This window comes from Mycobacterium sp. DL440 (assembly GCF_011745145.1).
Classification (GTDB): domain Bacteria; phylum Actinomycetota; class Actinomycetes; order Mycobacteriales; family Mycobacteriaceae; genus Mycobacterium.
In genome coordinates, this window is record NZ_CP050191.1 from 5,138,003 (window position 1) to 5,186,046 (window position 48,044).

The following is a 48,044-nucleotide window of genomic DNA, read 5'->3' on the forward strand; positions in this document are numbered from 1 at the left end:
GTGTAGCGGGTCTGTGTCCCAGAGGTGGTCGAGGTGGGGTGGGGCAGTTCGGTCGAAGGTGCTGTCCCAGTATGCGTTCCAGTCGAAGTCCCACTCTGAATCCGGCTCGAACTCCAGGCCTGTCTCGACCACCGGCACGTCCCAGTCCGGGTCTGGGTCAAGCACCGGCACGGGCCAGAGCTCTGGGTCTGTCTCAAGCTCCCACTCCCGTTCGGGGTCGGTGTTCAGCTCCCGCACCGGCTGATCCTCGGGTGGGGCCAGGAGCAGTTCGGGGCGGTGGTGGTAGTTGATGCGGTTCTGGCCGTGGTCCAGCCCCGGCGGCGGCTGCCATTCGACCTCCCCGCGGTCGTTGATGGTGGTGGTGTAACCGCCATCGGCGTCGACCAGCCGATTGTCGGGCCCACACGCCAGGGCCATCTCATCGACGTTGGTATGCCCGCCGGCAGCCCAGTCGGCCTCTCCGTGGTGGGCTTGACAGCCGTAGGCGCCCACCGTGCAGCCGGGTTTGGTGCACCCCCCGTCACGGGCGATGAGCATGATGCGTTGGGCCGGGCTGGCGACACGGCGGGCCCGGAAATAGTTCAGGGCCGCACCGGTGGCCTGATCGAAGACCGCCAAGTAGTGACTGGCGTGGGCGCCCATGCGGATGACGTCGCGGATCGGGATCTTGGTGCCCCCGCCGCTCACCCCGATCCCGGCGCGCGATTCGAGGTCTTGCAAGGTCGTGCGGACGATCACCGCCACCGGTAATCCGTTGAGCTGACCCAGATCACCGCTCATCAACGCGATCCGCCCGATCACGAGCAGCGCGTCGTGCTGGCGTTGGGCCAGGGTGCGCTGATCGTTGTCGATCTGGGCTTGGGTGGGAGTGCCGGAGGTGCAGGGTTGCTCGTCATCCGGGTTGCACATGCCCGGGGCGGCGAACTTGGCGAACAACACCTCCCACACCGCAGCAGCTTCGGGGGTCAGATTCGCCGTCAGCTGCGTCATCGCATCCCGGCCCTGCTTGCCGACACGGACCCCGCGTTTGCGGGCACGTTCGGTGTCGTCGGGTTCGGGGCCGTCCTGGTCGAGCAGGAACAGGCGCAACTCGGCGGTGTCCTTGAGTTCTTTGGGGCCTACCCCGACCGCGACCCGGACCAGGTCGGCTTCGAACTGCTCGCGGGTCACCTGGTCGACGAATCCCGGTAGCCGGTGCACCGCATCGCGCAGCACCCGCACGTGATCGGCGTTGATCAACCCCGCCGCCTCAGCGGCAGCGACCACCGGCAACACCGCAGGCAAGGGTTCCCCGGTCAAAGCGCGCCGCGGCCCCAACTCGGCAGCCTCACCCAACCGCCGGCCGGCTTCAGCGGTAGACAACCGCCAGCGGATCCGCAGGACCTCGTTCCAGGTTTTGGCGCCCAGCTCCTGCGAGGTGGCCTCGGCCTGCAACTGCGCCAACATCCGATGCCCCACAGAGGGCATCTGACAGATCAGCGTTTCGTACTCGTCGAGCACCGCGACCAGCTCAGCGCGGGTCAACGAGGCAAAGTCACACGCAGCGAACGCGTCGAAAGCAGCGCGTAACCCCGCTACCGCCTGGACCGCACCCGCCTGCATGATTCGAACATACATTCGATCACCGACAAGTGCGGCCGCCGCACACTAGACCCGGTCCGGCGCCCAGTACTCCAGCATCTCGGCGAAGGTCTCGAACGCCGGCTTCGACACCCCGTAGGCCGCCTCGAGGTGGATGCTCAGCGGGAAGCCCAGGTCGGCCACCCCGTCGATCACCCGTTTGTAGAGGTCGACCATCGACTTACGCTTCTCAGCCGGGTCGAGTTCGGCCAACCGGCTGACGAACTCCTGCTCGGCGGCCACGGCCTCGTTGCCCGGGTCCTGGATGAGCCAGTTGATCAGCCCGACCTTGGTCTCCATCTTCGGCACGAAGCCGAAGGACAGCAGGATCTCGGGCCGGTGTTCGGTGGTCTTGGCGAACTCGGTCAGGAAACCGACGATGGCGTCGGAGTACAGCAGCTGCGTCATGCCGTAGGTCGCGCCCTGGCCGCACTTGAAGTTGAACCGGCCCTGCTCGCCGTCGCGGGTAGGGATCAGGATGGCGCCGCGGTTGGGCACCAGCTCCTCATAGGTCGACAGGGCATCGGTCGGGGCCACACCCTCGCCCTCGCCGTCCTTCATCGTCCGGGGCACGCCGACGAAGGCAATGCCCTCGAAACCCGCCGCACTCAGGTCGGTCAGGCGCTTGCCCAGCGCCTCGGAGTCCAGGAACGAGGTGACCTGTGTGCACAGACCGCGCATGCCGGGCAGCTCGGGCCGGAGAATGTTCCAGTAGTCCAGGACATCCATCCGTGGCTTCATCTCGATCGGACGGTCGTCGTCCTCATCGATCATCCCGGGGATCATCACGTGGCGGATCCGGCCTTCGATACCGGTCTCAGATGCCAAGGCGAGCACTTTTCGCGCCTCGTCAACCGGGTACTGCACACCGCGATCAAGGGTGGGCGGGACGAGTTCCAGCGCGATGGTGTTCAGAGGCACCTGATTGCTCCACACTCTCATTACATTCAGACACGGCGTCACGGGCGGCATTGACCATGACCGGCCGGTCCACCCACCCTACGGAGCCAGACCGGCGACCACACAGGTACCTCCGCTAACCCGGCAGCGCGGCATCGTTCGCCGCATTGCCCGCCGCGTGGTAGACCACCTGCATGGCTGAGCGCGTCACATTCCCCAGTTCGACGGGCCCGATGCTGGCCGGGGTGATCGATCGGCCCGATGGACCGGTGCGCGGCTGGGGCGTGTTCTCGCACGGCTTCACCCTCGGCAAGGACTCTCCGGCCGCCTCGCGCATCTGCAAACAGCTGGCTGCCGACGGCATAGGAATGCTGCGCTACGACGCACTCGGCCTGGGCGGATCCGAGGGCGACTGGGGTGACGGCTCGTTCACCCACAAGGCCCAGGACATCATCGAGGCCTGCAAGTTCATGGCCGAGCGCGGCACCCCGGCCGACATCCTGATCGGACATTCGTGGGGCGGTTCGGCCGTCATTGCCGCGGCCCGACGATCACCGGGTGTCCGGGCCGTGGTGACCGTGGGCGCACCGTTCGATCCCACACACGTCGAGCGCCAGTACGACGCGGTGATCGAGCAGGTCTGCGCCGAGGGCAGCGGGCAGTGGATGGTGGGCGGGAAGACCCTGACCCTCAAACGCGCCTTCGTCGAGGATGTCCGGGCCGCCGAGCTGCGCGACAAGATCACGGCCCTCAAGATGCCGCTGCTGATCCTGCACTCCCCGACCGACAACACCGTCGGCATCAAGAACGCCAGCGACATCTTCTGGGCCGCCCGCCATCCGCGCAGCTTCGTCTCCCTGGAAGGTTCCGAACATCTGCTGACCGGGCCCGGGCAAGCCAAACGCGCCGGCAGAATCATCGGCTCCTGGGCCGACGCGTACCTCGGCGACGCGTGATCGGATCGCTCGGCGTGCGATAGCGTCACTACATGTCTGACGCAGCCACTCAGATCGCGTTCGTGCAAGCCACCTGGCATCGCAGCATCGTCGACAAGGCCCGCGAGGGGTTCACCGAACAGATCGGCACCCATGGCATCGCCGTCGATGCCCTGGCGTTCTTCGAGGTCCCCGGCGCGTTCGAAATCCCGCTCACCGCAAAGCGTCTGGCCCTCACCGGGCGGTACCGGGCGATCGTCGCGGCCGGACTCGTCGTCGACGGCGGCATCTACCGCCACGACTTCGTGGCCACCGCGGTGATCGACGGGCTGATGCGCGTGCAACTCGACACCGACGTGCCGGTGTTCTCCGTCGTGCTCACCCCGCACCATTTCCACGAACACGACGAGCACATCGACTACTTCACCAAGCACTTCGTCAAGAAGGGCGCGGAGGCTGCCAACGCCGTCGCGGCCACCTTGGCGCTGCACAGCTCGCTGGATTAGTCGCGCACCAGGGCGTCGCGGCCGGCTCGGATCATGTCCTCGCGTGCCACCACCTTGACGCGTTCGCGCGCCTGCACCTCGCCCAGCGACATCTCGTGAGCATCAAGACGTTCCCACTCCGCCCACGTGGTGTAGTCGACATCGTTGGCCGCCAGATGCGCGAGTATCGCGTCAGGATCGGTGGTTTCGGGGGCCCGCAGGCCGGGCAGGTCGTTGAGCAGGCTCGCGACGGTTTCGGCCGCGTCGGATTTGGTGTGTCCGATCAACCCGATCGGTCCGCGTTTGATCCAGCCCGTCACGTAGGCGGCGTCGATCAATGCCCCATCGATATCGAGCACCCGTCCCGCGTCATTGGGCACCACGCCGGCGTGGTGGTCGAACGGCAGATCCGCCAGATGGGTAGATAGATAGCCGACCGCGCGGTACACGGCTTCGACCGGCCAATCGGTGAATTCTCCGGTCCCCCGGACATTCCCGTCCCCGCGAAGTTCGGTGCGCTCGGTCCGCAGTCCCTCGACCCGGTCCGTACCCAGCACCGCCACAGGCGACTGGCACAGATGCAGATGAATGCGGTGCGGTGCGCCCGTCGGCTCACGCTGCAGATACTTCATCATCGTGTCGACTACGAGTCTGGTCGACTTGCTCGTGTTGATGGCCTGCTGGCTGGCTTCATCGATCTCGAAACCCTCGGGATGGACGACGACGTCGATGCTCGGCGAGTGCGACAGTTCACGAAACTCCATGGGGCTGAACTTGATCTGGGCCGGCCCGCGACGGGCGAACACGTGGACGTCGGTGGCCTGATTGGCGGCAAGGCCCTGGTAGACGTTGCCGGGAATCTCGGTGCCGAGCTGCTCATCGGCCGGCTTGGCGAGCACCCGGGCGATGTCGAGTGCCACGTTGCCGGCTCCGAGTACCGCGACGTGCTTCGCCGTCAGCGGCCAGGTGCGGGGCACGTCGGGATGTCCGTCATACCAGGACACGAAGTCGGCGGCGCCGTAGCTTCCCGGCAGACCGATGCCGGGGATCTCGAGCGCCCGGTCAGCGCGCGCACCGGTGGAGAAGATCACGGCGTCGTAGTGGCAGCGAAGATCGGCCAGTCGGAGATCCGTGCCGTAGTGGACGTTGCCGATGAATCGCACGCTGTTCTCGTCCCGGGACAGCACCCGGCGCAGGGCCTTGATGATTTCCTTGATCCGCGGATGGTCCGGGGCGACGCCGTAGCGCACCAGTCCGTACGGCGCAGGCAACCGGTCGAATACATCGACCCGCGCATCCTCGTACTCCTTGGTCAGGATGTCGGCGGCATAGATGCCCGCGGGACCCGCGCCGATGACTGCTACCTGGATCTTCCTCATGACCACCCTTACGTATTTAGGTAAGGCAAGCCTAAGTAGATGCACGGTTCCCGCAAGTCCTCCCCTACGAGATCCCTGTCACGGTGCGGTGGCGCGCCGGACGTGTCCGGCGATGTGCTCGTAGGCCTTCCGGGTGACGTCGACGTTGTCGCTCATGATGTTGTAGCCGTGGTCGACGTCGGGCACTTCGTAGTACTCGGCCAAGGCGCCGACCGCGTCGAGTTTCTGCGCGTAGCGCCACGCTTCGTCGCGCAGCCTGTCGTACTCGGCGGTGACGATCAACGCCGGGGCGATGCCGTCGATTCCGTCGGCGTTGGCACCCCAGGCCGGGGACGCCAGGCGGTCGCTGCGTTGGGCACGATCGGGGATGTAGGCGGTGTCGAACACCTCCCCCATCCACGGCTTCAACACCGCCTTGGTGCCGACCGGGGAATGCTTGTCCTTGGTGGCGGTGACCAGATCCAGCGGTGGATAGTGCAAGACCTGTAGCGCGATCCGCGGCCCGCCGTTCTCGAAGGACAGCCGCGCGGCCGCCGCGGACAAGCTGCCGCCCGCGCTCTGCCCGCCGACGCACAACCTGCTGCCGTCCCAGTCCCGCTCGGGCGCCGCGGCCCAACTCAGCACGTCATAGATCTGTTCGGCCGGGGCCGGAAACCGGTGACGTGGTGCGAGCACGTAATCGACGTTGACCACAACGACATTCGCGTGTTCGGCGAGGAAACGGCACCACGGGTCGTCCTGCTCTCGGTGCCCGACGACGAAACCACCGCCGTGCACGTTCACGTACACCGCGGGCTTGTCCTCACCGGCCGCCGGGCGATAGACCGTGGCGGCAACGTCGCCGTGACGGGTCGGGATCTCGATGAGCGTTGTGCGGCCCGGTATTTCGGGGAACCGAACGTCACGCATGGGCCCCGGTCTCACCCCTACGGAGAACAACCGGGCAAGGGCATCTGCCAGCATCGGCGTGGACAGTATCGACACGGTTTTCCACGCTACCAATAGCGAGTGAGCGAAGCGGGTCGCTCTTTGGCGTCGCCAGTTCCCGGCGTCGCCAGCACCGGCACTGTGCCGAGTACCGGCGAATCCCCCTGTCACCCCCTGCTTTCCGGAGCCATGGTCGGATGCGTCAACCGCCGCGCACGCTCTGTGAGTTCAACCACGCGAGGTACGGACCGTGTGCCGCGGCATAGCGATCGGCGATCGGCCCCTCCCGCGAGCCCGCCCGCCGCCCGCGGGTACTCGATCGCCTGGTCGTGCCACGCACCCCTTGCGACCAGCACCGATGCTGGGCTGGGCGACTGGGCAGCAGCGCAGAGTGCACTTCGGGAGGCGTCGCGAAGCCGCCATCCGACCAATTCCGGATCACTCAGGCGATCATTAACATGAATTGGGTTCACATTATCCATGTGCGACGATTTGCGGGTGGTCACCCACAAGCCCCTAAGGCGCCGCCAACCAGTACAGGAGCGCAGCAGACGACGCGTCGAGCGAATCCGTGCCGCAGCGCTCGAGCTGCTCGAGACCCAGGGCGTCGACGCCGTCACCACCCGCGCCATCGCCCATCGCGCCGATGTCCCGGTCGCGACGGTGTATCAGTTCTTCCCCAATCGCGACGCGATCCTGCAGGAGATCGTCACCGACCACCTCGACCGGCGCGACGCCGAAGGCGCAGCGGTCCTGGCCGCACTGGCGCCGACCAGCCTGTCCGAGGTGGCCCACGGCATCTTCGAGTTCCATTACGAACACCTGCGCAACCACCCGCACCTGGTCAACCTGCACTACACCAGCCTGGCCAGCGGACAGCTCGCCGATCCGCGCCTGCGCCGGGCCGAGTTCGCCAACGCGCTGCATGCCGGCCTGCTGCATTGGGGGCTGCTGCGCGAAGGCACCGATCCACTCGTGACCATGGTCGCCGTCGAAATGGGTGATCGCTTGCTGGAGATGGCTTTTCACGCCGGCCCCGAGAAGGACCGGGCGATCCTCACCGAGGGACAACAGGCGCTGACGCAGTACCTGCAGTCCTACGCCGCACCCGCCGCCTGATCAAAGCCGCCGTCACGGAACTGCTTGGCCAGTGCGAACCGGGTGAGCGTGCCGACGAACCGATCGAGGTCGGCGCGTCGGACAGCACGCAGGCCGGCGCCGGCGCCCCATCGTCTGTCGCAGCGTTCGAGGATCACCACGCCCACCGGCTCGTCGAAAACCGGGATCGCCACCCCTGGCGCGCTCACATCGGACCAGCCCTCGACGATGTGCACCTGCAGACGCCTGCCGTCGACCCGCCGGACCCGCAGCGATGTCGCCGTGACGGTGACCGCGACCGTGGTGGTATCGAAGTCGCCGCCGATGCCGACCTGAACGACTTCGTCGACGAGCGGAACGGTGAGGCGGGTTGTTCCCGGCCTGAGTTGGTCCAGCAGCCGGTCCAGATCAGACGGTGGCAGGGACGACGAACACGCACGCATACCGTTAATGATTATCATTTTCATCAATTGCCCTCAACTTCGCGGGCAAGTGCGCTGCTCAGCGGGGTCAGCGACGGGCGCTGCCGCCTCCGACTTCGGCGGCCAGTGGCGGCGGCAACGGCGTCGTTGGCGTGGGCGACGCCGCGGCCGGAGCGGGAGCCGCACCGGGAGACTTCACCGAATCCTGTGCCGCGGGCGCACCCGGGCGGTGGAAGTCGACCATCGCCTCCTCGCGGATCACCTTCTCCCCCACGCTCAGCACCAGCGACTTCGCCGTCACCAGGTATTCGATCCCGGCATTCTCCACCCGGAACGCGCCGTCGTCGTTGCGGGTCGCAGGCACGATCAGTTTGGCGCCGTCGCGCAGGCGGACACCGCGGTACTCATACTTGCCGCCCGACCCGGAACAGATCGCCACCCTGGAGGCGTCGGTGCTGCCGAACAACACAGTCGCCTCCGCACTGGCACACCGCGCCGTGGAGTCGACGTACCCGCGCGCATCATTGGCCGGCGCGGCCGAAGCCGAGGGTATTCCCACCGCGAGCAACGTGACACCCGCCGTCACCGCAGCGGTGAGACAGCGACGCGGGGACCAGGTACCAGACATCGGTACCACTGAACCACGGCTTTGCTGCTTACGGTGGCGTCAACCCCGAGACAGCGCCGAATCGTTAGGTCCCCGCAATACAACCGGATCTGCCGGGGAGAACACGACAGGGATCCGGCGGTAGCCCCGCGTCACGGAATTGCCATGGAACACCGGGGTGCCGCCGGGGTCCACGGTGACATCGGGCATCCGGGTCAACACCTGCTCAAGTCCGATGGCGAATTCCAGACGGGCGAGGTTGGAACCGAGGCACCGGTGTACTCCGGCGCCGAAACCGAGGTGGCGGTTGGCCGAGCGGTCCAGCACGCAGCGGTCCGGATCGGGGAACTGGGTGGCATCCCGGTTGGCCGCGGCGTAGTTGAGCACAACGGCCTCGCCCGGGCAGAGCCGCTGTCCGCTCAATTCGACGTCCTTCGCCACGGTGCGGGGCAGGCTGTGGATCGATCCGGCGAACCTGACGAACTCCTCGACAGCCCTCGGCAGGATCTCCGGCTCGGAGATCAGCCGGTCGCGTTCGCCAGGGTGGGTAGCCAGGTAGTGAAATGCGAAAGACATTGCGCTGGCGGTGGTTTCGAGACCCGCCTGGACCAGCAGGATGGCATTGGCGACGATGTCGTTGAACGGCAACGGTTCACCGTCGATCTCGGCGCGCAGCAGCACGTCGATCATGTCATCGCGCGGAGGTTCGCCGGTGCGGGCCGACACCGCATCGTGCAGATGCTGATAAAGCCGGCCCCAGGCCAGCATGCGGTCCTGCTCGACGGCGCCGTTGAGGGCGGTGTCGACCAACTCGAGGCACAACGGGACGTCGCCGACGGGCATGCCGAGCAGATATTTGAAGAACACGATGCCGGGTTGCTGCCAGGCGACCCGGGCAAGATCCCCTTGCCCCTGTTCGATGAACGCGTCGATCAGCAGGTCGGTCTCGGCCCGGATCTGCGGTGTCAGAGCCTTCATCCGCGCCGGGGAGAAGTACGGGTTGAGCACTTTGCGGAACTTCTGCTGCCGCGGCGGGTCGAGGGTGATCACCAGGTCACCGCCGGCCTGCCGGGCGCCCTCGGGGGTCGGGTTGCTGGAGAAGTGCTCCCAATCCTGCGCAATCCGATAGCACTCGTCATAGCCCAGTGCGACCCACGCACCGTCGGTGGGGAAGAACGGCGCCTCGGTGTGTGTGATCGGCGTCTGTTGGCGCATCACCGAATACACCTCGTACAACAGGTCGTGATCGTTGAAGTCCTCGTGGCGCAGGTCCCAGTTACGCGCGTGCTCGTCGGGCGACTTGGGCATCTACTTGCCCTGTTCCTGGGTCTGGCGGGCCACGCGTTCCTCGTGACGGCGCACCAGCTCGCGGAAGCCCAACCGGTCATACTTCGGCGTGGGCTGGATACCCCACTCATCGCGGGCGGTGTCCTTACCCTCGGCACCTTCGGGAGGTCCGAACATCGGGTAGGGGTGCTTGCATTCGAGCGTGTCGTCGGAGTAGCGGACCTTCAGCAGCTCGCTGCAGATCTGGGTCATGCTCAGCGTCGGATAGCCGTAGTAGACAGCCATGAAGGGCAACGTGAACGCGCCTTCGACGACGAGGGCGACCAGGCACACCAACACGGCCCGCTTGATCCATTTGTGCATGTTCGCGTAGTACGGGGTGGTGCCCGGCGGTAGATCCTGGGCCGGGTCTGTTTCAGTGCTCTCTACGGGGCTCGACACAATGCGCTCCTTGGAAGATATTCAGTCGGAGAAGATTTCGCGGTTGACCGTGTGCAGGTAAGGGATCGCCAGGAACGGCGTGATGTAGAAGATGTCGTAGAGCCACCAGCCGATCACGGGGAAGATCACCCCGGCGTAGCGGACGTCGGCGAACATCGTCATGTTGAAGACATAGACGCACCAGATCACCACGCCCATCCAGCAGGTGACGATCATCCACTGGTGGCCCCAGCGCTTCATCTGCAGGAAGCCGATGGCGGCGGCGCAACGCATCGCGAAGACCGTGATGATCATGCCGAACACCATCGACTTCTCACCCGGCCCAGCCGAGCCGCCGACCCACAGTTCGTTGTAGTGCCAGAAGTAGCCGGCGTCGAACATGTTGCCCCAACCGACCATCAGCACCCGGTTGATCAGAGTGTGGTTGGCCACCAGGTCCAATGCCCACCCCAGGCTGTTGAGCGCACCGTCGATCAGCACCAGGTAACCGATCAGCGTGACGATCATCGGCCGCACCGACAATCCCGCGCGCTGGGCCTGGCGCTGCAGCCAGACCCCGCGCATGAAGATCGGGAACCCGATCAGGCCCGGAATCCACATGCCCATCAACAGCGCCCCGACGATCATCCACTTGTCGGCCCGGCGCTGGGCGAGCCGGGACTCCTCGTGGTGATCTTCGAGGGACACCGAAGCTTCCTGGGACAGTGGGAGACTCACAGCTCCCACCAACCTCGGGCGAACGACATGTACATCTGGATGCAGAACATCGCGAACAGGTAGCCGTAGATGACCACCTGCAGAACGATCAATGCCCGCTTGCGCTTTCGCTCTTGTTCGTTCATCAGAATCCCTTTCCTGGAGGTTGCGTCGAGCCGTCGAGCAGACCGGCCGCCGCGACTTCGCGCAGCCCGTCGTTGATGGCCCCGTCCGTGCTCAGCGGTGCCAGCACGCAGGCCTCGGCGGCCTCCAATTCGGAGGCGCCTTCCGCGACCAGCTGCGCGGCAGTGACCAGCACGCGGGTCGAGGGCGGCTCGAAGTGGAACGCGGCGTCGGCGCTGCGAATCGCGGTGGCGCAGGCCACCAGGCGCGCTGCGGTATCACGGCCCACACCGGTTTCCGCGACAATCACCGCAGCCTCGCGCTCGGGCGGCAGATAGGCCATCGGCAGGGTGACAAACCGTTGCCGGAATGAGGGTTTGAGTTCCTTGAGCGAGCTGCGGTAGGCCGGGTTGTACGAGCACACCAGCATGAAGGTCTCCGGGGCAGCCACCACCTCGCCGGCCCGATCGAGGTACAGCGCACGACGATGATCGGTGAGCGAATGCAGGATGGCCAGTGAATCGTGGCGGGCTTCGACAACCTCATCGAGGTAGCAGATGGCGCCGGCCTTGACCGCACGGGTCAGCGGCCCGTTGGTCCACACCACGTCGCCTCCGGTGACCATGAACCGGCCGACCAGATCCGAGCTGGTGAGGTCGTCATGGCAGCTGATCGTCACCACCGGGCGCTGCAGCAACGCGCCCATGTGCTCAACGAGGCGAGTCTTGCCGCAACCGGTAGGCCCGGTCAGCATCACCGGGATCCGGCGGGCGTAGGACTGCTCGAACAGCTGAATCTCGTTGCCGTTGGCGAAGTATGTGGTTGGACCCGCTCCGGCGGCGACCATGTGCCCAGTACTCATTCAGTTCCTTCCGTCCTCACGCCGCGACCAACTCGCGATGAACATGCGCCAGCACGCGCGGTAGCTCCTCGACGCGGCGGATCCGTTGGGACCGCCGGGGTCCGAACACCTCGGGCAACGGGTCGACGCGGGCCGGCCCGACGCCCACGTAGTACACGGCGACACCGGCGTCGTTGGCCTCCTCGACCGCGTGCGCGGTATCCGCCCAGGCGTAGCGGCCCTCGTAACCCTCGTCGGAGATGAGCCCGTCGCCGATGACGATGAGCAGACGCCGCTCCGACGGTTGGGCCAGCAGCCGACTGGTCAGGTGTCGCACCGGCGCGCCCAGGCGGGTGTATCCGCCGGTGACCAGTCCGGCCGCACTCGGCGGGACGAACCGTCGATCCTCGAAGTCCTTGAGACACTGCACTTCCACTCGGTGACGGGTGTTGCCGGTGAACACGAAGATGCCGTGACGCTCCCGGGCGTGGGTCATCGCCTGGGACAACGCATCCGCACAGGCCAATTCCAGCCGGAAGATCCGCCCACCGTGCACGCCCAGCGACGAACTGCCGTCGAGGAGCAGCGCGGTGGACACGTCCCGGCTGGTGGGCAACAACTCCCGGAACACCCGGGGCTCTCCGGCTTCGCCGGTGGCCAGGTCGATGTGGTGGCGGACATAAGAATCCACGTCCAGGTCCGAGCCATCCTCCAGACGACCGGTCATCGCCCGGTGGGTGTGTTCGGAGAACCAGGCCCGCAGATCGGCCGGCACCGGCGCAGACTGGCGGCCGCGCGGGGGCTTGGCGTGCTCGACGACGGCCACGTGATCGCGCAGGAAACTGTCGGTCCACGCGTTCCACTCCGGATACGGAATTCCCGGCCGGTGCTGCGGGGTGACGTCGAGATCGTTGTCCTGCGGCCGGCTGGGCGGCGGGAGGTTGGGATTGCGCACTCCGCCGTCCCCGCCGACCGGCACGGAATAGGGTCTGGGCAGGCGCTTTTGGGTGCTGGTCCACGGCATCCGGCCGAACCTGCGGCGCAACCCGTCCGTCAGTCCGGCCGGCGCGGTGTGGGCCACGGGCAGCCGGCCCAGCAGCGCGTCGACGTCGAGCGGTCCGCCGCCGCGGGCCAGCTCCACCGCCCGTCGCAGCATTTCGGCGGCCGGCAGGTCGGCATCGGAGGATTCCAATTCCGGTAACAGTCTTCGGATTTCGGTGACCAGGCCGGGCCACCGGACGGCGATCCAGGCCAGCGCCACCTCGGCCTCGACCAGGGTCAGGGCCTGCAACTCCCGGCCGGACAGCTCGCCCAGCCGATAGTGCACCAGCCGGTCCTTCGACGGCGCGCACTGCAGTGCCACACCGCAGGTCAGCGATCGCCTGGTCCACGTGGTGACGCCAGGCGGGTACGGCACGTGCACAAAGTCGAGTGCCGCGTTCAGCCCGAAAGCGCGGTGCTCACCGGTGACCAGCCGCACCCCGGCACGGCGGCCGCCGCTGAGCGCAACGGCGGTCAGCGCGCAGCTGCGCTCGACGGTGATCGCGTCGTTGTCGGCCATCGGCTCAGAACGTGCCGATGTTCGAGAACATCCAGTACCAGAACCAGATGATCAGGGCGGTGCCGCCCCAAGCGCCGATGTAGCGGCAGATCTCCCAGAGCATGTGCCCTCCTCGTCGGGTAGAAATCTCTGACTTCAGTCAATATTTGTGCACTCAGTCGGTGAAGATCTCGCGGTTGACCGTGTGCAGGTAAGGGATCGCCAGGAACGGCGTGATGTAGAAGATGTCGTAGAGCCACCAGCCGATCACGGGGAAGATCACCCCGGCGTAGCGGACGTCGGCGAACATCGTCATGTTGAACACATAGCCGCACCAGATCACCACGCCCATCCAGCAGGTGACGATCATCCACTGCTGCCCCCAGCGCTTCATCTGCAGGAAGCCGATGCCCGCAGCAATCCGCATGGTGAAGACAGTGAGGATGAGGGCGACCTCCCAGGCCTTCTCCCCCGGCCCGCCGGCGCCGCCCACCCACAGCTCGTTGAAGTGCCAGAAGTAGCCGGCGTCAAACATGTTGCCCCAGCCAGTCAAAAGCACTCTCGCCAGCAGGGAGTGGTTCCCGATCAGGTCCAGCGACCAACCCATCGCGTTGATCGCGGCGTCGATGATGACCAGGTAGCCGAGCAGGGTGACCATCATCGGCCGCACCGACAGTCCGTCACGCTGCGCACGACGGAGCAACCACACACCGCGCAGGAAAATGGGCAGCCCGAAGATGCCGAGGACGGCGCTGCCGATCAGTAGCGATCCGACGATCAGCCACTTGTCGGCCTGTCGTTGTGCAGTCCGGGACTGCTCGTCATGGTCGGCAGAGGCTTGGCCGCGCAGGCCGTCGCCGCCCGCGATGGCGGTGCGACGAAGCCTGAGAGTCGGCAGATTCAAGGGTCCTCCTGTAAGCCGGTCCCGAACTGTTGACTGACTATAGTCAACGATTCGCCGGCTCGACAGGGGCCCCGCGAGGTAGGCCTACGGCGTCAGGCTGCGCATGGTCCTGACCACGTAGTCGTCCAGCAGGGCGTCGCGGGTCGGCCAATCGTTGGTGGTGATCAGCAGGGCGTAGAAGCCGAGCAGGAAGAAGACCGCACTGTTCCAAGGGTTGACGTCGGCGGCGACCTCGCCCTGCTGCTGGCCCGCCTCGATCTCGCGCGCCACCCCGGAGATCACCGGGTGCTCCTGACTGTCCGACGCAGGGGGACGAGTCTGCGAGAAGTGCAGGGCGAGAAAATCTTTGAACAGGATGCCGCCGAGCCGGCGTTCCAGGCCGACAACCAGCCGCATCGACTCGCGCAGCCCATCCTCCAGGCTGTGCGGTTTCTTGAGGAATTGGGCGTACTGCTTGGCGATGCGCACTTCTTCGCGCTGCTCGAGTTCCAGCAGCACATGCTCCTTGGTGGGGAAGTGGAAGAAGAACGTGCCGTGCGCGACACCCGCCGCAGTCACGATCGTGCCCACGTCCGCTTCCGCCATCCCGGCACGCTTGAACTCGGCGATCGCCGCACCCATCAACCGCTCACGCGTCTGCAGGCGCTTCGCCTCGCGCGCAGACAGCCCGTCTGCCACAGCCATTCCATTCCTTCGTGTCGACCGGACTCAACGAGCCCGACTCACCCGAATCTATCCCGTGGCCGCATCGCGCAGGATCTGTTGCAGCCGGTCCAACGGATCACCGACGGTCGGGTCGAGCCGATTCCGCGGCTGTGTGGTGGGCGTACCCGCCGTTGCCGGAGGCGGTGGCTGGGCGACCGGAGGAGGGGTGGACACCGGTGGCGGCGAGATCGCCGAGGCGGCGTCGATCTTGCTGTTCAACCTTCCCAGCGCGTCGTTGCGGATGGCTCGCCGATCCGGGTCCGGGTCATTGTTGCCCGCGAAGCATCCGCCGGCGGCCCTTTCCACCACATCCCGGGCGGCCAGGTAACGGGCCACTGCCAGTTCAGGCTCGGCCGCCGCAATCGCCCGGTCGCCGAGGGTCTCACGGACAAGCTCCAGATCCACCCTGGCCGAACATGACTCATCGGCGCCGAGTCGGGCCACTGCCGCCCTGAAATGTCGGTCGGCGTCGTCGAGCCGGTTCTCCAGAACAGCCAGAGCGCCTGCGGCATGTTCCGCCTTGCCCGGCTGGACGATATCGAGCACCCGAAGCCTGGCCACGTCGCCTGCCATCGCCTCGGTATCGCGGTCGGCGAAACTGTTAGCCGCTGAGTGGCCGATCACCACCACCGACAGCAGCTTGACGACGGCGATCAGCACTACCAGCACCACCGGTGCCGAGTAAAGCAGCAGCCTGCGCCGCACCCGGTTCATGTTCCCGGCTCCAGATCGATCGACTGCATGCGACGGAATCCCCGCAGCACCAGATAGAGCTCGATCAGGATGAGCAGCGCGGCGACCCCGGCGAAAACCCAGTACAACTCGACGGCGGCGCGGTCCGGAACAGCGACGGGGCTCTGGCTCGGACTCTTGTCGGCGGGTAACGCAACCTCCAACGGTGTCACGCCGGCCCGCGGCACGAACGGCACGCCGATCTGCTCGGCGACTCCCCGCAGCGCCTGGGTGCCGGCATTTCCGTAGCCCAGCACCGCGCCGCCGTCCACGGCATCCTCGGGCAGCTCGAACTCCCGTTGCGGCGCTTGTGAATCGGGCGCGCCGGCGCCGAGATAGAACACCAGGTTCTGCGCCCTGGGGAACTGCTGTACCGCGCTGATCAGCTGGTAGCGCAGCACGCTGGCGGCCGCGCCGACATTGGCGCCCGGCGTCGCCGCGTACGCGTCCGTCGCGGCCAGCACCGGCCGCAGACTCCAGGTATCGGCCGACAGCGGCCACACCACCGACGGGCGATCGGCGAAACCGATCAGGGCGAACCGGGCGTCGGGATACCGTTCGATCAGTGACGCGACATCGTCGCGGGCCGCCGCCATCCGGGACCGGCCATCGGCGCCACGCTGCGACATCTCCGGCGAACGGTCCAGGAGCACAAAGATGTTGGGGTCCCGGTCGCCGGCCGGCCGGGGCACGGCATCGTGGCTCCCGCCTACGGTGGGGCCGAGCGCTGCCACCAGTAGGAGTACGCCGGCCGCGGTCAGCGATGACCAGCGCCACACCGAGGCCCAGCCACCACCCTGCGCCCTGACCCGCCCGAACGTGAGCACCCGCGCCGCGACGAGCACCACCGTGAGCACCGCGAGTAGCAGTGGCGGCAGGACCGGTTCCAGGCTCATTGCCGCATCACCACCGGCCACCACCACAGCACTGCCAACGCCAGCAACGCCAGTACCACGGGCACCGCCGGGGTTTCGGCGGAGACGACGTCCGCGGTATCGCCGGTCGTTCCGGCCTGCGGCGGATGGTCCCGGATCTGCGTCAGATGTTCGGCTGTATCGCCCGATCCGAACCATCTCCCTCCGGTGCTGCGCGCCAGGTCCGCGACGGCCCCCTCACCGGATCCGAGCGTGATCGCATTGACCTGAACCCCTGCCGTCACCGCCAGGTCCCGGAGGCGATCCTCGGTGAACAGCGGTACTGATTGCCCTGAGTCGGGCAGGGATTCGGGGCCGACGTAGATCAGCGAACGTCGCTGCGCGGATTTCTCCTCGAAGGACGGGAAGCCGGTCAGGCACATGGCCAGCACGTCCTGGACGCCGGCGGCGTAATCGACGTAGGACACCGGTGCCACCAACGGCCTGGCACCGTCCTGCCGGCCGACCGCGGCGAATTGTGCTGCGGCGTACTGATAATCCCGGGTCATCGGGATGACGCGGCGGTTTGCCGAGGTCAGCCCGATCCGCTCGGTTCCGAAGGTGCCGGCCCGCTCGGCGAAATACTGCAGGGCGGCGCTGACTGCCGGGTCGGTCACCGGGGCGCCGGCGCACACCATGATGTCCTCCGGTGTCGCCACCTGGGTGGTGCGGGTCCACGACGGCAGCCCGGTGGGACGCGCGGCAGCCAGAACGGATCCCGCGAAGGCGGCCGTCAGCAGCACCATGGCGACTACGGCGGCGATGGTCCGCAGCCGCGCGGTCCGCACGTACTCGGGCAGTCGGGTGAGCCGCCCGGTGTTGGCCAGTGGCCTGAGCCGCTCCGGGTCCATCGGTTGCCGCAACAGCAGGGCGAGGCCCACGCACCCGGCGAGTGCGAGGCACCCGGTGATCGCCACCACCCACCAGATCAGGTCCATCCGCGGATCAACTCCTCGGCGGTGTCGCTGGCCGTGCCGGCATCGAGCGCCGAACGATGGTTGAACTGAATGTCGGTGAGCTCGGCCAGGATCGGCGCGGCTGGTGCAGCCGAGCTTTCCGCGATGGCGTCGACCTGCAGGTACTGGGCCTGCACCCCGGTGGCGGCGTGCAGGAAGGCGCGGAGTTCCCGGCTCAGCGCCGCCCCGGTGCCCGCTGCGCTCAGATTACCTGCGCGGTAACGGTTTCCGATGCGACGGACCGTGCGGGCCGATCGGCGCCGTAGGAGTTCCCCCCGTGCGGCACCGACCATGGGCAGGTCGCGCACCGAACGGCGCCGCGATGTCAGCACGAAGACTGCCGCATACCATGCGCACAGCAGCAGGATCAGGCCGATCGCGGTCCACAGCCACACCGGCGAGTAGGGCGTCGGACCGATCACATGGCGCAGCAGGTCATCCGGCACGGGCGTACACCCCGGTCATCGCTGTCAAGGCGGTCCGGATCCGCAGACTGCCGGGGATCCTGGCGTGTGGTATCCGCTGCAGGGTCAGAAACTCGGAAAGCTGTTCGCGCCGTCGCGCTTCGGCGCGCAGGTAGGCCTCGACGACGTCACGGTCCAGGTCGGCCAGGATCGGGCGGCCGTCAGCGATCTCGTAGCTGCGGCCGGTGTCCCGGTGCCCGCTCAACGCGGGCATGTCGCCGATCAACGCCCACAGCACGTCGTGGCGGGCGGTCAGCGGGCGCAGCACCTCGGCCAACCGGTCGGTGACCTCCGGTTCGTCGGACACCACGAAGATCAACAGCCGGTGCCGGTAGTGGCGGGCCACCCATTCGAGCTGAGCCAGGATGTCGCTTGGGCCGGGGTGATCGGTGGCGTGGTGATGGAACCGGTGCAGCATGCTCTCGATATGGGTCTCGCCGCGGCGCAGCCGGATGTCCACGGTGCCGCGTTGGTCGCCGAGCACCATCGCGATTTCGTCGGACCGGGGCTGCGTCATCAATCCGATCCCGCCGATGATGTTCAGCGCCACAGTTCTTTTCAGCTCGCCGGACGGCGCCAGTGCGCCACTGTTACGGCCGGCGTCGGCGACCACCAGCACCTTGTGGTGCTTTTCGGAGACGAACCGCTTGATCAGCGTGTGCCCGGAGCGCGCCGTGGCCTTCCAGTCGATGTCGCGGACATCGTCGCCGGGGACGTAGGGCCGCAGCTCGTCGAACTCCAGGCTGCGGGTATGTACCAGGGCGTAGCGGCCACCCTCGAGCAGACCGCCTGCGTCGCGGCCGACATACGCCTTGGCGGAGTCCAGATACCTGCCCATCGCGGCCTCACGGGACCTGCACCGCACGCAACACCGCGTCGACGATGCCATCGGGGGTGACCCGGGCGGTGGCCGCCTCGAACCCGAGGATCAGCCGGTGCCGCAGCACGCGGTGCGCCAAGCGGGCGATGTCGTCGGGAACCACATGGTCGCGGCCGCGCAGCACTGCCAGCGCCCGGGAAGTCCGGCAGAAGGCCAGCGTGGCCCGCGGGCTGGCCCCGTACTCGATCAGCCGCGCCAGGTTCGCCGGCAGGTAATGCCCGGGTTCGCGGGTGACGGCGACCAGTCGGCCGGCGTACTCGACGAGCGCGCGATCCAGGTACACCGACCGAACGATGGATTGGGCGCGACGCACGTCGTCGATCGTGACGACCGGATCCGCGCGGTGATCCCGGTCGTAGAGACCGGCGTCCATCCGGGCGGCGATCTCTACCTCCTCGTCGATCGAGGGGTAGCCCACGATCTCCTTGAGCATGAACCGGTCGGTCTGGGCCTCCGACAGCGGATACGTGCCTTCCTGGTCGACAGGGTTCTGGGTGGCGATGACCAGAAACGGTTCGGGAATGGGATATTCGACGCCGGCGATCGTGGTCTGGCGTTCCTGCATAGCCTCCAGCATGGCGCTCTGGGTCTTGGCGCTGGAGCGGTTGATCTCGTCGAGCAACACGATGTTGGCGTGCACGGGGCCCAGCTGCGTGGCGAACGAGTTGTGCGCGGCCTCGTAGATCTGGGTGCCGATGATGTCGCTCGGCAACAGATCGGGTGTGCACTGGATGCGCCGGAAACTGGCGTCGATGGACTCGGCCATCACCCGGGCCGCGGTGGTCTTCGCCAACCCGGGGACGCTCTCGATCAGCAGGTGTCCTCCGGCGAGCAGCGCCACCAACATCGATTCGCGAAGGTGATCCTGCCCGACCACCCGGGAGGAGAATGACGAGGTCACCGCGCCCGCGATGCGCTGGGCTTCGGCGGCGTCGCGCTGGTCAGCCTGTAATCGCGGTGCCGTCATGCGTCCTTCCTGTATTCGCCCTCCCCCGGCGTATGTACCCAGAGTTTGCCGAAGTCATGCCGGCGCGGCCACCAGAACCAACGGCCCAGCAGCACCGCGATCGGCGGCACCACAAAGGTCCGCACCAGCAAGGTGTCGATCAGCAACCCGATGCCGATGGTCGATCCCACCTGGGCGATCGTCACCACAGTGGTACCCAGCATCGCGAACATGGTCAACCCGAACACGATTCCGGCGATGGTGACGACACTGCCGGTTCCGGCGAAGGCCCGGATCGTCGCGATTCGGACGCCGGCCGCGGCCTCGTCACGCAACCGCATCGCCAGCAGCAGGTTGTAGTCCGCTCCGACGGCGACCAGGGCGATGAAGGCCAACGCGGGCACGGCCCAGTGCAGCGGCTGACCGAATAGGAACTGCCAGGCGGCGACGCTGGCCCCGAGCGCCGACGCGTAGGAGATCGTGACCGTGGCCAGCACGACGATCCCGGCGACGGGGCTGCGCAACATGCCTGCCACGATGATGAAAATCAGCACCAGCGTGGCGATCACGAGCAGGGTGAAGTCGTGCTGCACGTAGTTGATGAGTTCTGCGGTCGCGGTTCCGACACCGGTGAGGTCGACGACACCGCTGGCCGCGAGCGGGGTGTCCTTGAGTGACTCGGCGGCGGCGATGCGGATCTCGGTAGACCGGTCCGCACCGTCCCGCCCCCAGGACTCACCGTCGCCGTAGACCAGTAGCCGGGTCGCGTGGCCGTCCGGGGAGAACATCATATCCATCACCCGCCGGTACTCCGGATCGTCGAACGTCCTTGGCGGAAGGTAGAACCCGCCCTCAGAACTGCCGTCGAAATCAGTGCTCAGCTGTGACAGGTAGCCGGTCATCTGCTGCATCTGCGGCCCGACGCTGCCCAGGCTGGAGCGCAAGGTGGCGGTGAGGCCGCGCAGTTGGGTCAGCACTGCGCGCATCGTCGCCACCCCCTTGGCCGCGCCGTCTAGTGAGTCGGTGGCGCTGGCGGCACCCTCTTGGAGCGCACCTGCGCCGCCGGCGAGGGTGCCTGTCGCACTGACCGCGTCGTCGAGCGGCGTCACGATCTTCTGCACGGCCGCACAGATCGGGTTGGCCGCACAGTCGGGGTTGCTGTTGACGAATTGGCGGAGCGGATCGGCATATCCGGATACCGCCTGCAGGTTGCCCTGCAGCCCGGACATGCCCGCGCCGATGTCCTGTGAGCCGGCCCCGACCCGGTTCAAGCCGTCGACCGCACCGGTCAACCCGCGTTGCATGCCGTTGAGCGCGGCGTCGAGTTGTCCGATGGTAGCCGCGACGGTGTCCACGGAGTCCATCCCGTTGAGAGCGGATTGCGCTGTGCCGTCGAGTTGTTCGCCGATCTGGCCGGCCTGGTAGGTCAACGTGCCCTGGCGCACCGGGGTGCCGGCGGGCCGGCTGGCCGACTGCACGGTGCGGACCCCGCGCACCTCGAGGACCTTTCTGGTGACCCTCTCGACCGAGATCAACCCGGCCGGTGTCCGCAGGTCCCGGTCGGCCTGGATCGAGATGATCTCGGGCAACAGCCGGTTGTCCGGGAAGCGGCCGTGGACCGCCTGGTAGCCGCGACTGGATTCGGTGCCGGCCGGCTGTGCGGACAACTCCGAGAAGCTGACCTTGGCGCCGAGCAACGGCACCGTGCAGACGGCCAGCGCGCCAACGGCAACCACCAGGATCGGCCCCGGCCAGCGGGCGACGGCGGTGCCGATCTTGCGCCACCGGCGGTTGACCCGCGCTGCGCGTGGGTCAACCCACCCGCGCCGGCTGAACAAGCCGATCAACGCCGGGGTCAGCGTCAGCGCACCCAGCATCGCCGCGAGAACACCTATGCCACTGGGTATCCCGGCGCTGCGCAGGAAGTTCACCTTGGCGAAGGTCAGGCAGAACAGCGCGGTGGCGATCGTGGCGGACGACCCGGCGATCACCGGCGCCACCCGGCGGTAGGCGTCGGCCAGCGCGTCCGGCGGCGGCACGCCCGCGCGCCGGTTCTCGTGGTAGCGGCCGAGCAGGAAGATGCCGTAGTCGGTCCCGGCACCCAGCACCATCGCAGACATCAATGCGACCGAGAAGACCGACACCTCGATCACACCGTGCTCGCCGAGCAACGCGACCACCGGACGCGCGACCGCCAGAGACAGTCCCACCGAGGCCAGCGGCACAGCCGCAGCGATCGGCGAGCGGTACACGAACAGCAGGAGCGCGGCGATCATCCCGACCGTCAGCACCGTGATTCGCGCCAATTGTGCATCCAGAGCGCCGAATTCATCAACCAGGCTGGGTCCCGGCCCGGTGACGTGAGTGCGCAATCCCTCCGGCGGATTGACCACATCGACGGCGGCGCGCAGTGCAGCCACGGCGTCGGTGGCGGTGCTGCTACCCAATTGACCCGACAGCCTTGCCATCAGATAGGCCGCCTTGTGGTCCAGGCTTTCGAATACGGCTGCGGCAGCAGGGTCGTCCCACAGATCCATGACCGATTCGACGCCGGGCGTATCGGTGCGCAACCGGTCGGCCAGCACCCGGTAATAGGCGCGGTCGGGCTCCCCCAGTGTCCGGTCCGCATCGAGGACGACATAGGCGATGTTGTTGCTGTCGGAATCCCCGAACAGCGTGCCCATCCGCTGCGCTGCCTCCGTCGCGCCGGAATCCGTCGGGAAGAACGCCCGGGACTGCTCTTTCACAACGTGTTCGAGTTGGGGCACCGCGATGTTGCCGAGGCCGGCCAGCACCGCCCAGGCCGCGATTACCAACAGTGCGTACCTGCTCGCAGCTCGGGCAACAGTCTCCAGCATGGCTCCCCCACCATCAATAACAATGTTATTGGCAGGTATAACATTGTTATGGCAACATGTCCACGACGATGGACACCATGGGAATTCGCGAGCGCCTGATCGAGGAGAGCCTGCAGGTCCTCGAGGAGAGCGGGCCGGAGGCACTCAGTGCGCGCATGCTGGCCACGCGGATCGGCGCGTCGACGATGGCGGTCTACACCCACTTCGACGGCATGCCCGGCTTGTATGAGGCGCTCGTGCGGGAGTCGTACACCCGGTTCGGCGAGCATCTGAGCCGACGCCCGGACACCGAGGATCCGGTAGCCGACCTGCTCGCCTCCGGACTGGCCTACCGCGAGTACGCGCTCACCTATCCGCAGCGTTACCGACTGATGTTCGGAATCACCTCACCGTCCATCACGCTGCCGATCGGCCGTGACGTCACAGTCGACGGCCATCCGGCGGCCCTGTCCGAGATCAACTCGGTATACGCCCAGATCCCGGCGTTCGTGCGGCGCTGCATGGACGTCGGCGCCATCGACGAGGGCGATCCGGTGGCTGTGGCCGCCCAGATCTGGACCATGATGCACGGCTACGTCCTGGCCGAGATCATCGGAGTTTTCGGCACCGACGGCGGGGGCGTCGCCCGGGTACTCGCACCGCACATCACCAACCTCCTGGTCGGCCTCGGCGGCGATCGAGAACGTATCCAGGAGTCTTTTCAGCGCATGGAGGCACCCCCGGCACTGCCGCGCCCACCCGCTGCCGCGCCCACGACCGAAACCTCGAAGTCGGCCAGGCCGGGGCGCCGGGCCCGGCCTAGCCACCGGGCTTGAGCATGACCTTGATGGCGCCGTCCTGCTTCTTCTGAAAGATGTCGTAGCCGTGCGGGGCCTCGTCGAGCGGCAGGATGTGGGTGGCGAAGCCGTCGACTCCCAACGGGTCGTCATCACCGAGCAACGGCAGGATGTCACCGACCCACTTCTTCACATTGGCCTGCCCCATGCGCAGCTGGACCTGCTTGTCGAACAAAGTCAGCATCGGCAGTGGATCGGCCATGCCGCCATAGACACCGATCACGGAAATGGTGCCGCCACGCCGCACGATGTCGATCGCCGAGTAGAACGCATCGAGTCGGTCCACGCCGGCGCTCTGCATCAACGGCTTGGCGATCGCGTCGGGCATCAGCGCGGTGATTTTCTGCAGGGTTGAGGCCACCGGCGAACCGTGCGCCTCCATGCCGACGGCATCGATCACCGAATCCGTGCCGCGACCGTCGGTCATGGACCGCACCGCATCACCAACTGATCCATCGAGTGAGGTCAGATCGATGGTGGTGATGCCACGCATATCGGCACGGGCCAGTCGTTCCCGAATGCGGTCCACGGCGATCACCCGGTACCCGAGGTGCTGGGCCACCCTCGCCGCCATGTCACCGATCGGCCCGAGGCCGAGGACGGTCACCGAGCCGCCGTCAGGGATCCCGGCATACGCCACCGCCTGCCATGCGGTGGGCAGCACATCGGAGAGGTAGACGAACCGCGAATCCGGTGGCCCGTCGGGCACCTTGACGTGGGTGAACTGAGCCTGCGGCACCCGCAGGTACTCGGCCTGGCCGCCGGGGATGCGGCCGTACAGCTCCGAGTATCCGAACAATGCCGCACCCATGCCCTGGTCGCGGACCTGGGTGGTTTCACATTGCGTGTAGAGATGCTGATCGCACATGAAGCAATGGCCGCACGAGATCTGAAATGGGATGACCACGCGCTCGCCCACCGACAAGTTCTGAACTTCCGGGCCCACTTCCCGCACGACGCCCATCGGTTCATGGCCCAGGATGTCGCCCGGATGCATGAAGGCGCCCAGCACCTCGTACAGATGTAGGTCCGAACCGCAGATATTGGTCGAGGTCACCTCGATGATCGCGTCCGTGGGCTCTTCGATCTCAGGATCCGGCACGGTGTCTACCCGCACATCCCGCCGGCCGTGCCAGGTAACGGCTTTCACAGGTCCTCTCCCATCGCTAGATGTCGCAGGTGGGGGCTACCCCGCCGGCCTGACGCCAAACCGGCGCGAGGTGACCGAGAATGGGTTGATGACGCCGAACTGGGAGGGTTTCGACGGATTCGTCGGGCTGCTCGACTACCCGATGCTCGTCGTGACGGCACAGGCCGACGACGGACCGGCCGGCTGCCTGGTCGGGTTCACCACGCAGGCGAGCATCGATCCACCCCGGTTCCTGGTGGGGGTGTCGAAGAAGAACCACACCTTCGCGGCCGCGGAGGCGGCCACCCACCTCGGCGTGCACCTGCTGGCCCGTGACGACCTCGAATTGGCCCGCTGGTTCGGCGGTCAGACCGGGGATGAGATCGACAAGTTCGCCCAGTGCCGCTGGCACTCCGGACCCGCCGGGACGCCAATCCTTGATGCCGCACCGGCGTGGTTCGTCGGCGCCGTCCTTGAACGTGTCGACCTCGGAGACCACATGGGCTATCTGCTGAATCCGGTTGCCGGACAAGCCCCCGACGAACCCCAGCCGTGGATCAGGCTCAGCGACGTGGCCGATCTCAAGCCCGGCCACGAGGCCTGAGGCTACTTCCAGGCGAAGACCGGTTGTTCGAGTTCATCGACCGGATCGGTTCGGCCCTCCAGCGCCAGCCACCGCAACTGCAACAGCACCGCGCCGGTCGGCGCATGGATCAGATCGTTGCCCAACGGAATCTGCACCACCGGGCGCGGGCTCTCCGGAATCGTGATGAACCGCGGCGAATCCGCGCGCTGCAGCTGGTGCAAGCCCACCCGATACGCCGCCACCACCTCGTCGGGGGACGGACGCAGGTCGAGCCGTCCGCCGCCCCAGACCACCACCGGGGTGATGACGTAACCGGAGCGGGTCGGGTAATCATCGAGCAGTCCCAGCACCGCCGTGTCGGGCAGGCTGACCCCGACCTCCTCGTCCAGCTCCCGCAGCGCGGCCTCGACCGCGGTCTCACCCGGGTCCAGCCGTCCGCCGGGCAGCGCCCACTGCGCAGCGTGCGACGAGAGCCGGGAAGTCCTGCGGCACAACAGAAATGCCGCTCCACCGGACACGTCGACCATGCGGCCGTCGAGCCCGGGCTCCGGCATCGGGCGGCCGTCGATCCATTCGTCGACCGGAGCCGGATCCACCCGGTCCTCACCGACCTCGGAATCGACCAGGACCACCGCCACGGCCGCGTGCCGCTTCGTCGGGTCGGTCACGGCGCGGCGTTCATGCCCCGCCAGATGCACCCCGATCCGGTCCCGCAGCGCTTCGTCATAGGCGATCGTCACCGCTCGACCATATGCGGGACGCAGGCGATACGACCGGCGAGGTCACACCGCCTACTGGTCCGCCTTGCGGGTCTGCTGATACAGCGTGAGCTTCCACACCCCGTCAACCCGGTGGTAGACGCTGGACATGGCGCCGACGAACGCGGGCCCGTCCCCGTCGCGGTAGGCCGTGCCGGTGTAGACCAGGGCGGCATTGTCGTCATCGAGGACGATGAGGTGCACGCCACTGATCTCATAGGCGCGCCACGGCGGAGATTGCGCGAGCGCGCTGACGACGGTGTTGCGGTCCATCACCATGCCATTGGCGAGCACCATGACGGCGTCGGGCAGCATCACCTCGCCGTAGAAATCCGCGCCGGTCGACTCGCACAGCGAATCCCACCCGGCACGTTCGATGTGCAGGAGTTCGCCGAGAACTGGACTGGTCACCGCTACGTGATACCCGTTACGCCGGCCTGGTATGCCTGGGCACCACTGTTAAAACAGTGGTAGAAGTGACGTGTGGGTGTCCGTAAGGTATCGGCCCTCGCGGGCATCGCAGCAGTGACTGCGGCCGCCGCGGTGGGCACGATCGCGACGCCCAAGGCGATGCCCTCAGCCTCAGCCGCTCCGGATTGTCCCGACATCGAAGTGGTCTTCGCTCGGGGTACCGACGAACCCGCCGGCATCGGCAATGTCGGCAAGGCGTTCGTCGACACGCTGCGCCCCATGGTCAAAGGCTCAACAATCGGCACCTACGCGGTGCAGTACCCCGCGTCGTGGGACTTCATGAAGGCCGCAGCCGGAGCCACCGATATGAGCAAGCGCGTCCAGGCCACAGCGGCGCGGTGCCCCAAGACCAAGATCGTGATGGGCGGCTACTCGCAGGGCGCGGCCGTGGTCGACGTCGTGGCCACCTCACCCGTCGGCGGCCTCGGCTACAGCGCCCCACTGCCCGCCGCGGTGGTCCCGCGCGTCGCCTCGGTCGTCGTGTTCGGCAACCCGTCGGCGCGGCTCGGCCAGCCGCTGACCCGGATGAGTCCCGACTTCGGCGCGAGGACCGCGGACCTGTGCAACGCCAACGACCCCATCTGCTCGCTGGGCCGAGACTGGAATGCGCACGTCAGCTATCCGAAATCGGGCCTGATCAAACTCGCCGCGCAATGGGTCACGCGTCACGTCCAGCCGCCGCCTCCAGCGCCCGCTGCTCGGCGCTGACGACCGGATAGAGCCGGTGGGATCCGGGAAGGCCCTTGAGTTCCACTTCGCGCGCCGCGCCAAGGGCGATGTCGTCCAGATCCCTGACCGCGTCCCCGACCGGTTCGCTGACCAGGATCTCTCCACCGTCGGCCTGACCGGCAACCCGCGCGGCCATCGCGACGTCGAGCCCGAACAGGTCGTCACCGCGGCGCACCGAGGTGCCCATGTGCACGCCGATCCGCACCCGGATTTCCTGCCACCGCTGCGGGTTTTCCGCGAGGGCACGCTGCACGTCGGTGGCGAACCGGACCGCGTTCTCCGGGTCGGCGAACGCGATCATGAATCCGTCGCCCTGGGTCTTGACCACATGACCACCGTGCTTGTCGACACGCGCCTGAACGAGCTTGTCATGCTTCTCCAAGAGCTTCACCCAGGCCCGGTCACCCATCGCGGCGTTGTACCCGGTCGAACCTTCGATGTCGGAGAACACGATGACGACCCGGCCGTCAGCGGTCAGCCGTGCCAGATCCGGGCGTTCCACCTGGGCCCATCCGGCCAGATCCTCGATGGAGTTGCGCACTGTTGCGCCCAGCCCCTTGTTGATCAGCATGTCCGCGGTCTGAAACACCGTCTTGATCGCAAACGGCGCAACGCCGCGACGGCGCCTCCGCCGGCGGTCTTCGTCCTCGAGCTTCATGCTCTCGATCTCACGCCGGGCCGTAATCAGCTGCCGCCGGCTCACGATGAACAACACCAGGAACGTGGCGAACGCCGCGAACAGCACGACGACGATCACCAACAAGACGAACTCAAGGGTGGTCGGCATCGGCACCCGCTGATTATCCGGCACGCGCCGGTCGCCCACCCCACCGGCACATGTCACATTCCATCGAGTTGAGGTGTCTCGAGGGTGTAGTCACCGACAACATAGGAGTGCGCCATGGATGCTCGTTTGAACCTGTTCGAGAACCCGACCGCCGTCAAGATGCTCAAGCACGTCACCTCGGCGGGCAAGGTGATCACGGACTCGACACTCCCCGACACAACGCAGCAACTGGTGGCGCTGCGCGCCAGCCAGATCAATGGCTGCGCATTCTGCACCGACATGCACACCAAGGACGCCGTGCTCGCCGGGGAGACCCCGCAGCGGCTGCACCTGGTCGCCGCGTGGCGGGAGGCAACGGTGTTCACCGAAGCCGAACGCGCGGCCCTGGAACTGACCGAGCAGGGCACCCGGATCGCCGACGCGGCGGGCGGGGTCAGCGACGAGGTGTGGGCGAACGCGGTCAAGCATTACGACGAAAATCAACTGACCGCGCTCGTGTGCCTGATCGCCTTCATGAACACCGTCAACCGCTTGAACGTGATCGTCCAACAGCCCGCCGGCGACTACCAGCCGGGGCAGTTCGGATAACAGCGCGCCACCGCATCCCATTCGGCGTACGTGCCTGCCACTAGGCCGAGGATTACGGCCACATGCTGGCTGTAATCCTCGGCTTAGTGTGTGGGTACCGGCGCGCCGAGACATCTGTGCCGGATGGGACCGTGGCCGACCGGGACGAACGGCGGTACCGGCGAACTGGCACGCTGGTTACCAACATGACCACTCCCCTGCTCGACGACCCGAGCGACCTGTCGGCGCTGCACGCCAAGGGCAACGATGCCGACACCCTGTTCACCGATTTCGCGGGCTGGGCCGAAGCCAACGGCACCACCCTGTACCCCGCGCAGGAGGAGGCGCTGATCGAAGTGGTCAGCGGGGCGAACGTGATCCTCGCGACGCCGACCGGCTCAGGCAAGTCACTGGTGGCCACCGGAGCGCTGTACGCGGCACTGGCCGCCGGTCGCCGGAGCTACTACACCGCGCCCATCAAGGCGCTGGTGAGCGAGAAATTCTTCGCGCTGTGCGACGTGTTCGGCGCGGCCAACGTCGGGATGCTCACCGGGGACGCGTCCGTGAACGCCGACGCCCCGATCATCGCCTGTACCGCCGAGATCCTGGCCAACCTGGCACTGCGGGAAGGTGCCGACGCAGACATCGGCTTCGTGGTGATGGACGAGTTCCACTTCTATGGAGACCCGGACCGCGGCTGGGCGTGGCAGGTGCCGCTGCTCGAACTTCCCAACACCCAGTTCCTACTCATGTCGGCGACGCTGGGTGACGTCGAATTCCTGCGCAAGGACCTGACCCGGCGCACCGGGCGGGAGACGGCACTGGTGGCCGGTGCGCAACGGCCGGTGCCGCTGTTCTACTCGTACGCCACCACACCGATGCACGAGACCATCGCCGACCTGCTCGACACGTTGCAGGCGCCGATCTACGTCGTGCACTTCACCCAGGCCTCCGCACTCGAGCGGGCCCAGGCGCTGATGAGCGTCAACGTCAGCACCAAAGAGGAGAAGGCCGCCATCGCCGAGATGATCGGTGGTTTCCGGTTTTCCACGACCTTCGGGACCACGCTGTCGCGGCTCGTGCGGCACGGCATCGGTGTCCACCACGCCGGGATGCTGCCGAAATATCGCCGGCTGGTGGAACAGCTGGCCCAGGCCGGGCTGCTCAAGGTGATCTGCGGTACCGACACCCTCGGCGTCGGCATCAACGTGCCGATCCGCACCGTCGTGTTCTCCGCCCTGTCCAAGTACGACGGCACCCGGACGCGGTTGCTCAACGCCCGCGAGTTCCACCAGATCGCCGGACGGGCCGGGCGTGCCGGATACGACACCGCGGGCACCGTGGTGGTGCAGGCGCCCGACCACGAGGTGGAGAACCTCAAACAGTTCGCCAAAGTCGCCGACGATCCGAAGAAGCGTCGAAAGCTGGTGCGGCGCAAGGCCCCTGAGGGCATGGTGCCGTGGGGCGAGAACACCATGACACGGCTGATCGACGCCGCCCCCGAGGCATTGACCAGCAACATGCGGGTGTCGACAGCGATGATTCTCGATGTCGTCGACCGCCCCGGTGACCCGTTCGCGGCGATGCGTCGCCTGCTCACCGACAATCACGAACCACGCAAACGTCAGCTGAGGCACATCCGGGAGACCGTCGGCATCGCCCGGTCCCTGCTTCAGGCCGGCGTGGTGGAACGGCTTGCCGAACCCGAGGCCGATGGCCGGCGCTACCGGCTGACGGTCGACCTCCCGCCCGATTTCGCGCTGAACCAACCGCTGTCCACGTTCGCGCTGGCCGCGGTCGATGTCCTCGACCAGGAAGCCGAAACCTTTGCGCTGGATGTGGTTTCGGTGATCGAAGCCACTTTGGAAGACCCCCGCCAGATCCTGGCCGCCCAGCTGAACAAGGCCAGGGGCGAGGCGGTAGCGGAGATGAAGGCCGAGGGCATCGAGTACGACGAACGCATCGAACTGCTCGACGAGGTCACCTATCCCAAGCCGCTGGCCGAATTGCTGCAGCACACCTACGAGGTGTACCGGCAGACCAATCCGTGGGCGGCCGACGGGCACCTGTCCCCCAAATCGGTGGTGCGCGAGATGTGGGAGCGCGCCCTGACCTTCCGTGAGTACATCAGCGTCTACGGGCTGACCCGATCCGAAGGGGCGGTGCTGCGCTACCTGTCCGATGCGTTCAAGGCGCTGCGCTCAGGAGTACCGACGGCCGCGCGCACCGAAGCGCTGGCCGACATCGTCGAGTGGCTCGGCGAATTGGTGCGCCAGGTGGATTCCAGCCTGCTCGACGAGTGGGAGCAGCTGACCAGCCCGGATCAGCCTCACGATGTTCCGGTGGCGGTACCGGCCCGGCCGCGTCCACTGACAGGCAACGAGCGGGCGTTCACCGCGATGGTGCGCAATGCGCTGTTCCGGCGGGTGGAGTTGTTCGCGCGGGCCCGCTGGGACGAGCTCGGCGCACTGGACGCCTCATCCGGGTGGACGGCCGATCGCTGGGCCGAAGTCGGCGAGGAGTACTTCGACGAACACGCCGAGGTGGGCACCGGAGCCGACGCGCGGGGCCCGGCATTGCTGATCTTCGACCGACAGCCGCAGGTGTGGCGGGTGCGACAGATCCTCGAAGATCCGGCCGGAGATCACGATTGGGGCTTCGACGTGGAAGTGGACCTGGCGGCCAGCGACGAAGAAGGTGCCGCGGTGCTGCGTATCGTGGATGCGGGCCGGATGGGGTGAGCGCTTGCTGAACCCAATTTTATCGCGTACCCGGGGCCTTGCGGCAAGGCCCCGGTGATGGCGCACAATCGCTGGCCGACCCAAACCACGGATAAGCGAGGGAACTGTGGGGAACGTGCAAACTGACGGCCACGACATCGAAGTACAGACCGAACAGACCTATGTCGACGGGCTCTACACCCGCCTGGATGCCGAGCGCGTCCGGGTGCGTGGCCGCTACCGCACCGCACTGCGTGAGCACGGCGGCAGCGCGGTGGAACGTGACGCCGAGGTACTGGCGCTGGCCAAGGAAGGCAACCGGCTCGACGTGGCCGACAACGGCCTGTGCTTCGGTCGCCTGGAAACCATTGCCGGAGAACATCTTTACGTCGGGCGCCTGGGCATCTTCGATCGCGAGGACGATTACGAACCGTTGCTGCTGGACTGGCGGGCACCGTTGGCGCGGCCGTTCTACACCGCGACCGGGGCCAGTCCGGAGGGCATGCGCCGGCGCCGGCAGTTCCGCACTTTGGGCCGGCGGGTACTTGACCTCACCGACGAGGTGCTGGGCCGGCCCACCGAGGGCGACGAAGGTGATGCCGCACTGCTGGCCGCGGTGAACGCCCCGCGCGGCGAGGGCATGCGCGACATCGTCGCGACGATCCAGGCCGAACAGGACGAGGTCATCCGCAGCGAGCACACCGGCGTACTCGTGGTCGAGGGTGGCCCGGGCACCGGCAAGACCGTGGTGGCGCTGCACCGGGTGGCCTATCTGCTCTACACCCACCGGGAGCGGATCGAACGTCACGGCGTGCTGGTGGTCGGGCCCAATGAGGCGTTCCTGCACCACATCGGCCGGGTGCTGCCCTCGTTGGGTGAATCCGATGCGGTATTCATGACGCCCGGCGACCTGGCGCCCGGCCTCCATGTCACCGCCGAGGACGCGCCCGAGGCCGCCGAGATCAAGGGTTCACTGAAGATCCTCGACGTGCTGGCCGCCGCCGTGGCCGACCGCCAGGAGGTTCCCGACGAGCCGATCCTGATCGAGCTGCCCGACGTCACCGTGCGCATCGACGCCGAGACCGCCCAGTGGGCGATCGAGGAGGCCCGCGAAACCGGGCTGCCGCACAACGAGGCCCGGGCGACGTTCCGCGACATCGTCACCTACGTCCTCACCGAACGTGCGGTCGCGCGGATCGGCAAGGGGTGGTTGAGCCGTCAGGACAAGGCGGCGTGGGAGGAACTGCGGGCCAGTGTGGTCAGCGAACTCGACGACAACGCCGCGTTCGCTGCGGCGCTCGACCGGCTGTGGCCGATCCTGACCCCGGAGACCCTGCTGGCCCCGCTGTATTCGTCGACCGAAAGGTTGTCCGCGGCCGGAGCCGACCCTCGGTTGTTCCGCACTGACGGCAGCGCCTGGACCGTCTCGGACGTACCGCTGCTGGACGAGCTCGTCGACTTGCTGGGCCGCGACAAGGCGGCCGACGAAGCCGCGGAACGCGAACGGCGCGAGGAGGCCGCCTACGCCGCGGGTGTGCTCGACCTGATGATCGCCCGCGAGGATCTGATGGACGACGAGGATCACCTGCTGGCCAGCGACTTGATCGACGCCGAGGACCTGGCGGACCGGTTCGTCGAGCGCGACACCCGGGAACTGGCCGAACGCGCTGCAGCCGACCGGGATTGGACCTACGGTCATGTAGTGGTCGACGAAGCCCAGGAGTTGTCCGAGATGGACTGGCGAGTGTTGATGCGTCGGTGTCCACGCCGGTCCTTCACGGTGGTCGGGGATCTGGCCCAGCGCCGCTCAGCTGCCGGGGCCCGGTCCTGGGACACGATGCTCGAGCCGTATGTGCCGGGCCGCTGGATCTACCGGACGCTGTCGGTCAACTACCGGACGCCGGCCGAGATCATGGCGGTGGCCGGGGCGCTGCTGGCCGAGTTCGCGACCGGGGTCCAAGCGCCGGAGTCGGTCCGGTCCTGCGGGGTACAGCCCTGGTCGCGTCAGCTTGCCGTCGACGAAATCCCCTCGGCTGTCGAGAAATTCGTCCGGGAAGAGGCCACCCGGGACGGCACCAGCGTGGTGATCGGTCCGCCCGAGGTACCCGGAGCAGTGGCACCGTCGGAAACCAAGGGCCTGGAGTTCGACGCCGTGCTCGTGGTGGAACCCGCACGCATCCTGGCCGCCGGCGACCGCGGCGCCGCCGAGTTGTACGTCGCCCTCACCCGCGCGACGCAGCGCCTCGGCGTGCTGCACACCGAACCGCTACCCGAAGCGTTGACCGGACTCGCACATGCCTGACACCACGTGTGCGATCGTGGGCGGCGGGCCCGCCGGGATGATGCTCGGGCTGATCCTGGCCCGCTGCGGGGTGACAGTGACCGTCATGGAGAAGCACGCCGATTTCCTGCGCGATTTCCGCGGCGACACCGTGCATCCGAGCACCATGCGCATGCTCGACGAGCTCGGGCTGTTCGGCGAGTTCGACAAGATCGGCTACAGCAAGGTGGAGAAGGCCGAGTTCGGTGTCGACGGTGACGCGGTGACGCTCGTCGATTTCCGTCGGCTGCGCCAGCCCCACCCGTACGTGGCGATGGTGCCGCAGTGGGACTTCCTCGACCTGCTGGCCGACGCCGGCCGCAGCGACCCCAACTTCACCCTGCGCATGCGGACCGAGGTCACCGGGCTGCTGCGCGACGGTGAACGCATCAGCGGGGTGCGCTACACCGGCCCCGACGGCGACGGTGAACTGCGCGCCGATCTCACCGTCGCCTGCGACGGACGCACATCGCTGGTCAGGCGGGAGGCCGGGCTGAGTACCCGGGACTATCCGGTGCCGTTCGACGTGTGGTGGTTCCGCTTGCCGCGTACCGAGGATGGCCAGTACTCGCTGATCCCGCGTACGGCGCCGGGCCGGGCATTGATCATGATTCCCCGCTCCGGCTACTTCCAGGTGGCCTACCTGATCCCGAAGGGCAGCGACGCCGGGCTGCGGGCCCGGGGCCTCGATGCCTTCCGCGCCGAGCTCGCCGAGCTGATCCCCGAAGCCGATACGGACAAGCTCACCTCCTGGGACGACGTCAAGCATCTCGATGTTCAACTCAACCGGCTGCAGCGGTGGCACCGCGACGGCCTGCTGTGTATCGGCGATGCCGCGCATGCCATGTCACCGGTGGGCGGGGTCGGAATCAACGTCGCGATCCAGGATGCCGCCGCGGCGGCCCGCCTGCTGTACCAGCCGCTTCGCGAACATCGGGCCAGCCGGTCCGACCTGGCCGCTGTCCAACGTCAACGCAGCCTCCCCACCACGATCACCCAGGGTTTCCAACGCATCCTGCATCGTCAGGTGTTGGCACCGGTGATGGCAGGAGCCGAGATTGCCCCGCCGGGTGCGCTGCTGAGCATCGTCCGCAAGTTCCCCCAACTCACCGCGATTCCGGCGTACCTGGTCGGCACCGGGGTACGCCCCGAGCACGTCGCCGCGCCGGCCCGCCGATAGGTGCCGCGTGGGAGGCAAACAGAACCCCGAACAACGGCGACGCGAATTGTGCGACGCGGCAATCGGTCTGCTGGCCCGCGAGGGCATCAAGGGCGTTACCCACCTCAAGGTCGATCGCAAGGCCGGGGTTGCCGAGGGGACCACGTCGTTCTACTTCCGCACCAGCGCGGCGTTGGTACGGGCGGCGGCCGACCGCATCGCCGATCTCGACCTGGCCGATCTCACCGCGGCCACCGGCTCGGGTACCCATGGCGACGTGCGCGGTCTGGCCCGGCTGGTCATCCGGTCCGGTGCCGGGGCGCGGCTGGTCCGGAGCAAGGCCCGCTATGAGCTCGTTCTGCCGTCGAGTCGGGATGCCGGGCTGGCCGAGGCTTTCAGCCACAACGAGGAGCGATTCTTCGAATTGCACCGCAATGTCGTGGCTGGGCTCTGCCCGGCCGATACCGATCCGGCGCTGATCGACGAAAAGTCTTATGTACTGATGACTTTCATCAGCGGGCTGATGCTCGCCCTGGCCCGTGGCGACCGCACGATCACCTCGGATGAGCAGCTCCACGGCATCATCACCGCGATCGTCGCGGCGGCGCCGGCAAGCTCACATCGCGAAGGAGTAGCCGCCGTTGACCGGTAACGTCTGGCCGGTGATCCAGGAGCCGTGGTCGCTGGCCAGTAGCACCGCCAGATAGGCGACATCCTCGGGCAGGCCGGGCCGGCGGATCGGGTAACGCGACAGGATCGCCTTGGCCTGCGGGGAATCGGCCATCTCAGCCCACAGCGGTTCGGTGAGCGGGGTTCGCATGGTGCCCAACGCGATGTTGTTGGCGGTGATGCCGTGGCGGCCGTTCTCCAGCGCGATCGAACGCGTCAGGCCCGCGGCGCCGGCCTTGGCCGCCGCATAGACCGCGCCGCTGGCGTCCCCGGTTCGGCCGGCGTCCGAGACGATCGTGACGACCCGGCCCCAGTGCCGTTCCACCATCGTCGGCAGCACCGCACGCGTGCAATGAAGCACGCCATAGAGATTCACCTGCAGGAAGGGGTCCCAGTCGGCGGGCGTGGTGTCGGCGAACGGCATCCGCGCGGCGAATCCCTCGGCCCCGGCATTGCCCGCGTTGTTCACCAGAATGTCGACGGGTCCGGCCTTTTCGACCGCCTTGGTGACGGCCCGATAGTCGGTGACATCGAATGGCACCGCCACCGCGTCACCGCCCGCTTCGCGCAGCTCTGTGGCGACGGTCTCGGCCCGCTCGCCTCGGAGGTCATTGATCAGCACCGTGGCCTCGGCGGCAACGAAGGCATCGGCCAGTCCGCGGCCGACGCCCTGCCCGGCACCGGTGATCAACACCCGCCGGTGCGACAGATCGAATTGCAGCGTCATCGTCAGCGAGCTCTCCCGTGGTTCGGCATGATTCCGGACAACCTACCCCACAAAGTCTCTATATATGTAGAGTCCTGCACGCCGCCCCACGCAAGACCGAACGGAGCCCGGGTGAAATTCATCTTCAACCTGCCTCACATGCTGCGGTCGTGACTTCGACGTCGTGCACGGGATCGCCACCAGGCGGGTGGGCGAGGGCCATGCCGTACGGGAGGATCCCGATGCTCGGTCCGGCATGAGCGCACAGGAGATCGTCGACCGGCTGTGTTGGCTGGGAGAGCAAGGTGTCACCGTCAGCGCCGTGCCGCTCCCCGCCGTCAGCGGGGTCGACGAATATCTCGACTACGCCCAATGGGTGATCGAGGAGATCAGACCCAGCGTGCCCTAATCTAAAAAGCCCGGCCCTGAGGAGAACCCGATGAGCGACCACGACGTCCGGATGATCATTCTGTCGACCGACGACCTGGATGAGTCGATCCGCTTCTACAGCGAAACCCTGGGCATGCCACTGAAGTTCCGCGACGGCGCCCACTTCGCCGCGCTCGACGGAGGCTCTCTCACCCTCGCGCTGGCCACGTCAGTGGATCACCCGATCCCCGGCCAGGTCGTGGTCGGGATCAAGACCGCCGACGTGGACGGTGCCGCCAAGGCCATCGAGGCCAGTGGCGGCGGAATCATCAAACATCCCTACGACGACGCCCACGAGCGCCGCGCCGTGGTCTACGACAACAAGGGCAACGGCCTGGTGTTCTACAGTCCGCTGGCCCGCTAGCCTGCCGAAGCCGCGGCGTCGAGCAGGGTTTCGGCCAGGCGTGCCGCGGCCGGCGTCATCCGCTCCACCGGCGGGGCCGCGAGGTAGACCTGCCACACCGCCGGGTCGCGCAGCGTGACGGTCCGCAGATCACCGAAACGCCTGGCCTCGGACGGTGGCATGAAGGCCGTGCCCAGACCGTTGCCGACGAGTTCGGCGATCGCGGCGAACCCGGCCGGAACCTCGTACTGCGTCTGCGGTTGCACACCGGCGCGGTGGAACGCCTCGTCCATCAGGCGCCGCAGCCCGAATTCCGGCGGGAAGCCGACGAGGTCCTCGCCCGCCAGGTCCCCCAGCTCGAGGCGGCGACGACGTGCCAGAGCATGGTCGTCACGGCACACGAACACCATCGGCTCCTCGAACAGCAGCTTCATATCCAGCTGTGCCGGGAACCGGTTGGGCAGCGATACCAGGGCCAGATCCAGCGAGCCCTCCAGCAGAGCGGCCAGGTAGGCCGACGCGCCGGATTGGCTCAGCCGCAATCGCAGCCGCACGAACGGGTGGGCCCGGTGAAAATCGCCGAGCGCGCCGGCGACATCGACCGGCCCATAGGAGATCAGCGAACCGAATTCGACTGTGCCCATGAGAGCCCCGCGGAACTGGCCGGCAGATTCGGTGGCCGCACGGGCCGCGTGCAGCACCTCGTAGGCGTGGGGCCGGAAGGCCTCCCCCGCGGCGGTGAGGCTGATCCGTTGCCGCGACCGGTCGAACAATTCCACGCCGAGTTCGCGCTCGAGCTTCGCAACCGACGTCGACAACGCCGACTGCACGACATGCGCGCGTTCGGCGGCCCGAGTGAAACTCAGCTCGCCGGCCACCGCGATGAAGTGTTCGATCTGTCGTAACTCCACCGTGTCACTTTATCTATGTTGTCGATGAGGCTCATCCGATTCAATCGTTGGACTTGATGGCCAGGTGGCGGTGAAATGGACAACACGAGCCGGCGAGAAGGAGCAGCAGCGGTGAACGGTTTGAGCAGAAGGAATTTCGGCTTCCTCACGGCGGCCGCCGCCGGGGCGGCGACACTGGCTGCCTGTGGTACGTCCTCCACTCCGGCACCGTCGTCGGGGCCGGCTGCCCGGATCCCCTCGAAACCGTCGCACACCATGAACCCGGTCAGGCGGATCGACGCCGGCGATCTCAACGTCGGATACACCGAAGCCGGACCGGCCGACGGACGTCCGGTGATCCTGCTGCACGGCTGGCCCTACGACATCCACAGCTACGCCGACGCTTCGGCGCTGCTCGCCGAGAAGGGCTTCCGCGTCATCGTGCCCTATCTGCGCGGCTTCGGCTCGACCCGGTTCCGCTCCGCCGACACCGTGCGCAACGGCCAGCAGGCAGCGTTGGCTGCCGACGTCATCGCGCTGATGGATGCGCTCAACATCCCCAACGCTGTACTCGGCGGATACGACTGGGGTGGGCGCACCGCCAACAACGTTGCCGCACTCTGGCCGCAGCGCTGCGCGGGACTGGTCGCCGTCAGCGGTTACATCACCGTCAACCTGGCCGCCAACCTCAAGCCGCTGGCGCCGGAGGCCGAATTAGGTTGGTGGTACCAGTACTACTTCGCCACCCCGCGCGGTGAACTCGGCTACCGCCAGAACACCAGAGAGTTCAACCGGCTGATCTGGACCAAGGCCTCACCGCTGTGGCACTTCGACGACTCCACCTACGACCTGTCCGCCGCGGCGTTCGACAATCCCGACCACGTCGACATCGTCGTGCACAACTACCGGTGGCGGCTCAGCCTGGCTCCCGGCGAAGCCCGCTACGACGCCGACGAAGCACGGCTGGCCGGTAAGCCGCCCGTCACCGTACCGACGATCACGATCGGCTCCGAGTTCGACGGTGCGGCCAAGGACGGAGCCGGCTACCGCGCGCTCTACACCGGGCCCTACGAACACCGCGCTCTGGACGGCATCGGGCACAACGTGCCCCAGGAAGCACCCGAACAGTTCGTCGCCGCCATCGCCGATGTCAGCCGGATGGGCCGCTGAGACCATCGCTCAGGCGGTGCAGTCCCGTCGTCAGGGATACGGCCGTCCGGTCAGCTTTCGGATCGTGCGGACCTCACCCTCCCGGTAAGGCCGACCGTCAGCATGGAACAAGTCATGGAACCATACCGGCGGCGGCGATCGGTACGGCCGGTCCCACGAATCCCAGGGCAGGTAGGTCTGCGTTTTACCCGCCACCAGGCCCCAGTTGTACGCACCGACGTTGAGTCGTTTGGCGATGGGCAGTACGCCCTCGATCGTGCTGCCCTCCCCGCGCGCCAAATATTCGGTGCACAAGATCGGGCGTCCCATGGGTGCCAGCTCACCGATCCGTGCCTCGAAGCCGGCCGGTTCGTCGTAGCTGTGGAAGGTCAGCACATCGGAGAGGTCGAGCTGGAGCGTTGCCATCCGACTACGCGCCTTCGGGTCCGCCCACGGACCGTCCCACACACCGCTGGTCAACGGTTGCACGGGATTGACCGAGCGGGCCCAGCCGAAGACCTGCGGCAGCAACTCCTCGACCAGGGTGACCTTGTCCTGCCGCTCTACGTCGCGGTACGTGGCCGACGGATTGTCCGGCTCATTCCACAGGTCCCACCCCAGCACCCGCTCGTCACGACGGAACTGGCTGATCACGCCGATGACATACTCACGCAACGTTCGCCGGTACCGGCGATCGTCCAGGTTCGCCGCACCTGGGCCCTGCACCCACACCGAGTTGTGTATCCCCGGACGCGGCCGGCGCTGGCGCCCCAGCCTGGGAAACGGATCCCAGCAGGAATCGAACAGCACGAACAGCGGTTTGATGCCGTGACTGGCGGCCAGAGCAACGAATTGTGCCAGCCGACTCTGAAAGCCCACACGGTCCTGGGCCCACAGCTGGTCATGCAGGAAGACCCTTACCGTGTTGAACCCGGCCAACCGGGCGATGCGTAACTCGCTGTCGATCTGCTGCAGGTCATAGGTTTCCGGCTGGAACATCTCCAGCTGATTGCCCGCGTTCGACGGAATGAAATTGGCGCCGACCAGCCAACCCTGCTCGGCGTACCAGCGGTGCGCCCGCTCAGGTGACCAGCGGGCCCCGTGTCCGTCGATCTGCGCATCGGCCCGCGGCGCCCTCCCCAGGGCTGCGGCGACGGTCATGACCAGCGGGACCTTGAAGGCTGCCCGACGGGCTATCCGGCCATGTCCACCCTGCCTGATGTGCTGCATCGAAATACCAATCAACCTGGCTTCCTTAAGATTTCGTTTCCAACATCGGCACTGTCGGGTTTGCGCGTGGTCAATCTGACTACCACTCGAGGTGTACCCGACTGCGACCCAGGCTGCACACCACGGCGCTGTGGTTTGGGCTGACCGGCGGGGCACCTGTTCACGGTGAGCGACCGCATCGCCGACCCATGGGCCCCCACAGGACACCCTACGGGCGTGGGCAGGCATGGCCGGATCGTGACCTGCGGGCCATCGCCGATCCGCTGGCCATCAAGCTCGCTGATTCGATCGACTTCGACTTCGACAAGTTCGGCCGGCGCAAGGGTCAGGAGATGGCGTTACGCTCGCTGGCCTTCGACCAGGCCGCCCGGCACTACCTGAGCGAACACCCGTCCGCCACGGTGGTCGCGTTGGCCGAAGGCCTGCAAACCAGTTTCTGGCGACTCGACGCCGCGTTGCCAGATGCCCGGTTCCGTTGGCTGACGGTCGATTTCCCGCCTGTCATCGAACTGCGCGAGCGGCTGCTGCCCGCATCCGACCGCATCACGGTGCGGGCGCAGTCGGCGCTGGACTACAGCTGGATGGACGCGGTGGATTCCACCGAAGGGGTGTTCGTCACGGCGGAAGGCTTGCTGATGTACCTGCAGCCCGAGGAAGCCCTTGGCCTGATCTCCGAGTGCGCCGGCCGGTTTCCGGGTGGACAGATGATCTTCGACCTGCCGCCGGTGCTGGTGAAGAAGTTCGCGCCCAAAGACATGCGGTCCTCGCGGCACTACCGCGTGCCACCGATGCCGTTCAGCCTGTCACCGGCCGAGTTGGCAGACCTGGCGCGTACCGTGCCCGGTATCAAGGCCGTGCACGATCTGCCGATGCCCAGCGGTCGCGGGTGGTTCTTCCGCACCGCATCCCCGGCGCTCTGGCAGTTCCAGCCCACCAAGCAGTTTCGCGGCGCCTACACGCTGCTCGAGTTCGGCTGACTAACCGCCTGCGGCGGCCAGCCGGGCCCGTTCCCGCATCGATGCGACGACGCCGCCATCGTTGAGGATGTCCGTGCCGGTCAGGTAACCCGCCCGCTCACTGGCGCAGTAGGCCAGCAGATCGGCCATCTCCTCGGGCTTGCCCCACCGCGGTACGGCGGCATCGGCCACCATCGCGCCCGCGCCGGCCTGTTCCTCCAACCGGCCCATCTCGGTGTCGATGGACCCCGGGGAAACTGAGACGATCCGGATGCCGCGAGCATTGAACCGCTCTGCCTGCGACGAGCTGTACCACTTCACGAAGGCCTTGCTGATCGCGTAGGAAAAACCTGATCGCATGTCTTCGGGAGCCACGCTGCACGCGGCGAGCATTTCGGTGAGGAAGCGGTCCTGGTCCTGCAGCGCCAGCGGAAACTGCTGCACCGGAACGATCTCCTCGGGCAGCAGGTGCGCCGCCATCGATGCCACGTTGACGATCGCCGCGCCCTCGGCCGCGGTGGCGAAAAACGCCTCGTTCACGTGCAGCGTGCCCAGGGCGTTGGTCCTCATCACGTACTCGGCGTCACCCATGCTGGGACTGACCCCGGCCGCATGAATGACCGCGCTGACCGTGCCGAGCCCGGCCGCGGTCTCCAACAACCGGTCGACCGCGGCCCGGTCGGTGACGTCGGCGTTGACGATCCTGGCGGTGATCCCAACGTCCCCCAGGGCGGTGGCTGCGGCGTCAAGGCGCTCCTGCCGGACATCGCACAACACCACTGTCTGTTCCCGGCCGACGACCTTGGCCGTGGCCAGTCCCATGCCGCCCGCGCCGCCTGTGATCACCGTCACCCGTGTCATGGCTAGCACGGTATACAGCCGGATCCGCGGCTCAGCCTGTGGGGCTCGTGCAGGTGCTCAGCAGCCTGACACGGCGATTTCCCGGCAACAATGTGAGCAGCCTTGCTGTGCGGACCCACCGACCGGCATATAACGGGTAGTGATGACAGATGGCCCGACGATGACGCTGACGAACCGTTGTCGATTGCCGGTGGCGGATCGCCCGCAATGACGTGCCCGTATTGCGGATCACCCCTCGATACCGCCGATACCTGCAGCCGCTGCGGGCAGCTCCACGGGTCCGCGCCGACCGGGTGGCGTCCGGACCCCACCGCGCGCCACGAAGGCCGCTACTTCATCACCGGGCATCCGACGAATCGCGTACGTGACGGCAGAAGCGCATCGACCGACCCGGATGGCGGGCGGATGCTGCCCGACTACCTCGAACTGAAGACGTCAGGCATCAGGGCAACCTGGCTGGGGACCACAGCCGCGGCGGCGATCATCGTGATGACCGCGGCCGTGGTCTGGGTATTGATGGTGGCCGGCCGTAGGCCACCGCCCGCGCCCGAAGCCGGATACCTCAACGCACTGAAGGATGCCGGGCTCAGCGATCAATTCAATTCAGATGCCAACGCCGTCGCGCACGGTCGGCAGGTCTGCCGCAAACTGGAAGACGGTGAACCCCAGCAGGGGCTGCTCGCCGACAAGATCGCGGTCGACACCTTCTGTCCGCATTTCTCGCAGGGCTTCCACATCCTCGAAAAGGCGGACGTTGCGGGAAGTTTCGTACTCACCGACAATTCCGGGGCTGAGGGTATCGTCTCCGACGGAACGAAATGCCAGGGCGCCAACGGATACGCGGACGTCAATCCCGGCACTCCCGTCACCGTCAAGAACGGCAAAGGCGATGTCCTGGCCACCACCACCCTGGGGCCCGGCAAGAGCGGTAACGCCAACTGCACCTTCTTCTTCACCGTGCCGCTGACCGAAGGCCAGGATCGCTACGTCCTTTCGGTCGGACGCCGTGGCGAGTTCAGCTACAGCTTCGAACAGCTTGTGGCCAAAGGCATTCTGATGCAGCTCGGCCAGTGATGTTTGCGCCGTGATGTTTGCGAGAATCACACCCTGACGCGGAGTTCGCGCCTTCGGCACCCTTCCATATCACGGCGGGCAACGGCGTTTGGAAACGATGCGGTCACGAGTACGGCTCGCTCACGTGTCAACCCCGCAACCATCTGAGTACTTGTGTGGACACCGATTTCAGCCAGCTCTACGGTTGCGCTCGACACAATTTTCATCGATGTAATTTCCGCACGACAAAAAGGGAGTCGATCGGGGATGACCACCTTTGCCCACATCACAGTCAAGGCCGCCATCAGCGCCGGATTCTGCCTGACCGCAGCGGCGGCCGCGGTGGCGCTGAGTCCGTACGCGGCTGCGCTGCCACTCAAGACCGGCGGATACAAATGCGTGGACGCCGCTGCCGCAGCGCCCGGCGCACCGGTGTGCGCCGCTCCAGCGGTTGAAGCCGCGGGCATTGCTCCCGCAGCTGTTCCTCCGGTACCCCTGGCGCCGCCACCGGTAGCCCCTCCGGTGCCGCTGGCACCACCCCCGGTAGGCGTTCCGCCGGTGCCCCTCGCACCGCCGCCGGTGCCGGTCGTACCTGCCGCCGCTCCCGTCCCCGCGGCACCGGCACCCATCGCTGCTCCGGTAGTCATAGCGTCCGGTACCGCGACCGGCAAGGGTGTGCCGACCGTATCGCCCGGCGGCGGTCCGGTCGCCGGCGCGCCGACGCTGCCCGGTCCCGCGGACGGAGCCAGCGGCTAGTCCGTCCCCCTGGAGTCACGAAAGGCGCCTGGCTCACGAGCCAGGCGCCTTTTCTGTGTCTTCGGGTGTAACGCTTGCCTGCTTTACCTTGCCTTGCAGCAGGATTCGCTATTCCTGGACGATCACCGGATCACCGATGTGCACTGTGTTGAAGTACCACTCGGCGGCAGCCGGAATCAGGCTGATACAGCCGTGGCTCGTGTTGTCCAGGCCCATCGACGGCACGGCCCACGGCGCCGAATGCACGAACAGACCGCGCTGGGTGAAGCGGACCGCGTAGTCCACGTCGAGGAGGTACCCGTCAGGAGCATCGACGGGGATGCCGACGCTGCTCGAATCCATCTTGACGGTGCGGTCCTTCCCCAGAACGGTGTACGTGCCGACCGGGGTCGGGTATTCCGGACGGCCCAGGGAGGCCAGCAGCACACCCGCTTCGCCGGCGTGCGGCAGGTGGTGCGGCGCCGGCAGATCGATCGGCGGCTCTTCACCGATTCCGTCGATGGTCACGGTGAAGGTGTGGTCGGAGATGTCCGCGACACCGATGACGGCTGGGCCCGTTTGAAATTCGGTGCGCATACCGCCGACCGAGAGCATCACGGTGCTGTGCGCCGGCCAGAACTCGGCGGGTTTCCACGACACGACATTGGCGTCGAGCCACTCGTAGGTGCCCGCCCGAGCCGGTGTCGACTTGAGCCCGAGGGCACGTTCGACAACCTGGTGATTGGTGACCGGGTTCTTGAACGTGACCACCACCGGATGCCCCACACCCACGACGGCACCCTCGGACGGCGCGATCGATTCGATGGTCGACGTCAGCGGAAGACTCACCGCCGCCGTGTCGACGCTGTTGGTACCCCCGGAGAAGTAGGTCATGGCGACAACGCCCAGCACGAGAACACCCTGAAAAACCGCGCGCATCAAACCGATCTTTCTGCGATGCCCCCATTGATCTTGAACGATGTCATCGTATGGGCCCGCAGCTGTCCGAATGTGTAGTCACACGTAGACAATTCGGTCAAGCGTTCGTCACGTTTCGGCCACGGCGGCCGTCAAACAGCGAACATGTGACCGGACGCGGATCTTCCAGGCGTCAGTCCGCGACGACCTCGCCGCGGGCGGCATTCAAGCTGAGGACCCGAGCGCAGGCCAGGGGTGTCACCAAGGCGCTGGTCCGCAGCCCCGACTGGGACGGACGCTGGGGCTCCAGGTCCAGCGCGTCATCCTCGTCGTCAGGACGATAGGACGACGGATGCCTGCGCTTGGCCGCGGCCAGCTCACGGGAGTAACGCTGCGACGAACACCACAGCGGGTGCGTCGCCAACTCGATTACCGTCGAGCCGGCAGCTTTTGTCGCCATGTTCAATGACCTCCAGCGGGAGCTTCACGGCACTTCTACTCAGTGCCAAGCGTGCTCGGCCAAGCTGAGACGGTGCATCGAGTTGGCCGTGGACTCCTTAAGGATCCCTCTTAAACCTCTTTTACACATCCAAAGAACCTGAACAGAGACGTAATTCACACTCCTGAATTTGACATTGTTTGCTGTGACTGCTTCGGCAAGTCGACGTGCGGCACGGTGAAGCGACGACCCCCGCGTCCCGGCCGGGTCGCAGGAACGCAACACGGCAACCCCGGAGGACGCAAGGCTGTCCCAACGGCGGATCGGCGATGTTCCCCGAAGGGCTTTCATCACGAAACACCTTCTCACGCGGCAGAATCCGTCAATTATCGCAGTCTGTATCCCGGCGAACGGGGCAAACTCGAACCGGGCCAGTCACTTCCGGGACTCAGCGAGCCGGCGCCGACCTTCCCGCAACTCCACCGAAGCTGCGCGCAGGCCGGCTGGTAACCGGCGTCTGGTTTGCCGTATATACAGCGCGTCGTCGAGCACCGATCACAACCCGCCTTACCGATCTGCCAGGCCGGGCCCCGAGAGCCCCCATCGATCGCCGACACCGTCGCCCCCGACGGTTCCAGCTACCGGATTCACTGCCTCGCCCCAGCTGTCCGTCACGGGGCCTCGACAAGAATCGGCCCACTTTCTTACATTCGCAAGAAACCCGCATGTAGGTCGACTACATAAATTAAGGAAGCGCGCCAGCGAACGCGCCGCCGTTAGCCCCGTCGATGCAGAATCGTTACCTATCCCTTAACCTGTCCCGTGGCCGAGCTCCCCTGCTGGAACGTCAATTTGCTCGGTGAAGGGTGGTACGGCTGTGGATGCACATGATCCGAGCGTCGGAGAACATGCGCGTCCGACCGTGACTCGGGCGTCGCGCGCGTCGATCGAAAGCTGGCCGCTGCGGTGGAAAGTTGCGGCGACCCTGGTGTTGCCGATCCTGCTGGCGGCGACGTTCGGCGCCGTCCGTATCTACAACGAATTGTCGGCCGCATCGCAGCTCAACCTCGCGTCCGACAACGCCGTGATCGTGGTCCCCGCGGTGGGGCTGGTCGATCGGATCGACGGCCTGGCATATGCCGCCGCCTCGGGTGCACCGATCGACGAACCGCTCGCACAATTCGACGAGAGCGCCCAGGCCCTGGACTCCCTGATCAAGTCCGCCGAGTTCGACGCGACCGTCGCGACCGAGCTGACGACGGCATCCTCCACCGCCAAGACGTTGCGCGACGACATCAAATCCGGGCCGATGCCCCAGCGGGTGATCGCCGAGCGGGCGCAGAACGTGGCCTCCGGCGTCGTCTCCGCGATCGCGGCAACCACCGCGACGGTGGACGACCGCACCGTGCGCCCGATCGCAGACCAGCTCGTTGACGCTCTCGCGGCGCAACGAGCATTGACGACGCAGCGGATCCTGATCGCCGCGCCAGATTTCGCCGATTTGGAAGGGGTGCGCACCGAGGCGGCGGACGCGGCGGGCGCAGAAGCGGCCGCGATCGATCGACTCAACCGGCTGACGTCCACGGACGAGGGCACAGCGCTGTCCAGGGAATCCGACGTTCGTCGCGACACCTACACCCGGCCGGTCGACGACAGCGTGCGTGCGCCCGCGTTCACCGAGGCGATGCGGGCGAGCGTCGAGGGGTATCGCGCGATGACGCAGAGCCTGTCCTCCGACCTCGACGGCACGTTGCACCATCGCGCCAATACCCTGCGATCCGACGCCCTGCGTGACACCGCGATCATCCTGGGTGCGGTTCTGGCCGCCCTGGTCTTCGCGCTCGCCGTCGGCCGCTCGCTCATCCGGTCGATCGGACGTCTGCGCCAGGGCGCGCTGCAGGTGGCACAGGTCGCGCTGCCCGAGGAAATCGAACGGCTCAGCAAGGGCGGTGGCATACCGGAGATCCAGCCGCTGCCGTTCCGCACCGATGAAGAGGTCGGGCAGCTCGCGCGCGCGATCGACGACATCCACTCCCAGGCCGTCCGCCTGGCCGGCGAGCACGGCGTCCGCCTGCAGATCGGCGACATGTTCGAAACGCTGTCCCGCCGAAGCCGCTCACTCGTCGAAGAACAGCTGGCCCTCATCGAGACGCTGGAGCTCGATGAGGAGGATCCGGCCCGGCTGGATCACCTCTTCCGCCTCGATCACCTTGCGACGCGCATGCGCCGCAACGGCGACAACCTCCTCGTCCTCGCCGACACCGTGGAACGCCACCGAGCATCGGTACCCGTCGCGCTACCCGACATGCTGCGCGCCGCGATGTCCGAGGTCGAGGAGTACCGCCGGGTGCAGGTCGGACACCTGGCCGACGTGTCGATCGCGGGCTCGGCCGCCGGCGATATCGGCCACCTGATCGCCGAGCTGCTCGACAACGCGCTGCGCTACTCGCCGCCCGACGCGCCGGTATTGGTCACCGTGGGGCGCGCGGTCGACGCCGGCCTGCTGGTCGAGGTGGCCGACCGAGGACTCGGCATGTCCAAGGACGACTTGACCGCTGCAAACGAGCGCCTTGCGCTCGGTGGCGAGGTGACCTCCGAAACCGCCAAGCGGATGGGGCTTTTCGTGGTCGGCCGGTTGGCCCGGCGTCATGAAGCAACGGTGCGCCTGCGTACCACCTCCGCATTGACCGATCGGCCCGGCGTGACGGCGAGTGTGCACCTGCCCGGCACACTGGTCGCGCCGATCGGAATGGGTGAGACGCTCGACGACCTACGCAACGGCTCGTTTGCAGAGTCGCGCCCGCGGACCGCCGAAAGCAGGGGGAATGCGGCCTCGAGCGCCGCCACCGGCGCGCTCACCGAGGCCGACGGCTCACCGGCACCGTCGCTGCCGTCGGAGCCCGGATCGGATACCCCCGCCAGAGCCACCGTCAACGGGCTGCCG

At 66.9% G+C, this 48,044-nt stretch carries 48 protein-coding genes and 1 pseudogene; 18 read left to right on the forward strand and 31 right to left on the reverse strand.

From position 1 onward, the window contains the following. On the reverse strand, positions 1–1,617 hold a 1,617-nt coding region (locus HBE63_RS25065), incomplete at its 3' end, for an HNH endonuclease signature motif containing protein (protein WP_166907247.1). A 30-nt stretch (positions 1,618–1,647) separates the two neighbouring features. Then, positions 1,648–2,562: a mycobacterial-type methylenetetrahydrofolate reductase gene (locus HBE63_RS25070; RefSeq protein WP_371814811.1), complete on the reverse strand. Its 915-nt coding sequence runs from the start codon at positions 2,560–2,562 to the stop codon at positions 1,648–1,650. A gap of 152 nt (positions 2,563–2,714) precedes the next feature. On the opposite strand from HBE63_RS25070, the gene HBE63_RS25075 reads away from it, so the two are divergent. Further along, positions 2,715–3,476: a S9 family peptidase gene (locus HBE63_RS25075; protein WP_166907249.1), complete on the forward strand. Its 762-nt coding sequence runs from the start codon at positions 2,715–2,717 to the stop codon at positions 3,474–3,476. A gap of 32 nt (positions 3,477–3,508) precedes the next feature. Continuing rightward, positions 3,509–3,961, forward strand: a complete 453-nt coding sequence (locus HBE63_RS25080; protein WP_166907251.1) for a 6,7-dimethyl-8-ribityllumazine synthase — start codon at positions 3,509–3,511, stop codon at positions 3,959–3,961. On the opposite strand, the gene HBE63_RS25085 is transcribed toward HBE63_RS25080, so the two are convergent. Beyond that, on the reverse strand, positions 3,958–5,319 hold the full coding sequence (locus HBE63_RS25085; protein WP_166907253.1) for an FAD-dependent oxidoreductase: 1,362 nt from the start codon (positions 5,317–5,319) through the stop codon (positions 3,958–3,960). The two genes, HBE63_RS25080 and HBE63_RS25085, sit on opposite strands and share 4 nt — an antisense overlap. A gap of 78 nt (positions 5,320–5,397) precedes the next feature. Further along, entirely contained in the window at positions 5,398–6,303 is a 906-nt protein-coding gene (locus HBE63_RS25090; protein WP_166907254.1) for an alpha/beta hydrolase fold domain-containing protein, read from the reverse strand. A gap of 423 nt (positions 6,304–6,726) precedes the next feature. On the opposite strand from HBE63_RS25090, the gene HBE63_RS25095 reads away from it, so the two are divergent. After that, positions 6,727–7,365, forward strand: a complete 639-nt coding sequence (locus HBE63_RS25095; protein ID WP_243858270.1) for a TetR/AcrR family transcriptional regulator — start codon at positions 6,727–6,729, stop codon at positions 7,363–7,365. Here the strand turns inward: HBE63_RS25095 and HBE63_RS25100 are convergent. The 17 genes from HBE63_RS25100 to HBE63_RS25175 form a co-directional block, all read right to left on the reverse strand. Beyond that, on the reverse strand, positions 7,344–7,787 hold the full coding sequence (locus HBE63_RS25100; RefSeq protein ID WP_166907256.1) for a hypothetical protein: 444 nt from the start codon (positions 7,785–7,787) through the stop codon (positions 7,344–7,346). The genes HBE63_RS25095 and HBE63_RS25100 overlap by 22 nt on opposite strands. A 67-nt stretch (positions 7,788–7,854) precedes the next feature. Then, positions 7,855–8,394 (reverse strand): hypothetical protein, encoded by a 540-nt coding sequence (locus HBE63_RS25105; RefSeq protein WP_166907258.1) that lies wholly within the window; start codon positions 8,392–8,394, stop codon positions 7,855–7,857. Between the two features lie 39 nt (positions 8,395–8,433). Then, positions 8,434–9,681 carry a cytochrome P450 gene (locus HBE63_RS25110; RefSeq protein WP_166907260.1) on the reverse strand — a complete coding sequence of 416 codons (1,248 nt, stop codon included), beginning with the start codon at positions 9,679–9,681 and terminating at the stop codon, positions 8,434–8,436. Beyond that, on the reverse strand, positions 9,682–10,023 hold the full coding sequence (locus HBE63_RS25115) for a hypothetical protein (protein WP_243858778.1): 342 nt from the start codon (positions 10,021–10,023) through the stop codon (positions 9,682–9,684). 99 nt (positions 10,024–10,122) lie between these two features. Then, a complete protein-coding gene (locus tag HBE63_RS25120; RefSeq protein ID WP_371814812.1) occupies positions 10,123–10,818 on the reverse strand; it encodes a hypothetical protein in 696 nt (231 codons plus the stop codon). Next, a complete protein-coding gene (locus HBE63_RS31750; RefSeq protein WP_256367889.1) occupies positions 10,815–10,943 on the reverse strand; it encodes a hypothetical protein in 129 nt (42 codons plus the stop codon). The genes HBE63_RS25120 and HBE63_RS31750 overlap by 4 nt, the downstream gene beginning before the upstream one ends. Beyond that, positions 10,943–11,782, reverse strand: coding sequence for a CbbQ/NirQ/NorQ/GpvN family protein (locus HBE63_RS25125; RefSeq protein WP_243858271.1), 840 nt, complete (start codon positions 11,780–11,782; stop codon positions 10,943–10,945). The genes HBE63_RS31750 and HBE63_RS25125 overlap by 1 nt, the downstream gene beginning before the upstream one ends. Positions 11,783–11,798: 16 nt before the next feature. Continuing rightward, complete coding sequence (locus HBE63_RS25130) at positions 11,799–13,322, reverse strand: nitric oxide reductase activation protein NorD (RefSeq protein WP_166907262.1); 1,524 nt, start codon at positions 13,320–13,322, stop codon at positions 11,799–11,801. A gap of 154 nt (positions 13,323–13,476) precedes the next feature. Beyond that, complete coding sequence (locus HBE63_RS25135; protein WP_243858780.1) at positions 13,477–14,169, reverse strand: hypothetical protein; 693 nt, start codon at positions 14,167–14,169, stop codon at positions 13,477–13,479. Positions 14,170–14,289: 120 nt separating this feature from the next. Further along, positions 14,290–14,889, reverse strand: coding sequence for a TetR/AcrR family transcriptional regulator (locus HBE63_RS25140; RefSeq protein ID WP_166907264.1), 600 nt, complete (start codon positions 14,887–14,889; stop codon positions 14,290–14,292). A 48-nt stretch (positions 14,890–14,937) separates the two neighbouring features. After that, positions 14,938–15,624 carry a hypothetical protein gene (locus tag HBE63_RS25145; RefSeq protein WP_208301206.1) on the reverse strand — a complete coding sequence of 229 codons (687 nt, stop codon included), beginning with the start codon at positions 15,622–15,624 and terminating at the stop codon, positions 14,938–14,940. Beyond that, positions 15,621–16,538, reverse strand: a complete 918-nt coding sequence (locus HBE63_RS25150; RefSeq protein WP_166907267.1) for a VWA domain-containing protein — start codon at positions 16,536–16,538, stop codon at positions 15,621–15,623. The genes HBE63_RS25145 and HBE63_RS25150 overlap by 4 nt, the downstream gene beginning before the upstream one ends. Continuing rightward, positions 16,535–17,494 (reverse strand): hypothetical protein, encoded by a 960-nt coding sequence (locus HBE63_RS25155; RefSeq protein WP_166907268.1) that lies wholly within the window; start codon positions 17,492–17,494, stop codon positions 16,535–16,537. Before HBE63_RS25155 ends, HBE63_RS25150 begins: the two co-directional genes overlap by 4 nt. Continuing rightward, positions 17,485–17,958: a hypothetical protein gene (locus tag HBE63_RS25160; RefSeq protein ID WP_166907270.1), complete on the reverse strand. Its 474-nt coding sequence runs from the start codon at positions 17,956–17,958 to the stop codon at positions 17,485–17,487. Before HBE63_RS25160 ends, HBE63_RS25155 begins: the two co-directional genes overlap by 10 nt. Beyond that, on the reverse strand, positions 17,948–18,814 hold the full coding sequence (locus HBE63_RS25165; protein ID WP_166907271.1) for a DUF58 domain-containing protein: 867 nt from the start codon (positions 18,812–18,814) through the stop codon (positions 17,948–17,950). The genes HBE63_RS25160 and HBE63_RS25165 overlap by 11 nt, the downstream gene beginning before the upstream one ends. A 7-nt stretch (positions 18,815–18,821) precedes the next feature. Then, entirely contained in the window at positions 18,822–19,823 is a 1,002-nt protein-coding gene (locus tag HBE63_RS25170; RefSeq protein ID WP_166907273.1) for a MoxR family ATPase, read from the reverse strand. Further along, positions 19,820–22,660: an RND family transporter gene (locus HBE63_RS25175; RefSeq protein WP_166907275.1), complete on the reverse strand. Its 2,841-nt coding sequence runs from the start codon at positions 22,658–22,660 to the stop codon at positions 19,820–19,822. The genes HBE63_RS25170 and HBE63_RS25175 overlap by 4 nt, the downstream gene beginning before the upstream one ends. Before the next feature lie 56 nt (positions 22,661–22,716). On the opposite strand from HBE63_RS25175, the gene HBE63_RS25180 reads away from it, so the two are divergent. Next, entirely contained in the window at positions 22,717–23,475 is a 759-nt protein-coding gene (locus HBE63_RS25180; protein ID WP_166907276.1) for a TetR/AcrR family transcriptional regulator, read from the forward strand. On the opposite strand, the gene HBE63_RS25185 is transcribed toward HBE63_RS25180, so the two are convergent. Continuing rightward, positions 23,459–24,646, reverse strand: coding sequence for a zinc-dependent alcohol dehydrogenase (locus HBE63_RS25185; protein ID WP_166907278.1), 1,188 nt, complete (start codon positions 24,644–24,646; stop codon positions 23,459–23,461). The genes HBE63_RS25180 and HBE63_RS25185 overlap by 17 nt on opposite strands. 88 nt (positions 24,647–24,734) lie before the next feature. Between HBE63_RS25185 and HBE63_RS25190 the strand changes: the two genes are divergently transcribed. Next, positions 24,735–25,229: a flavin reductase family protein gene (locus tag HBE63_RS25190; protein ID WP_166907280.1), complete on the forward strand. Its 495-nt coding sequence runs from the start codon at positions 24,735–24,737 to the stop codon at positions 25,227–25,229. A gap of 2 nt (positions 25,230–25,231) precedes the next feature. On the opposite strand, the gene HBE63_RS25195 is transcribed toward HBE63_RS25190, so the two are convergent. Further along, positions 25,232–25,951 (reverse strand): CoA pyrophosphatase, encoded by a 720-nt coding sequence (locus tag HBE63_RS25195; protein ID WP_166907281.1) that lies wholly within the window; start codon positions 25,949–25,951, stop codon positions 25,232–25,234. 51 nt (positions 25,952–26,002) lie between these two features. After that, on the reverse strand, positions 26,003–26,380 hold the full coding sequence (locus tag HBE63_RS25200; RefSeq protein WP_166907282.1) for a nuclear transport factor 2 family protein: 378 nt from the start codon (positions 26,378–26,380) through the stop codon (positions 26,003–26,005). 159 nt (positions 26,381–26,539) lie between these two features. Between HBE63_RS25200 and HBE63_RS25205 the strand changes: the two genes are divergently transcribed. Next, complete coding sequence (locus HBE63_RS25205) at positions 26,540–27,148, forward strand: cutinase family protein (RefSeq protein ID WP_243858781.1); 609 nt, start codon at positions 26,540–26,542, stop codon at positions 27,146–27,148. Here HBE63_RS25205 and HBE63_RS25210 read toward each other — a convergent pair. Then, positions 27,099–27,956, reverse strand: coding sequence for an adenylate/guanylate cyclase domain-containing protein (locus HBE63_RS25210; RefSeq protein WP_208301207.1), 858 nt, complete (start codon positions 27,954–27,956; stop codon positions 27,099–27,101). The genes HBE63_RS25205 and HBE63_RS25210 overlap by 50 nt on opposite strands. A 114-nt stretch (positions 27,957–28,070) precedes the next feature. Here HBE63_RS25210 and HBE63_RS25215 point away from each other — a divergent pair, with 114 nt between their 5' ends. The 5 genes from HBE63_RS25215 to HBE63_RS25235 all read left to right on the forward strand — a co-directional run bounded on the left by HBE63_RS25215 (position 28,071) and on the right by HBE63_RS25235 (position 35,374). After that, a complete protein-coding gene (locus HBE63_RS25215; RefSeq protein ID WP_166907285.1) occupies positions 28,071–28,544 on the forward strand; it encodes a carboxymuconolactone decarboxylase family protein in 474 nt (157 codons plus the stop codon). 185 nt (positions 28,545–28,729) lie between these two features. Next, complete coding sequence (locus HBE63_RS25220) at positions 28,730–31,264, forward strand: RNA helicase (protein WP_166907287.1); 2,535 nt, start codon at positions 28,730–28,732, stop codon at positions 31,262–31,264. Between the two features lie 115 nt (positions 31,265–31,379). Further along, on the forward strand, positions 31,380–33,545 hold the full coding sequence (gene helR, locus HBE63_RS25225; RefSeq protein WP_166907289.1) for an RNA polymerase recycling motor ATPase HelR: 2,166 nt from the start codon (positions 31,380–31,382) through the stop codon (positions 33,543–33,545). After that, positions 33,538–34,743: an FAD-dependent oxidoreductase gene (locus HBE63_RS25230; RefSeq protein WP_166907291.1), complete on the forward strand. Its 1,206-nt coding sequence runs from the start codon at positions 33,538–33,540 to the stop codon at positions 34,741–34,743. The genes helR and HBE63_RS25230 overlap by 8 nt, the downstream gene beginning before the upstream one ends. A 7-nt stretch (positions 34,744–34,750) precedes the next feature. Next, positions 34,751–35,374: a TetR/AcrR family transcriptional regulator gene (locus HBE63_RS25235; protein WP_166907293.1), complete on the forward strand. Its 624-nt coding sequence runs from the start codon at positions 34,751–34,753 to the stop codon at positions 35,372–35,374. On the opposite strand, the gene HBE63_RS25240 is transcribed toward HBE63_RS25235, so the two are convergent. After that, a complete protein-coding gene (locus HBE63_RS25240; RefSeq protein ID WP_166907295.1) occupies positions 35,339–36,118 on the reverse strand; it encodes an SDR family NAD(P)-dependent oxidoreductase in 780 nt (259 codons plus the stop codon). The two genes, HBE63_RS25235 and HBE63_RS25240, sit on opposite strands and share 36 nt — an antisense overlap. 145 nt (positions 36,119–36,263) lie before the next feature. Between HBE63_RS25240 and HBE63_RS25245 the strand changes: the two are divergent. Both HBE63_RS25245 and HBE63_RS25250 read left to right on the forward strand, forming a co-directional pair. Beyond that, positions 36,264–36,506 (forward strand): annotated as a pseudogene (locus HBE63_RS25245) (LLM class F420-dependent oxidoreductase); the annotation flags it as partial. 30 nt (positions 36,507–36,536) lie between these two features. Beyond that, on the forward strand, positions 36,537–36,890 hold the full coding sequence (locus tag HBE63_RS25250) for a VOC family protein (protein ID WP_029109183.1): 354 nt from the start codon (positions 36,537–36,539) through the stop codon (positions 36,888–36,890). Here the strand turns inward: HBE63_RS25250 and HBE63_RS25255 are convergent. Next, positions 36,887–37,780 carry a LysR family transcriptional regulator gene (locus tag HBE63_RS25255; RefSeq protein WP_166907297.1) on the reverse strand — a complete coding sequence of 298 codons (894 nt, stop codon included), beginning with the start codon at positions 37,778–37,780 and terminating at the stop codon, positions 36,887–36,889. The two genes, HBE63_RS25250 and HBE63_RS25255, sit on opposite strands and share 4 nt — an antisense overlap. A 75-nt stretch (positions 37,781–37,855) precedes the next feature. On the opposite strand from HBE63_RS25255, the gene HBE63_RS25260 reads away from it, so the two are divergent. Then, a complete protein-coding gene (locus HBE63_RS25260; protein ID WP_166907299.1) occupies positions 37,856–38,929 on the forward strand; it encodes an alpha/beta fold hydrolase in 1,074 nt (357 codons plus the stop codon). Positions 38,930–38,959: 30 nt separating this feature from the next. On the opposite strand, the gene HBE63_RS25265 is transcribed toward HBE63_RS25260, so the two are convergent. Continuing rightward, positions 38,960–40,105: a 1,4-beta-xylanase gene (locus tag HBE63_RS25265; RefSeq protein ID WP_166910192.1), complete on the reverse strand. Its 1,146-nt coding sequence runs from the start codon at positions 40,103–40,105 to the stop codon at positions 38,960–38,962. A gap of 221 nt (positions 40,106–40,326) precedes the next feature. Here HBE63_RS25265 and HBE63_RS25270 point away from each other — a divergent pair, with 221 nt between their 5' ends. Further along, complete coding sequence (locus HBE63_RS25270) at positions 40,327–41,115, forward strand: class I SAM-dependent methyltransferase (RefSeq protein ID WP_166907300.1); 789 nt, start codon at positions 40,327–40,329, stop codon at positions 41,113–41,115. Here the strand turns inward: HBE63_RS25270 and HBE63_RS25275 are convergent, their stop codons facing one another. Then, positions 41,116–41,955, reverse strand: a complete 840-nt coding sequence (locus tag HBE63_RS25275) for an SDR family oxidoreductase (protein ID WP_166907302.1) — start codon at positions 41,953–41,955, stop codon at positions 41,116–41,118. Positions 41,956–42,162: 207 nt separating this feature from the next. On the opposite strand from HBE63_RS25275, the gene HBE63_RS25280 reads away from it, so the two are divergent. Together HBE63_RS25280 and HBE63_RS25285 are read left to right on the forward strand one after the other, a co-directional pair. Continuing rightward, on the forward strand, positions 42,163–43,029 hold the full coding sequence (locus HBE63_RS25280) for a DUF732 domain-containing protein (RefSeq protein WP_166907304.1): 867 nt from the start codon (positions 42,163–42,165) through the stop codon (positions 43,027–43,029). Positions 43,030–43,275: 246 nt separating this feature from the next. Beyond that, complete coding sequence (locus HBE63_RS25285) at positions 43,276–43,764, forward strand: hypothetical protein (RefSeq protein WP_243858272.1); 489 nt, start codon at positions 43,276–43,278, stop codon at positions 43,762–43,764. A 108-nt stretch (positions 43,765–43,872) separates the two neighbouring features. Here HBE63_RS25285 and HBE63_RS25290 read toward each other — a convergent pair whose 3' ends face one another. Continuing rightward, on the reverse strand, positions 43,873–44,682 hold the full coding sequence (locus HBE63_RS25290) for a L,D-transpeptidase (RefSeq protein WP_166907306.1): 810 nt from the start codon (positions 44,680–44,682) through the stop codon (positions 43,873–43,875). A 172-nt stretch (positions 44,683–44,854) separates the two neighbouring features. Beyond that, a complete protein-coding gene (locus tag HBE63_RS25295; RefSeq protein WP_166907308.1) occupies positions 44,855–45,121 on the reverse strand; it encodes a hypothetical protein in 267 nt (88 codons plus the stop codon). A gap of 901 nt (positions 45,122–46,022) precedes the next feature. Between HBE63_RS25295 and HBE63_RS25300 the strand changes: the two genes are divergently transcribed. After that, a partial coding sequence (locus HBE63_RS25300) for a sensor histidine kinase KdpD (RefSeq protein ID WP_243858274.1) occupies positions 46,023–48,044 on the forward strand: 2,022 nt, incomplete at its 3' end.

Coding starts and splice junctions, on each gene's coding strand:
- HBE63_RS25070 (WP_371814811.1), bottom strand. CDS start 2,562: ATGAGAGTGTGGAGCAATCAGGTGCCTCTGAACACCATCGCGCTGGAA.
- HBE63_RS25075 (WP_166907249.1), top strand. CDS start 2,715: ATGGCTGAGCGCGTCACATTCCCCAGTTCGACGGGCCCGATGCTGGCC.
- HBE63_RS25080 (WP_166907251.1), top strand. CDS start 3,509: ATGTCTGACGCAGCCACTCAGATCGCGTTCGTGCAAGCCACCTGGCAT.
- HBE63_RS25085 (WP_166907253.1), bottom strand. CDS start 5,319: ATGAGGAAGATCCAGGTAGCAGTCATCGGCGCGGGTCCCGCGGGCATC.
- HBE63_RS25095 (WP_243858270.1), top strand. CDS start 6,727: ATGTGCGACGATTTGCGGGTGGTCACCCACAAGCCCCTAAGGCGCCGC.
- HBE63_RS25100 (WP_166907256.1), bottom strand. CDS start 7,787: ATGCGTGCGTGTTCGTCGTCCCTGCCACCGTCTGATCTGGACCGGCTG.
- HBE63_RS25105 (WP_166907258.1), bottom strand. CDS start 8,394: ATGTCTGGTACCTGGTCCCCGCGTCGCTGTCTCACCGCTGCGGTGACG.
- HBE63_RS25110 (WP_166907260.1), bottom strand. CDS start 9,681: ATGCCCAAGTCGCCCGACGAGCACGCGCGTAACTGGGACCTGCGCCAC.
- HBE63_RS25115 (WP_243858778.1), bottom strand. CDS start 10,023: ATGCACAAATGGATCAAGCGGGCCGTGTTGGTGTGCCTGGTCGCCCTC.
- HBE63_RS31750 (WP_256367889.1), bottom strand. CDS start 10,943: ATGAACGAACAAGAGCGAAAGCGCAAGCGGGCATTGATCGTTCTGCAG.
- HBE63_RS25125 (WP_243858271.1), bottom strand. CDS start 11,782: ATGAGTACTGGGCACATGGTCGCCGCCGGAGCGGGTCCAACCACATAC.
- HBE63_RS25130 (WP_166907262.1), bottom strand. CDS start 13,322: ATGGCCGACAACGACGCGATCACCGTCGAGCGCAGCTGCGCGCTGACC.
- HBE63_RS25140 (WP_166907264.1), bottom strand. CDS start 14,889: ATGGCTGTGGCAGACGGGCTGTCTGCGCGCGAGGCGAAGCGCCTGCAG.
- HBE63_RS25145 (WP_208301206.1), bottom strand. CDS start 15,624: ATGAACCGGGTGCGGCGCAGGCTGCTGCTTTACTCGGCACCGGTGGTG.
- HBE63_RS25150 (WP_166907267.1), bottom strand. CDS start 16,538: ATGAGCCTGGAACCGGTCCTGCCGCCACTGCTACTCGCGGTGCTCACG.
- HBE63_RS25155 (WP_166907268.1), bottom strand. CDS start 17,494: ATGGACCTGATCTGGTGGGTGGTGGCGATCACCGGGTGCCTCGCACTC.
- HBE63_RS25165 (WP_166907271.1), bottom strand. CDS start 18,814: ATGGGCAGGTATCTGGACTCCGCCAAGGCGTATGTCGGCCGCGACGCA.
- HBE63_RS25170 (WP_166907273.1), bottom strand. CDS start 19,823: ATGACGGCACCGCGATTACAGGCTGACCAGCGCGACGCCGCCGAAGCC.
- HBE63_RS25175 (WP_166907275.1), bottom strand. CDS start 22,660: ATGCTGGAGACTGTTGCCCGAGCTGCGAGCAGGTACGCACTGTTGGTA.
- HBE63_RS25180 (WP_166907276.1), top strand. CDS start 22,717: ATGTCCACGACGATGGACACCATGGGAATTCGCGAGCGCCTGATCGAG.
- HBE63_RS25190 (WP_166907280.1), top strand. CDS start 24,735: ATGACGCCGAACTGGGAGGGTTTCGACGGATTCGTCGGGCTGCTCGAC.
- HBE63_RS25205 (WP_243858781.1), top strand. CDS start 26,540: ATGCCCTCAGCCTCAGCCGCTCCGGATTGTCCCGACATCGAAGTGGTC.
- HBE63_RS25210 (WP_208301207.1), bottom strand. CDS start 27,956: ATGCCGACCACCCTTGAGTTCGTCTTGTTGGTGATCGTCGTCGTGCTG.
- HBE63_RS25215 (WP_166907285.1), top strand. CDS start 28,071: ATGGATGCTCGTTTGAACCTGTTCGAGAACCCGACCGCCGTCAAGATG.
- HBE63_RS25220 (WP_166907287.1), top strand. CDS start 28,730: ATGACCACTCCCCTGCTCGACGACCCGAGCGACCTGTCGGCGCTGCAC.
- HBE63_RS25230 (WP_166907291.1), top strand. CDS start 33,538: ATGCCTGACACCACGTGTGCGATCGTGGGCGGCGGGCCCGCCGGGATG.
- HBE63_RS25240 (WP_166907295.1), bottom strand. CDS start 36,118: ATGACGCTGCAATTCGATCTGTCGCACCGGCGGGTGTTGATCACCGGT.
- HBE63_RS25250 (WP_029109183.1), top strand. CDS start 36,537: ATGAGCGACCACGACGTCCGGATGATCATTCTGTCGACCGACGACCTG.
- HBE63_RS25260 (WP_166907299.1), top strand. CDS start 37,856: ATGGACAACACGAGCCGGCGAGAAGGAGCAGCAGCGGTGAACGGTTTG.
- HBE63_RS25270 (WP_166907300.1), top strand. CDS start 40,327: ATGGGCCCCCACAGGACACCCTACGGGCGTGGGCAGGCATGGCCGGAT.
- HBE63_RS25275 (WP_166907302.1), bottom strand. CDS start 41,955: ATGACACGGGTGACGGTGATCACAGGCGGCGCGGGCGGCATGGGACTG.
- HBE63_RS25280 (WP_166907304.1), top strand. CDS start 42,163: ATGACGTGCCCGTATTGCGGATCACCCCTCGATACCGCCGATACCTGC.
- HBE63_RS25285 (WP_243858272.1), top strand. CDS start 43,276: ATGACCACCTTTGCCCACATCACAGTCAAGGCCGCCATCAGCGCCGGA.
- HBE63_RS25290 (WP_166907306.1), bottom strand. CDS start 44,682: ATGCGCGCGGTTTTTCAGGGTGTTCTCGTGCTGGGCGTTGTCGCCATG.
- HBE63_RS25295 (WP_166907308.1), bottom strand. CDS start 45,121: ATGGCGACAAAAGCTGCCGGCTCGACGGTAATCGAGTTGGCGACGCAC.